Raw genomic sequence first — 57671 nt, forward strand, 5'->3', positions numbered from 1 at the left:
TCTCCGGCAGCGACGTCGTGGTGGTCGTCATCGCGCTGTCCGACGAGACCCGTGACCTGATCGACCCCACGCGCATGAAGCAGGGCGCCCTACTCGTGAACGCCGCCCGAGGCGGCGTCGTGAACCAGCAGGCGCTGGTCTCCTCGTTGCGTGACGGGCATCTCGGGGGTGCGGCGCTGGACGTGTTCGACGTCGAGCCGCTGCCTGCCGGCGACCCGCTGCGCGACCTGCCGAACGTCCTGCTGTCCCCGCACGTCGCCGGCGTCACCCCCGAGGCCACCGGCCGACTCCTCGCCGCCACGCTGGACAATCTCACCGCCGCCGTGGAGGGGCGCGAGGTGGACGCGGTGCTCAACGGTGTCACGCCCGTCGTGCGCAGGAAGTTTACGCAATCGCCTGCCACATAGGCATTTCACCTGGCACTATGAACAGTTTTCGTGTCTTTAACGACCCCGGTCTGTTCGAGGTCTCCTGTGAGAGATACCTTCTTACGGACGATCTCTACCGGCTCAAGGGGGTGCTTTCGTGAACGAGCGTAGCGAGCGAACAAATCATACGCAGCATGACTTTGTCGCCACGGCCCCGACGAAGGAGGGGCCGTGACGACGACGATGTCGACACACCAGCGGGCAGTAGAGCAGATCCGGCACTCGTACGCCGAGATTCCCGGCGGCGCCGCGCCCCGGCTGGCCAAGTCGACGTCCAACCTGTTCAGGTTCCGCGACGCCACGAAGACGGCCAAACTCTCGGCCAGGGATCTCGACGAGGTCATCAGCGTCGACCCCGAGACCATGACGGCCGAGGTCCAGGGCATGACCACGTACGAACACCTGGTCGACGCCACGCTGGCGCACGGGCTCATGCCGTACGTGGTGCCGCAGCTCAAGACCATCACGCTGGGCGGCGCCGTGACCGGGCTCGGCATCGAGTCCACCAGCTTCAAGGACGGACTGCCGCACGAGTCGGTCGAGGAGCTCGAGATCCTCACCGGCGACGGGCGCGTCGTCGTGGCCCGAGACGACAACGAGCACCGCGACCTCTTCCGCGCCTTCCCCAACTCCTACGGCACGCTCGGCTACGCGTTGCGCATCAAGATCAAACTGCGCAAGGTCCAGCCGTACGTGCACCTCACGCATGTGAAGTTCACCGACGCCGCCAAGTGCATGCTGGCCATGCAGGAGATCTGCGACAGCATGGTGCACGACGGCGACAGCGTCGACTTCGTGGACGGGGTCTTCTTCGGCCCGGGCGAGATGTATCTCACGGTCGGCCGCTTCGCCGACCGCGCACCCTACGTGTCCGACTACACCGGCATGCGCATCTACTACCAGTCGATCACGCACCGCAGCCGCGACTGGCTGTCCATCCGCGACTATCTGTGGCGTTGGGACACCGACTGGTTCTGGTGCTCACGGGCCTTCGGCGTGCAGCAGCCGGTGGTGCGCTCGCTCATGCCACGCCGCTGGATGCGCTCCGACGTCTACCGCCGCCTGGTCGCCCTCGACCGCAAATACGGCGTGACCGCCCGCATCGACCGGTGGCGTAACCAACCGGTCCAGGAATCGGTCATCCAGGACGTGGAGGTTCCGGTCGAGCGCGGGGCGGAGTTCCTTGAGGTCTTCCACGACAAGGTCGGCATGACGCCGGTGTGGATGTGCCCGCTGCGGGCGGGCTCCCGCTGGCCGATCTATCCGCTCGAGCCCGGCAAGCTGTACGTCAACTTCGGCTTCTGGGGAATGGTGCCGCTGCCACGGGGGCAGTTCGACGGGTACTACAACCGGCTGATCGAGCATGCGGTACATGAGCTCGACGGTCACAAGTCGCTCTATTCGACGTCCTTCTATGCCCGTGAGCAGTTCTGGCAGCTGTACAACGGCGACGCCTACTGGCCGGTCAAGCGGGAATACGACCCGAACGGGCGCCTGCTGGACCTGTACGACAAGTGTGTGCGGGGAAGGTGAGTGGATGGCTCTCGCAACCATCTTTGAGAAGATCGTCGGCACGGACGCGAACATCGCGTTCCTGGCGTATGACGGCAGCAAGGCAGGGCCTGACGGGGCCGACGTGACCCTTGAGGTCAAGTCCCCCATCGCGGTGGCCTACCTGGCGCAAGCCCCCGGGGAACTGGGCCTGGCCAGAGCGTACATCGCCGGTCACATCGACGTGCACGGCGACATGTACACATTGCTCGACCGTATGTGGAGCATCACTACCAATGACCTGACAGCTTCCGAGAAGCTGGCCGCGGTCCGCTCGCTGGGCGTCAAGCCGCTCCTCATGCGGGTGCCGCCGCCGCCGCAGGAGATGCGGCAGAGCACGCTGGCCAAGCTCGGCTCCCGGCACGCCAAACAACGCGACGCCGAAGCCATCCACCACCACTACGACGTCTCCAACCGCTTCTACGAGTGGGTCCTGGGCCCGTCGATGGCCTACACCTGCGCCGTCTTCCCCGAGGAGACCGCGACGCTGGAGGAGGCCCAGTACACCAAGTTCGACCTGGTGGCCCGCAAGCTGGGCCTCGAGCCCGGCATGCGCCTGCTGGACGTCGGCTGCGGCTGGGGCGGCATGGTCATGCACGCCGCCAAGCACTACGGCGTCAAGGTGCTGGGCGTGACCCTGAGCAAGCAGCAGGCGGAGTGGGCCCAGCAGGCCATCGCCGACGCCGGCCTGCAGGACCTGGCCGAAGTCCGCCACATGGATTATCGGGACGTGGTGGAGACCGGTTTCGACGCGGTCAGCTCCATCGGCCTCACCGAGCACATCGGCAAGGCCAACCTCCTGTCGTACTTCTCCTTCCTGTACGGCAAGCTGAAGCCCGGTGGCCGCCTCCTGAACCACTGCATCACCAGGCCGACCGGCAAGGAGAAGACGTTCAACAAGGGCGGCTTCATCAACAAGTACGTCTTCCCCGACGGCGAGTTGGAGTCGGTGGGCTACCTGATCAGGCAGATGGAGGACCTGGGCTTCGAGATCCGCCACGAGGAGAACCTCCGGGAGCATTACGCGAAGACCCTGCAGTACTGGTGCGACAACCTGGACGTCAACTGGGAGAACGCGGTCCAGGAAGTCGGCATGGGCACGGCTCGCGTGTGGGCCCTGTACATGGCCGGCTGCATCGTCGGCTTCGAGCGCAACAAGGTCCAGCTCCATCAGGTCCTGGGCGTGAAACTGGACCAGGAGGGCCGCTCCGGCGTCCCCTTCCGCCCGTCCGTCACCTGGCCCTGAGAAACCACCGAGGGTGAGAGGGCTCACCGGCCCTCTCACCCTCCCTCGGCCTTGTTTCGCCCGGAGGAAGGGCTTGCCGCCCGACGACCCACGCCGCTTCAGCCGGCGCGACTACCTGTTACTTCCCGTCTTTGGGCGTGGCGGCGTGCTTGCCGCGGCTCGCCTGATGCTCATTGCCTTTGGAGCCCTCTTTGGGCTCGTCCGGGGTGTCCTTGGGGGTGTGGGGCTTCTCGTGCCGGCCCACGCGATCTCCTTTATGGTCCCTGACTGCTTAGCGTGACCACAAGATTACCGTGAGCATGGGCGAATGGCGAACCCGGCTCTACCGCGCTAGTGCTTGGAGGGTGCCAGTGAGCCCTTCCCAGCTCACCTCGGCGTCCGGGGTGCGGCCGTGGGGCGAGCGGAACCAGGCCACGAACTCGGCCACGTCGTCCAAGGCCCACCGCAGCTGGTACAGCTCCAGGGCGGCCGGGTCCGGTGCACGGCCCGTGGCGTCGGCGTACCTGGCCAGATCGGCGGAGTCCTTGATGACATGCCAGAGATCGCGCTCAGGAACCGCCAGCCCGACCGTGTCCCAGTCCACGAGCAGCAGTCGCCCGTCCGCCTTCCGCAGCAGATTGCCGGGGTGCGGCTCGCCGTGCGTGACGACGGGCTCGCCGCCCTTCTCGGCCATCCGGTCGAGGTCGTCCAGGCGGCGCCGCAGCGTCCCGGCGTGGTCGGCGATCAGCCCCCGGGCCGGCTCGGCGTACGGGCCGCCCAGCCACGGCCGGTCGGTCTCCCTGAGGGCGTCCTCCAACCAGGCCCGCCCCGCCAGCTCCACCGGCCGGGCAGGGGTGGAGAGCGGCGGCGGCGTCCGGTGCAGCTCAGCCAGCAGATCGATGACCAGGCCGCGCTCCTCGGGAGACGGCTCGTCGCCGAAGTCGCCGCCCACGCCGTCCACGTGCGGGAACACGCTCATGGCGTAGCGATGGCGGTCGAGCCGCCGGAGCGTCGTGCCGTCACCGGTGCGCAGAGGTGCGACGACGAAGGGAAGCCCCGCCTGCTCGCGCAGGTCCGCCGCGGTCTCCATGGCCTGCAGGAGCCCGTCGTACGAGCGGCGCCGCACGTCCGCCACGGTGACGAACCACCGCCCGTCCGCCACCCAGTGATAGTCCCCGAACCCCACCGGTGCGTAGTCGAGCACGACGGCGTCGATGCCCCACGCGCGCAGCGCGGGCCGCAACAGCCCTTCGTCCAGTCCCTCCGGCCGATCACGCATGCCGATCACGCTATAGGCCCGGGCCGCCGGCCTTCATCCCCATTAACAGCCCCATGGCGGCGACGACATCGGTCACCACATGGTCGGCACCGTCCGCGACGGCCACGCCGCGGTCGATCCAGATCGTCCGCAGCCCCGCGGCCCGCCCGCCCACGACGTCCTTCTCCGGATCGTCCCCGACCATCCATCCGCCACCGGCCAGCGACCTCCCGCACCGCCTGGCCCCGATCTCGAACAGCCGCACGTCAGGTTTCCGCACGCCCTCCGCCCCGGAGATGGCCCACCCGTCAACCCGCTCGGCCAGGCCTGTACGCCGGATCTTGCCCGTCTGGTTGTCGGCCATCCCGTTCGTCACGATCCCGGCCGCCCACCCGGCCGCCCGCAGCCGGTCGAGCCCGTCGAGGACCTCACCGGGGCACGACACCAGGTACGGCAGCCGCGCCCGATAGGAACGCCACAGCTCCTCCGCCGGCTCGGCCAGCCCGAACCGCTCCCGCACCAGACCGAAGAACACGTCCATGGGCACCGACCCGTCCGCGTCCGTCTCCACCAGCCACGACGCGGCCGTCGCACCCAGCCCTCGGTCCGCGGCGAACTCGGCGGCCCACCGCTCGAACGCGTCCAGCCGGTTGATCAGCGTGTTGTCCAGGTCGAAGAGGACGAGCATGATCGCCAGTCTAGGCCCACGAGAAAGGCGCGGGCGGGTGCCCGCGCCTTCCTGGGGGATTACCGCAGCTCGCGCTTGAGGATCTTGCCCGTGGCCGTCATCGGCAGGCTGTCGCGGAACTCGACGATCCGCGGGTACTTGTAAGCCGCCATGTTCTCCTTCGCCCAGGCGATCAGCTCGCCCTCGGTGATCGTGGCGCCCGGCGTGCGGATGACGTACGCCTTGACCTCCTCGCCGAGGGACTCGTGCGCGACCCCCACCACGGCGGCCAGCGACACGGCCTCGTGGGTCATCAGGACCTCTTCGAGCTCGCGCGGGTAGACGTTGAACCCGCCGCGGATGATCATGTCCTTGGCCCGGTCGACGATGGAGTAGTAGCCGTCCGCGTCCCGCGTCGCGATGTCGCCGGTGCGGAACCAGCCGTCCTTCATGACCTCGGCCGTCGCCTCCTGACGGCCGTAGTAGCTCTTCATGATGTTGTGCCCGCGGATGGCGATCTCGCCGGGGCCCTCGCCCTCGACGGTCTTCCAGTCGCCGTCGATCAGCTTCATCTCCACGCCCCAGATCGGGGTGCCGACCGTGCCCGGCTTGGTCGGCCGGCCGGCCTGGTTGAAGCTGGCCACCGGCGAGGTCTCCGACAGCCCGTACCCCTCCAGGATGCCGATGCCGAAGGTCGTCTCGAAGTCCTTGAGCACCTCCACCGGCGACGACGCGCCGCCCGCGACCGCCACGCGCAGCGACCGGGGCACCTCCGCTCCCTCGGCGTGGATCTTGGTGAGCATACCCCAGTACATGGTGGGCACCCCGGCGAAGAAGGTCACGTTCTCCTTGACCATGATCGCGAGCGCATCGCCTGCGTCGAAGCGCGGCATCAGCACGACGGTGGCGCCGCGCAGGAAGCCGGTGTTCATGACGACGGTCTGGCCGAAGGAGTGGAACAGCGGCAGCACGGCCAGGTACGTGTCGCGACCATCCTCGCTGCGCGGGAACATCTTGTCGCTGACCATGGCGTTCATCAGCATGTTCTGGTGGCTGAGCTCGGCGCCCTTGGGCTGGCCGGTCGTGCCCGAGGTGTAGAGGATCACCGCGGTGTCGTCGGGCGCCGTCTGCACGGTCTCGAAAGTGCTAGCCATCCCGCCGAGCGCCGCCCAGATCGACTCGCCGTGCGCGGACTCGGTCGCGAGCGGGGTCGCGGGCAGGACGAAGAAGTGCTCGCATCCCGCGGCCGCCTCGAAGCCGCTCCTGCCGCGCTCACCCAGCGGCAGCTCGGGCGTGCCCTCGAAGCAGAACAGCGCCTTGGCGTCGCTGTCGTCGAGATGGTAGGCGATCTCGCGCGCCTGGAGCAGCACGTTCAGCGGCACCACCGTCGCCCCGGCTTTCAGGATGCCGAAGTAGACGAACGGGAAGTATGGCAGGTTCGGGCAGGCCAGCGCGACCTTGTCGCCCTTCTGGATCCCGCGCGCCACCAGCAGGTTCGCCACCTGGTTGGCAATAGTGTCGATCATGGAGTACGGCAGCCGCATGTCACCGAAGACGATGGCCGTGCCGTCTGGATTGTTCCTGGCGCTGTCCTCCAGGACGATCGACAGGTTGAGCATGACGCCTTCCTCCCTCTCAGCCGGCTTCGGCGCCATCTAACCAGCCCCTCCATACCGACCGGTAGGTAACAGAGGTTACAACTGCATATGGACGCGCCTCGCCACCTGGAGTAAGCAAGGGGGCATGGAGTACGACTACGTGATCGTCGGCGCCGGCTCGGCGGGGTGCGTGCTGGCCAACCGGTTGTCGGCGGATCCGAACGTGTCGGTCGCGCTGGTCGAGGCGGGCGGGCAGGACGACAAGCTCGAAATCCGCATGCCCGCGGGCTTCGCCAAGCTGTTCAAAACCGAATACGACTGGAACTACACGACGGCCAAGCAGAGCGAGATGTCCGGCCGGGAGCTCTACTGGCCCCGCGGCCGAGTCATCGGCGGCTCGTCCTCGCTCAACGCCCAGATGTGGGTGCGCGGCTGCCAGCGCGACTACGACCAGTGGGAGGTCCCCGGCTGGTCGTACGACGACGTCCTGCCGTACTTCACCAAGGCCGAGCATCGCGTCGGCAGCAACGGCGGCAACGTCTACGGCACGTCCGGCCCGCAGTACATCTCGGAGCTGCCCAGCCCCAACGTCACCACCGCGGCCTTCCTCAAGGCGTGCGAGGAGCTCGGCTTCGAGCGGCTCGGCGAGCTCAACGGGCGCTCCAACGAGGGCTACAGCCCGACCCCCGTCACCCAGAACCGCGGCCGGCGGTGGAGCTCCGCCGACGCCTACCTGCGTCCGGCGGCCGGGCGGCCGAACCTCACGGTGATCACCGGGGCGACCGTCGACCGGGTGTTGTTCGACGGCCGGCGCGCGATAGGCATCCAGCACGGTGGCGGTACCCAGGTCAAGGCAAGGGCTGAGGTCATCCTGTCGGCTGGGGCGATCGGCTCGCCGTACCTGCTCATGCGCTCCGGTGTGGGCGCGGCCGGCGAGCTGCGCGACGCAGGGATCGAGGTCGTGCACGACCTGCCCGAGGTCGGCAAGAACCTGCAGGACCACCTCGCGAGCGGCGTGTACGTCGAGTGCAAGCAGCCGGTCACGCTGACCAAGGCGGAGTCGCTCGGCAACCTGCTGCGTTACCTCGTGCTGCGCTCCGGCATGCTGACCACGAACGTGGGCGAGGCGGTCGCGTTCATCCGCACCTCCGAGGAGGAGCCCGCGCCCGACATCGAGCTGATCTTCGCTCCCGCTCCGTTCATCGACCACGGCCTCACCCCGCCGACCGGCCACGGTCTCACCGTCGGCGTGGTGCTGCTGCAGCCGGAGAGCCGCGGCCGGATCGGGCTGAACGGCAGGGACGTGGTGATCGACCCCGGCTACCTGGCCGCGGAGGCCGACGTCAAACGGCTGATCGCGGGGCTGAAGACGGCCAAGCAGGTGTTCGCCACCGCCGCGATGAAGCCGTTCGTGGGCGGGCCGATGGCCCCGTACTGGGGGCCGGAGAGCGACGAGGAGCTCGCCCAGTGGGTACGCGAGCGCGGCGAGACCCTCTACCACCCGGTCGGCACCTGCCGCATGGGTGCCGACGACGCATCCGTCGTGGACCCCTCCTTGCGGGTGCGCGGCATCGAGGGGCTGCGGGTCGTGGACGTGTCGATCATGCCGACGCTGAACCGCGGCCACACCCACGCCCCCGCCATCATGATCGGCGAGAAAGGCGCCGATCTCATTGTGGGGGCAGCTGACTCTTGACGTAAGTGCCCACTTGCACGAGGCTTTGAGGGTATGACCACGCTGCCGGTGGGGCTCGACCTGGCGCAGATCCCGTTCTGGGGGTTGCCGCAGGACGAGCGCATGGAGACCTTCCGCAAGCTGCGCGCGCTCGACCACCCGATGTTCGTGACCGAGCAGGTCGTGCCGTTCATCGGCGGCGGGCCCGGCTACTACGCCCTCGTCCGCCACGCTGACGTGACCGAGGCCAGCAGGAACGCGGCCGTGTTCAGCAGCGAGCCGTGCTCCAACAGCATCCCCGACATGCCGCGCTGGCTGAGCGTCTACTTCGGCTCGATGATCAACATGGACGACCCCAGGCACGCGAGGTTGCGGCGGATCGTCTCCAGGGCCTTCACGCCCCGCATCCTGTCGAAGATGGAGGAGGACCTGGCCAGGGCCGCCACGGAGATCGTGGACCAGGCGATCGAGGAAGGGCCGGGCGACTTCGTGGAGCAGGTGGCGGCCCGGCTCCCCGTCAGGGTCATCTGCGACATGATGGGGATCCCCGCGAAATATCACGACATGGTGTTGCGGCGGACCAACGTCATCCTCGGCAACGCCGACCCCGAGTACACCGGCCTGGACCCGGACTTCAGCCGCGTCAACGTCGCCCGCGGCCTGGTCAAGCTGCTGCACGCCGGCTTCTCGCTCAACCGGCTGGCCGCCAGGCTGGGCGACGAGCGGCGCAAACGGCCCACGGGCGACCTGGTGAGCCTGCTGGTCAACGGCGAAGAACGGCTCACCTCGCAGGAGCTGGGGTCGTTCTTCATCCTGCTGGTGGTGGCGGGCAGCGAGACCACCCGCAACGCGATCGCGTACGGGCTCAAGCTCTTCACCGACCACCCCGAGCAGCGGGAGCTGCTGCTGGCCGACTTCGACGGGCGCGTCGTCAAGGCCTGCGACGAGATCGTCAGGTACGCGACGCCGGTGATCCAGTTCCGGCGCACACTCACGCAGGACCATGAGATGAACGGCACCGCCTACAAGAAGGGCGACAAGGTGTTGCTCTTCTACAACTCGGCCAACCGCGACGAGTCCGTCTTCACCGATCCGGACGCGTTCGACATCACCCGCGACCCCAACCCGCACGTCGGCTTCGGCGGGCCGGGGCCGCACTACTGCCTGGGCGCCCACCTGGCCCGCAGGGAGATGACCGTGATGTTCCGAGAGTTGTTCACCCGCCTGCCCGGCATCCGGTCCGTGGGGGAGCCCGACTTCCTGCTGTCCAACTTCATCAACGGTGTCAAGCACCTGCGCTACACGTTCTGACGGTCAGTGATCGGCCGGATCCGTCGTCTCCGCCGACCGTGGACCGGCCACCCCGGCCGCCGTCCCCACCTGGTCCATCGGCGCGGTCAGCCCGACCTGGTTGACCACGACGTTCCCGCCCCGTGGCCCAGGCCGCCGAGGAACAGCCCGAACATGATCGGCGTCTACGGGGCGGCCCGGACCAGCATCACACGGGCGGAGTTCTTGTCTCTCAGACGGCTCCGCACGCGGCGCAGGTGTAGGTACGTTCGGAAAGAGGTAGTGCGTGCTTGGTTCTCGCTCCGCACTGTGCGCAGTCCAGGGTGGTGTGCGCGGGATTGACGAGCCGCAGATCACGGCCGTGCTTGCGGGCCATCTCGACCAGGGCACGCTTGGTCGCGCCGATGGCCGCGTCGGCGGCCTTACGTGCCAAGTTGGACTTGGCCAGGAACTTCGGGCGGAAGTCCTCGACCGCGATCACGTCGTGGTCGCGGACGATCTTCTTGGCCCACTTGCGGCCGGTGTCCTGGCGCTGGCGGGCGATCTTCTTGTGCTGCTTGGCGCGCAGCTTCTTCGCCGTGTGGTAGCCCTTCGAGCCCGGCTGTCCTCGGGCGGGTCTGCGGCGGCGGGCCATCATCCGGTCGTAGCGGCCCAGCTTCGCCTGAGCCTTCTTGCCGTACTCGGCGTGCGGCAGGTCATGGTCGTCGCTGGTGGTGGTGGCGACCTCTTTCACGCCCCAGTCGATGCCGATCGCCTGCCCGGTGGCGGGCAGCGGTTCGGCCTGGGCGGGGACGACGAACGAGCAATACCAGTGGCCGAGGCCGTCCCGGTAAACGCGCACGCTGGACGGGTCGGCGGGCAGGTCGCGGGACCACACCAAGGTCACGATGATATTCCCGGCCAGGTGCAGGCGCCTGTCCTTGAGGCGGAAGCCGCGCCGCGTGTAATTCAGGCTCGGCGCGGCCAGGTGCCTCTTCTTGAAGCGGGGCATCCCGGCGCGCTGCCGGACGGGCAGCCGCTCCGTGATGTCCTTGAGTGCCTTGGCGCGGGACTTGGCGAAGTCACGGATGATCTGCTGCTGCGGCACCGACGCCCCCGCCGCAAGCCATGCGTGCTCCCCGCGCCAGCCGGTCAGCATCTTGTCGAGCTGGGCCGCACCGCAGGTCTGCTGGTCTTCTGGGTGGGTCTTGTTGTGCAGGTACGCGGCCTTGGATGTGGCGACGCACTGGTTCCACACCCAGCGGCAGCGGTCCCACTCGCCCAGCAGGGCGGCGTGGGCGGCCGACGACACGCGAAGCCGGTAGGTGTACCGGGCGTGCCCGGCACCCTGGCCCGGATTCGCTCCCGCCGCCATGATCGTGCAAATCTATCGGGGAGGTACGACAATTTTGAGCGTTCGCTGTGGTCAGACGCCGGATCGCCTTGATGGCGATTCGGTTATCCCTGTCATGCTGCGCGGGAGTCCGATTCCTCCCCGGCCTGAAGCCGAAGGCCGGGGCATCGAGCAGGGCGCCGTCGGGGCGAACGCGCAGGCTGGTGAGGCCGCCGTGAAGATCGACACGCCGATCACCAGCAGCCGGCGCCTGCTGTACCTGTCGGCCGATTGGTGGTACTCCCGGGACGGGCCGAATGCTAGGTTTCGCAGTCATGGAGATCAGGACTATCCACGCCAATGGGGTGGAGTTCGCGTATCTGACCGTCGGTGAAGGGCCGCTCGCGCTGTGCCTGCACGGCTTCCCCGACAGCGCGCACACCTGGCGCCACCTCATGCCGGCGCTGGCCGAGCGCGGCTACCGCGCCGTCGCGCCGTTCACCCGCGGCTACGCGCCGACCGAAGTCCCGGCCGACGGCGCGTACGAGGACGCCGCGCTGGTCGCCGACGTCCGCGCCCTGCACGAGGAGCTCGGCGGCGACGCCGACGCGGTGATCGTCGGGCACGACTGGGGCGCCTTCCCCGTCTACCACCTCGCCGGCCGCTTCCGCCGCGCCGTCACGCTCGCGGTGCCGCCACCCGCGGCGCTCGCCGGGACGTTCCTCGATTTCGAGCAGCTCAAGCGCTCGTTCTACGTCTTCCTCTTCCAGACCGCCCTCGGGGAGGCGGCCGCCGCCGGCCCCGGCTTCATCGAGAACCTGTGGCGGGACTGGTCGCCCGGGTACGACGCGAGCGAGGACCTGGAGTTCGTGCGGCGCAGCATCGGCGCGCCCGCCAACCTGAGCGCGGCACTCGGCTATTACCGGGCCATGCTCGGCACCACGCCGCGCTCCGGCCGCTACCCCGCCGTCGAGCCGGGCGTGACCGGGCCGGTCATGTATCTGCACGGCGCCCAGGACGGTTGCCTGGGCGCCGACCTCGTCAAGGACGCGCTGGGCCACCTTCCGGCCGGCTCGCGGACCGAGCTGGTGGCGGGCGCGGGGCACTTCCTCCACCTGGAACGACCGGCGGAGGTCAACCGCCTGATCCTGGACTGGCTCGGCCCCGCCTCCTGAGGCTCAGCCACGCCCCTTCCGCAGCACCGCGATCACCGGGTGCCGGCCGGACAGGCTCACCCGGACCGCCTCCTCCAGGGCGAACCCGGGTGGGATGTCGTCGTGGACCAGCGCCACGGCCAGCCCGTCGGCGGCCAGGACCCGCCGTACCTCCCGCCACAGCAGGCCGAGGTCCCCGGCGAGCATTCCCCTCGGCGGCACCTGACGTCCCCAGGGCGGGTTCACCAGCACCCGCTCGGCGCCGCCGTCGGGCACCGGGATCCCCCCGCCATCCGCCACGCCCCACCCGAACGGCGACCCACCGTCTCCGGCCGAAGGGCCGCCGGCCAGGGCGGCGCGGGCGTTGGCGGCGGCGGCCGAGAGCGCGGCCGGGTCGTGATCGAAGCCCAGCAGCCGCAGGTGCGGCGCGAGCGCGTGAGCCTCGATCAGCGTGGTTCCCGCGCCGCAGCACGGGTCGAGCACCGTGCCCGCGCCGTCCAGCCGCGCCAGCTTCGCCATGGCGGCCGCCACCGGCGGATGCAGCGTGCCCCGGATCGACGCCGTCTTGTACGGCCTGCGGTGCAGCGGCCGGCCGGCCAGCCGCGAAGCGATCACCGCCTGCTCACCCTCGATCGTGACCCGCCACGCCATCGCCTCCTGCGGCGGCCGTCCTCCCTCACTCCTGGAGTGGTACGGCACCCGCAGCGACCGCGCCAGCTCCGCCCCGACCGCGTCCTCGATCTCGAACCTCGTGTAATTGCGCCGCCCGACGAACGACGCCGACACCTCCAGCCCGCCACGCGAGCCGCGCACCCCACCACCCAGGCGCGCCAGCCGGACCGCGTCCACGGCCCGCGCCGCCTCGGCCAGCCGGGCGAGCGCGGAGCGGCCGGGGCCGATCCCGTCCACCACGGCGCCGGCCAGCAGCACGTCGTCGGCCGTACGCAAGCTCAGTAGGTCGGCCTCGTCCGTCGCCTCGAACCACACCTCGCGATGCCGCAGCCCGCGCACCACGCCCAGCCGGGAACGCCGAATCTCCGTGGCCACCAGGGGCTCGATGCCGTGCACCGCCCTGGCCACGGCAAAAGTATGCACGTGTCCTTCTCCCACGTCGCGACCCGGGACGGCGGTCGCTCAGCCGTCCCGCATCGCCGGCGGTGGGTTGTCCACGACCCGCCGGCGGGTCGCTAACGCAGGTAGAAGAAGGTCATGGGAGCACGGTAGGGCCGGGCGACCACCGGCCGCCACACGTTTTCCCTCCTCTACGTACGGCGTACGTCATAACCATTGACGTAAGTGGCCGCTTTTCCGAATGATGGTCTTATGAGCGTCCTCGACTTCGACCTGTCGGACCGTGACTTCTGGGCCAGGCCCATGGACCAGCGCGAGGAGGCGTTCGACCGCCTGCGCGCCCTCCCGACCCCCGCGTTCTTCGAGGAGATGGACATCGGGTTCGCCCCCAAAGGGCCGGGCTACTACGCGCTGGTCAAGCATGCCGACATCCTCGAGGCCAGCCGCAACCCGGAGGTCTTCTGCTCGGGCGACGGCGGCGCCACAGGCATCCCCGACATGCCCGCGGAGTTCGCCGAGTACTTCGGCTCGATGATCAACATGGACGACCCGCGGCACGCCAGGCTCCGCAGGATCGTCTCCCGCGCGTTCACCCCCAAGATGATCAAGCAGTTCGAGTCGGACGTGGAGGCCGCGGCGGCCGCCATCGTGGACGACCTCCTGGACAAGGGGCCTGGCTGTGACTTCGTGACGGAGGTGGCCGCCCGCCTTCCCTTGAAGATCATCTGCGACATGATGGGCATCCCGGAGCGGGACTACCAGTTCGTCTTCGACCGCTCGAACACGATCCTCGGTGGCTTCGACGCCGAATACGGCGGCACAGACGTCAACGAGATCGCCACCCGCCTGCTCAACGCGGGCATGGAACTGCAGCAATTGGTGCAGGACCTGGCCGCCCACCGCGCCGATCACCCCACGGACGACCTGACGTCGTCCCTGGTCAACGCCAACATCGACGGCGAGCGGCTCACGATGCAGGAGCTGGGGTCGTTCTTCATCCTGCTGGTGGTTGCCGGCAACGAGACCACGAGGAACGCCATCTCGTACGGCCTGCGCCTGCTCACCAAGAACCCCGGCCAGCGCGCCCTCTGGCTGGAGGACCTCGACGGACTGGCCCACGGGGCCGTGGAGGAGATCGTCCGCCTGGGGGCACCGGTGAACTTCATGCGCCGCAAGGTCACCAGGGACTTCGAGATGAACGGCAACCTCTACCGCAAGGGCGAGAAGGCGGTGCTGTTCTACTGGGCGGCGAACCGGGACGAGTCCGTGTTCGAGGACCCGTACCGCTTCGACATCACCCGCGACCCCAACCCGCACGTCGGCTTCGGCGGTCCGGGTCCGCACTTCTGCCTCGGCGCGCACCTGGCCCGGCGGGAGATCACGGTGATGTTCCGCGAACTGCTGCGCCGGGTCCCGCACATCGAGGCAGGCAAGCCCGACCGGCTGCACTCCATGTTCATCAACGGCATCAAGCACATGGAGTGCACGTTCTAGCGGCTAGCCCTCCGTGGAGAGCTTGAGCTGGTTCATCACCGTGCGGATGTCGGGCAGGAGCTGCTTGCTCTCCGACGGGATCGACATGTAGACGATCGCTGGGACGCTGCCGCCGGTGTTGATCGCCATCGTGACGATCGTGGCCTTCTCGGTCTGCGACGTCAGCGAGTACGCGATCAGCCGTCCGGTCTGGTCGCCCACCTTGATCGGCTGCTGGGCGATCTTGCGGACCTTGTTGTCCGGCGGGAAGAAGCGCTTGCGTGCGGTCAGCACCACCTGCTTGATGACCGGCTCCAGGTTGTCCTGCTCGTAGTACGAGGCCAGCTTCGGCATGAGGGGGCCCGACATGATCTGGGCGTACCGCTCGGGCGCGACCTGGACGTACTGGCGGGTGTCGAAGCCGAACGTGCCCTTGACCGTGGCACGCTCGTCGAGCTGCCACTTGCCGCCGAGGCGCGGGACGGAGATCCCCGCGGCGGCGTCCGGCACCATGCCGAGGACGGGGGAGGCCTTGCCGGAGTAGGCCGGCAGCTTGCCGATCGTCGAAGGCTTGGTGGGGCTCGCCTTCTGTGAGGCCGACGGCTGGCCGGTGGCGATGTTGGAGGTCGTGGGGTCCTCGCCGGCCAGCGGTCCCGCGAGGAATGCCCACAACAACGCGATGACCAGCGCGACCGCCACGGATCCGCCGAGCGCGTAGATCCAGACGGGCTTGCCCTCGCCCTCGTCGTCCAGGACGTCCTGGTCGCCCATGGCCTGGTAGTTGTCTCCGAAGACGGTGTTCCAGAGCTCCTGCTGGCGCTCGGGCGGCGGGGTGCGCGAGCCGCTGATCTGGCCCGCGGTCACGAACCGCTGCTCGGGGTCGGAGGGGTCGCGGCTCAGGTTCGAGCCGGGACGGGGGCCCTGCGGCTGGTTGTCGTCCTGGGTGGGGGGCGTGACTGGAGGAGGGGAATCCATGGGGGTGGAGGGGACCGCGCGATCGTTGAGCAGGTTCTCGGAGTGTTGGGCGTACGTGACCGTACGGTCCTCGGCGGGGTGGGGCTGAGGCGGTGGGCCGTGGGGGGCGGACAACGCGTCGTGCGACAGGGGTCCGGCCGGGGCGGCCTGGTCGTACGCCGCCGCGCGCTGCTCCAGCGCCTCAGATCTCAGGCCGCGCTCGCCCTGCGGCCAAGGGGCCGGGGTGGACAGGTTGGACCAGGCGCCGGGGACCGGGGTCGGAGGTTGCTCCCACGCGGGCACCGGATCCGGCACAGGCGGCGCAGCCTGCGGCCCAGCGTCGGGCCACGACATGGGCACGTCCTGCGGTGCGGCCTCCGGCCAGGGAGCAGGTCCGCCCTGTGGCGCGGCGTTCGGCAGGGAGTGGGCACCTGCCTGTGGCGCGGCGTTCGGCAGGGAGTGGGTACCTGCCTGTGGCGCGGCGTTCGGCAGGGAATGGGCACCGGCCTGAGGGGAGGCGTCGGGCCATGACATCGGCACGTCCTGGTGCGGCGTCTCGGGCCAGCCCGCGTCCTTACGCGGCGGCTCGGGCCAGCCTGCGTCCTGGCGGGGCGGTTCCGGCCAGGAGGGGCCGGTCTCCTGGCGGGCGGCGCCGGGCCGGGCGGGGTCGTGACGGTGCTCGGAGCGCGGCGGTTCAGGCCAGCCTGCGTCCTGGCGGGGTGGTTCCGGCCAGGCGGGGTCCTGGCGCCCGCCCGGCATCGAAGCCTCCGGCCACGACATGGGGACCTCGGCCGCAGGTGAGCCAGACCTGGAGGAAGGGGCATCGGGCGCATCGGAGCCGGGCCACGGGGAGGGCGGCGACTCGGGCCAGGATGAGGGCAGGTGAGGTCCGGAATTATCCGTTGCCATTGCTGCCGGCCCTCCCGAAGTTGTGTCCGGATCAACCCTTATATCCGGATTTGACGTACCAGGCATGATCTCATGGGATTTTCCAGGAGATGCCGGTGGTTCCGCAGCGAAACGAGCGAAGCCATGAGGATCGGTGGGCGGATCCTGCATGGGCAGGCCGTCCTCCGGTCGATCAGGCTCAGCTCGGTACACCATGGTGGCAAGGGTATTCTTGAGGGACGAATGAGGTCACAACGGATACATCACCATCAGGTCTCGCTGGACCTGAAGGGTCCATTGTGCATGCGCACCTCGATCGAGAACCTGCATTCATCCGAAGAGGTGCGCTAGGCTTGACACGTGCGTTCCGCGACCCTGCTTCTTAGCGGGCCGCGACGGCCCTGAGATATCGCCGTCGCGGCTACCCCTCGTCCTGTGCACGGGGGGTTTTCTTGTGGGTCCGAATCAAGCCAGAAGGACAGTAGCCGTGAGTGAGTACGACCCGCAGGCGCTGCAGGCCAAGTGGCTGCAGCGCTGGGAGGAGCAGGAGCCCTACCGGGCGAGCGAAGACCCCGCCGACCCCCGCGAGCGGCGCTACATGCTCGACATGTTCCCCTACCCGTCGGGCGACCTCCACATGGGCCACGGCGAGGTGTTCGCCATCGGCGACGTCGTCGCGCGCTACTGGATGCAGCAGGGCTACAACGTCCTGCACCCGATCGGCTGGGACTCCTTCGGCCTGCCCGCGGAGAACGCCGCGATCAAGCGCAACGCCCACCCGGCCGAGTGGACCTACGCCAACATCGAGACGCAGGCGCACTCGTTCAAGCGCTACGGGATCTCCTTCGACTGGTCGCGCCGCCTGCACACCAGCGACCCCGACTATTACCGCTGGAACCAGTGGCTGTTCAACCGCTTCTTCGAGCGCGGCCTGGCCTACCGCAAGGGCGGCCTGGTCAACTGGTGCCCCAACGACCAGACGGTGCTGGCCAACGAGCAGGTCGTGGCCGGCAAGTGCGAGCGCTGCGGCGCCGACGTCATCCGCCGCGAGCTGACGCAGTGGTACTTCAAGATCACTGACTACGCGCAGCGGCTGCTGGACGACATGGACCAGCTGACCGACTGGCCGGAGCGGCTGCTGACCATGCAGCGCAACTGGATCGGCCGCTCCGAGGGCGCCGACGTGCTGTTCACGATCGAGGGCCGCGAGGAGCCGGTCCACGTCTACACGACGCGGCCCGACACGCTGTTCGGGGCCACGTTCTTCGTGGTCGCCGCGGACGCCGCGCTGGCCGACGAGATCGTCACCGACGAGTGGCGGGAAGCGTTCGAGGCCTACCGGGCCGAGGTCGCCCGGCTGAGCGACATCGAGCGGCTGGCCAGCGACAAGGAGAAGACCGGCGTCTTCCTGGGCCGCTACGCGATCAACCCGGTCAACGGCGAGCGCATCCCGGTCTGGGCGGCCGACTACGTGCTGTCGGACTATGGCCACGGCGCCATCATGGCGGTGCCCGCCCACGACCAGCGCGACCTGGACTTCGCGCTGAAGTTCGACCTGCCGGTGAAGGTCGTCGTGCACACCGGCCTGGCCGACCCGGGCGATACCGGCGAGGCCACGCCCGGCGAGGGCACGCTGGTCAACTCCGGCCCGCTGGACGGCCTGGACAAGGCCGAGGCCATCCGCAAGATCATCGAGGTCCTGGAGTCCGAGGGCAAGGGCACGGGCGCGGTCAACTTCCGGCTGCGTGACTGGCTACTGTCCCGGCAGCGTTACTGGGGCACGCCGATCCCGATCATTCACTGCCCCGACTGCGGTGAGGTCCCCGTCCCCGACGAGCAGCTGCCCGTCACGCTGCCCGACCTGCGGGGCGAGGCGCTGGCGCCCAAGGGCGTGTCCCCGCTGGCCAGTGCGGCCGACTGGGTCAACGTCGAGTGCCCCAAGTGCGGCGGACGCGCCCAGCGCGACACCGACACGATGGACACGTTCGTCGACTCGTCCTGGTATTTCCTGCGCTACTGCTCGCCGGGCTACACCGACGGCCCGTTCGACGTCGAGCAGGTGCGCAAGTGGGGCCCGATCGACCAATACGTCGGCGGCATCGAGCACGCGGTGCTGCACCTGCTGTACTCGCGCTTCTTCACCAAGGTCCTGCACGACATGGGCATGGTGGACTTCACCGAGCCGTTCAAGCGCATGCTGAACCAGGGGCAGGTGATCAACGGTGGCAAGGCCATGTCGAAGTCCCTGGGCAACGGCGTGGACCTGGGCCAGCAGATCGACGACTTCGGCGTCGACGCCGTGCGCCTGACCATGATCTTCGCCGGGCCGCCCGAGGACGACATCGACTGGGCGGACGTCTCGCCGCTGGCCTCGCAGAAGTTCCTGGCCCGGGCGCTGCGGGTGATGTCGGAGGTGACCAGCGAGCCGGGCGCGCCGGTCGAGGGCGGCGACGCGGCGCTGCGCAAGGTCACCCATCGCACGATCGACGAGGTCACCAGGCAGATCGATTCCCACAAGTTCAACGTGGCAGTGGCGCGGATGATGGAGCTGACCTCGGCCGCGCGCCGGGCCATCGACTCGGGCCCCGGTCCCGCCGACCCCGCCGTCCGCGAGGCCGCGGAGACGCTGGCGATCACGTTGTCGCTGGTGGCCCCGTACACCGCCGAGGAGGGCTGGGAGCGGCTGGGCCGCACCGGCTCCGTCGCCTTCGGCGGGTGGCCGAGCGCCGACCCCGCGCTGCTGGTGCGGGAGTCGGTCACCTGCGTGGTGCAGGTGGCAGGCAAGGTACGCGACCGGCTGGAGGTGTCGCCCGACATCTCCGAGGACGAGCTGCGGGAGCTGGCCCTGGCCTCGGAGAAGGTGTCCGCTTACCTGGCGGGCATGCCCCGCAAGGTGATCGTCCGGGCGCCCAAGCTGGTCAACATCGTCCCCTAGCGCCCGGCGTCAGAGGGCGCGCAGGGCCGGGAGCAGTTCCTTCTCCGCCCAGTCGAAGAAGGGCTGCTGCTGGTCGTGGCCGATCTGGACCAGCGCCACGTGCGTGTAGCCCGCGTCGGCGAACTTCTGGACCCCCTGCACGACCGCATCCACGTCGTTGCCGCACGGCACGCTCTGGGCCACGTCCTCGGGGCGTACCGTGCCGGCCGCGGCGGCGAAGTTCACCGGCCCGGGCAGCTCGGCCATGACCTTCCAGCCGCCGGCTGCCGCCCAGCGCCACAGGTGGTGGGCCCGCTGTCTGCCGGCCTCGGGGTCGGTGTCGTAGGCGAGCGAGAGCTGGCCGTAGACCGGCTTGCCCGCGCCGCCCGCGGCGTTGAACTGCCGGACGACGTCGGGCATCGGCTCGTTGACGACCAGCACGTCGCCGTACTCGGCGGCGATCTCCGCCGACTGGCCGCCCGAGGCGGCGATGCCGATCGGCACGCGCTCCTCCGGCAGGTCGTACAGCTTGGCCGAGTCCACATCAAAGAATTCGCCTTGGTACGTGACGTAGCCGCCGCCGAACAGCTCCTTGATGATCTGGATGGCCTCGGCGAACATCCGGTGCCGGGTGTCCACGGGCGGCCACCCCTCGCCGATGACGTGCTCGTTCAGGTTCTCGCCCGCGCCGAGGCCCAGCGTGAACCTGCCCTGGCTCAGCACGCCCATCGTGGCGGCCTTCTGCGCCACCACGGCCGGGTGGTACCGCATGATGGGACAGGTCACGTACGTCATGAGCGGCAGCCGCTCGGTGACCTGCGCCGCCGCGCCGAGCACCGACCAGCAGTAGGGCGAATGCCCCATCTCCTCGAGCCACGGGAAGTAGTGGTCCGAGATGACCGCATAGTCGAAGCCGATCCGCTCCGCTGTCGCGGCGTAGTCGACGAGCTCGCGGGCCGGCGTCTGTTCGGACATCAGGGTGTAGCCGATTTGTACCATGCGTCCGGGCTACCCGGGTTTGTCCGAATTAGTGACGGCGCACCAGAGATCATCGATCGCCGAGCTCCTCGAGCATCAGTCCCAGGCCGATGCCCAGAAGCCAAACGTCCTTGGAGAGGCTGATGCCCTCCGGGGACGGACGCAGGCTGCCCTCGCGGCGCATGCCGGGCGTCTTGAGGTACATGCCGAGCAGCCCGCCCGCGAACCCGGTCAACGCCGCCCCGGCCAGCAGTGACGGCACGAACGGCACCAGTAGCACGGTGCCGAGGATGATCTCGGCCCGCGACAGCAGCCTGGCGAAGTTCACCGGATCCATGCGGCCGAGGAACGGGTACGTGCCCGCAGCCATGCCGTGCAGGCCGGTGGCGGTCTGATCGTCCACGCTCGTCTTGTCGAGCCCGGAGCTCAGGACGATGGCGGCGGCGGCCAGGCGCGGCGGTAGCTGGTGGGTGCGAGCGAAGATCCTCATGGTTCCTCACAGGGTGCGAAAGCGGGCAATCAATCACTTCCCTCGCATTTCCGGCACACCCCGGACTTGACTGTTCCATGACCCGGCGGGTCCGCCAGGAGGAGAATTCATGGGCTGGGCTTGATGTCGGGCATTAGTGTTCAGCTGTGACGAACGGCGCATACCTGAGATATCCGCATCTGTACGGTGACCTGGTCACCTTCGTAGCCGATGACGACGTTTGGCTGGCTCCCCTGGCGGGCGGAAGAGCCTGGCGCTTCACCGCCGACCGGGTACCGGTGTCGGATCCGCGGTTCTCGCCCGACGGCAGCCACATCGCGTGGACCGGCGGCCGGGAGGGTGCTCCGGAGGTGTTCGCGGCCGAGATCGACGGTCCCGAGGGGGAGCGGCTGACCCACTGGGGCAGCGCCACGACCCGGGTGCGCGGCTGGACCGAGGACGGCGCCGTGCTGGCGATCAGCTCGACGGGGCAGAGCCACCGCGTCAGGACCTGGGCCCACGCGGTGCCGCTCGACGGGGGACCGGCGACGCGGCTGCCGTACGGATGGGCCAGCGACGTCGCCGTCAGCGACGGGCGGGTCGCCACCGTGTCGGCGATGTGGCGCGAACCGTCGTCGTGGAAGCGGTACCGGGGCGGGACCGCGGGCAAGATCTGGGTGGACGCCGACGGGAGCGGGGAGTTCGCCCGGTTGTTCGCCGACAGCACGGCGCAATACTGGTCCGTCAGCTGGGTGGGGGACAGGATCGTCTTCCTGGCCGACATCGACGGGGCCGGGAACGTCTACTCCGCCTTGCCGGACGGCTCCGACCTGCGCAAGCACAGCTCCCACGAGGAGTTCTACGCTCGCCACGCCACCAGTGACGGACAGCGGGTGATCTACAGCCACGCCGGGGACCTGTGGTTGCTGGAGAGCCTGGACGCGGAGCCGCACCGGCTGGATGTCCGGCTCGGCGGGCCGCGGCCGGGGCGGGCCAGGCGGCCGGCGCCCACGCGGGTCGGCTCGTACGCGCCCGACGCCACCGGACGGGCCAGCGTGGTCGAGATCCGCGGCACCGCGCACTGGGTACCGCACCGTGACGGCCCCGCGGGCGCGCTGCGTGTCCAGCCGGGCGTTCGCGTACGGCTGCCGCGCGTCCTCGACGGCGACGGGCGCGCCATCTGGGTGTCGGACGTCAGCGGCGAGGACGGGCTGGAGATCGGCACCCCCGGCGGCGAGATACGCACGCTGGCCGCCGGGCAGCTCGGCCGGGTGCTGGAGCTGGAGGCCGCGCCCGACGGCAAACACGCGGCCGTCGCCACCCACGACGGGCGGCTGCTGGTCGTCGACCTCGAGTCCGGCGACATCCGGGAGCTCGACCGCACCACGCAGGGGGACATCAGGGGATTGACGTTCTCGCCCGACTCGCGCTGGCTGGCCTGGGGGCATCCGCATCACCGCCCGCTGTCGCAGATCAAGATGGGGCGGGTGGACGGCACGTCGGTGATCGATGTGACGCCGGTGCGGTTCGACGACTACGACCCGGTGTTCACCAAGGACGGCAAGTATCTGGCGTTCTTGTCGGCGCGGACGTTCGACCCCGTGTACGACTCGCACGTCTTCGACATGTCCTTCCTCTACGGGTGCCGGCCGTACGTCGTGCCGCTGCAGGCCGCCACGCCGTCGCCGTTTGACCCCTCGCTGCAGGGGCGGGGCTTCAACGGCGAGGACGACAAGGCGAACAAGGACGACAAGCAGGACGACTCGCCGCCACGGACCGAGGTGGACCCGGACGGGCTGGCCTCGCGCGTGGTGCCCGTGCCGGTGCCCGCCGGACGCTACGGCAACCTCCGTACCGCCAAGGACGCCTTGCTCTGGCTGCGTTACCCGCTCACCGGGCAGCACGGGGACGAGCCGTCGAACGAGATGGTGCTGGAGCGATACGACCTGAAGAAGCGGGCCAAGAGCGAGCTGGGCAAGGAGGTGCGCTCGTTCCAAGTCAGCGGCGACGGCACCAGGCTCGTCACCAACGGCAAGAACGGCCTGCAGACCCGCGCCGCCAGCGAGGGCGACGAGGTCGTCACCATCGACCTGGACCGGATCACCGTCCAGATCGACCCGGTCGCCGAGTGGCGGCAGGGCTTCCACGAGGCCGGCCGGCTCATGCGCGACCACTTCTGGCGTGCGGACATGGGCGGCGTCGACTGGCAGGGCGTGCTCGACCGGTACGCGCCGTTCGTCGAGCGCATCGGCGCCCACTCGGAGCTGATCGACCTGCTCTGGGAGGCGCAGGGCGAGCTGGGCACCTCCCACGCCTACGCCGCCGCCCCCAACGGCGGCTCCGACCCGCGCCGCCGCCAGGGGCTGCTCGGCGCAGACCTGGACAGGGACGCCGACGGCGTGTGGCGCGTCGAGCGCATCCTGCCCGGCGAGTCCTCCGACCACGCCGCCCGCTCGCCCTTGCTCGCCCCCGGCGTCGCCGTCCGTCCGGGCGACGCGATCATCGCGGTGGGCGGACGCCCGGTGGATCCCGTACGCGGGCCGCTCGCGCTCCTGGCCGGCACCGCGAACCAGCCTGTCGAGCTCACCGTGCGGCCCGCCTCCGGCGGCGACCCGCGCCGCGTCGTGGTCAGCCCGATCGCGGACGAGACGCCGCTGCGTTACCACGACTGGGTGGAGGGCCGGCGAACGCTGGTGCGGGAGGCGTCGGACGGGCGGCTCGGGTACCTGCACGTGCCGGACATGGTCGGGACGGGGTGGGCGCAGTTCCATCGCGACCTGCGTACCGAGATGGCCTTCGACGGGCTCATCGTGGACATGCGGGAGAACGGCGGCGGGCACCTGTCGGAGCTGGTTCTGGAGAAGCTGTCCCGCAAGGTCACCGGGTGGGCGCGGGCCCGCGGGTACGAACCCAGGAGGTATCCGGCGGACTCGCCGCGGGGCCCGATCGTGACGATCACTGACGAGTTCGCGGGCTCCGACGGGGACATCGTGAGCGCGGGGATCAAGAACCGCGGCATCGGGCCGCTGGTGGGGACGCGGACGTGGGGTGGGGTGATCGGGATCGACTCCCGGTACAACCTGGTCGACGGGACCCGGGTCACCCAGCCCCGGTACTCGTTCTGGCTCGACGGGCCTGGATGGGGCGTGGAGAACTATGGGGTCGATCCGGACATCGAGGTGGTGATCACGCCGCAGGATCGGGCGGCGGGGCGGGATCCGCAGCTGGACAAGGCGATCGAGCTCGCGCTCGCCGCCCTGGCAGAAGACCCGCCCGCCACCGCACCCGACCTGCCACCCCTGCCGTGACGCCCCGCAGCGGCGCGCTCTGACGGTGTGCGGCCCCGCCGTGCCAGGCGGTGGCCACGCGCCACGAAGGGGTGTGCCAGGGCCGGGGTCAGCCGAGACGGGACAGGCGGTTGAGGATCTCGGCGAGGACGGGCTCGCTGGTGGCGAAGTTCAGGCGGACGTACTCCGCCCCACCGGGCCCGAAGCCTGCCCCGTCCGTCAGCAGCACCTTGGCCTCCCGTTCGATGACCTCCGCCATCCCCGTCCGCCCCACATGCAGCCACGCCAGATACGTCGCCTGGGGGAGCCGATAGCCGAAGGTGTCGGGCAGGCGGGCGGCGATCGTATGCCGGTGACGATCCAGCAGGACGCGAACCTCCTCCAACCAGGCGTCCCCGTGCCGCCACGCCGCCACGGTCGCCTCGACCCCGAACAGGTTGGCGGAGCCGTACACGAAGGGCGGCTGCGCCTCCAGGGCCTTGCGGACCCCAGGGTGCCCGAGGTGGGCGACCGAGACGCGGATGCCGCCCAGGTTGAACGCCTTCGTCGCGGACGTGAGGGTAACGGTGCGTTCAGGGAGGATCGTGGCGAACGGGATGTGCTGGTGCGGCTCGAAGGTCAGGTCGGCGTGGATCTCGTCCGCGATCACGAGCAGATCGTGCCGTTCGGCCTGCTCGGCCAGTTCGGTCAGCTCCTCGCGGGTGAACACCCGGCCGGTCGGATTGTGCGGGTTGACCAGGAGCAGCACCCGGCAGCCCGACAGATCCGGCACCTCGAAACGCCAGGAATCGCCCTCGTCGGGCTCGGCCTGGATGGCGTGCAGGGGACGCTCCATGACCTGCAGGGTCGTGAGGAAGGGGTGGTAGGCGGGAGTGTGCAGGGCAACCCCGTCGCCGGGCTTGGTCCAGATTTGGAGCAGGACCTGGAGTGCCTGGTTGAGATCGTTGAAGGAACGTACCTGCGACGGGTCGGGCGACCAGCCGTACCGGCCCGCCATACGCTCGGCGAACGCCTCGGCCAGCGGCCCGGCGTTGGGCTTGTCCAGCCAGGCCGGATAGCCGAGGTCCGCGTCGGCCCGCCGGCGCAGTGCCTCGATGACCTCGGGCGCGGTGGGGAGATCCATGTCCGCGATCCAGGCGGGAATGACCCCCGGACCGGCCTTCGCCCACTTAAATCCATCATTTCGTGCCTTGAGGTCTTCTGGGCGGTATGCGGTATTCACTCGGACATTCTAGGATTTTAGATTGTGATGAGGCGGCGGCGTCGATTGTGGCAGGCTGAGCGGTGATGACGCCCCACCCGAAGATCGACGCGATTGTCGAGACGTACCTGTCAGTGGCCGACGCGACGGCTCCCGGGCTGATCGAAGGGCTCTATCTGGAAGGGTCGGCGGCGCTGGACGACTACCGGCCGGCCACGAGCGACGTGGACTTCGTCGCGATCACGGCTGCCGGGCCGCCGATCGAGACGCTGGAGCGCATCCACACCAGCCTCGGCGCCCACCCGTTCGAAGGCGTCTACGTGACCTGGGACGATCTCCGTCGCAACCCCATGGACCTCGGGGCGCGCCCGCAGGCCCACGCCGGCAAGCTCAACCCTCAGGGTGGCCTCAACCCGGTCACCTGGCACACGCTGGCCCGCCATGGGGTGACCTGTCGCGGTCCCAAACCGGGGGAGCTCGACATCTGGACCGATCCGGCCGTGCTCGCCGCCTGGACCGACAACAACCTCGACGTCTACTGGCGGCGCCTGGTGACCCGGGCGTCCCGCCTGCTTTCGCCGTGGGGGCTGGCCTCGCTCGGCGCGTACACCACGGTGTGGGTCGTCACGGGCATCTCCCGGCTGCACTACACGCTCGCGACCGGCGAGCTCACCTCCAAGACGGTCGCGGCGCGGCACGCGCGGAAAGCGTTCCCCGAGCGCTGGCACCGCGTGATCGACGAGGCGCTGCGGATACGCGAGGACGACACCGCGCAGCCCTCGCTCGGGAGCCTGGTCTCGGGGCTGGGCGAGCACTTCGGCACACCCCGGCGGTCGCTGTACGGCTCCCCGTTCGAACGGCGGCAGGACGTGCTCGACTTCGCCGACCAGGCGATCGCGGCCGCGCACGCCCTGTACGCCCGTAGGGATTGACGGCGGGTCACGCCCGGGGTACGAATGCGATCACCGCGCCCTCGCTGGCGTGTGAAATGTTAGCGCTAACATCGCGAAGGGGCGCCGGATGCGTACTCGTGGAGGCACTCGAAAGGCGTTAACCGGCATGGTCGCGCTGCTCGCCGCCATCGCGGCGGTCGTGCTCGCACCCGGGCCTGCCCACGCCGCCGGACCGGTGCCGCATTACTTGATGACGGCGTTCACCAACAGCAGCGAGTCCAACATGTACGTCTACGACTCGGCGAACGCCAGCACCTTCACCCTCGTCCGCGCCAACGCCTACACCCCGCCGTCCGGCCTGATCCGCGACCCGAGCGTGCTGCGGCACACCGACGGCTACTACTACCTCGTCTACACCACCAACTGGACCGGCGACACCATCGGCTTCGCCCGCAGCGCCGACTCCGTCAACTGGACCTTCCTCCGCAACGTCACCGTCGGCCTGAACGGCGCCACCGGCAGCACCTGGGCGCCGGAGTGGTTCAGGGACTCCGACGGCAGCGTCCACGTGATCTACTCAGCGTCCACGACGGGCACGGCGGGACAATTCCGGCCCTACCGGATCACCGCCACGAACAGTGCGCTGTCGTCGTGGAGCGCCCCGACGCCGCTGGGCATTCCGGCGAACTACATCGACAGCTTCGTCGTCAAGGTGGGCTCCACCTACCACAATTTCCTCAAGAACGAGACGACCAAGTACATCGAGCACGCCACCGCCACCTCGCTCAACGGCCCCTGGCAGTTCACCGGCACAGGGGACTGGGCCGGCTGGGGCTCCGGTCTGGAGGGCCCGGCACTGACCCGGCTGCCGGACGGCCGGTGGCGGATCTACTTCGACAACTACACCGGCGGCCGCTACTACTACGCCGACAGCTCGAACCTGACCTCGTTCGGCGCCAAGGTCGAGCTGGCCGGCCTGTCCGGCACCGCCAGGCACTTCACCGTGCTGCGGGAGGACGTCGGCGACACGACGGCGGTGCCCACCGGCAACCGTTCGCTGCGCTCGGCCAACTTCCCCGACCGATACGTGCGCCACCGCGACTACCTGGCCTACGTGGACCCGCTCAGCTCCGCCAGTCCGCTCGCCGACCGCCGGGACGCCACGTTCGCCGTCGTCGCCGGGCTGGCGCAGGCCGGCTGCTACTCCTTCCAGGCCGTCAACCAGCCCGGCTACTACCTGCGGCATTACAACATGCGGCTGACCCTGCAACGGGACGACGGGTCGGCGATCTTCAAGGGCGACGCCACGTACTGCGGGCGGTCCGGGCTGGCGGGCGGGGGCACGATCTCGTTCGAGTCCTACAACCTGCCCGGCCGCTATCTGCGCCACTACAACTACGAGATGCGCCTTGACCTGCGAGCGTCCGGCTCGGTGTTCGCCGGCGACGCCTCCTACACCGTCACCTCGCCGCTGTCATGAACGGCCCCTTCCGCAGGGTCGCCGCCCTCGTCCTGGCTACGCTGCTCGCCGTGACCGTCAACGTGACGCCGGCGGGCGCCTCGCCCGCCGTCCAGTACACCAACCCGCTGGCCGCTCAGCGCGCCGACCCGCACATCTTCCGCCACACCGACGGCTACTACTACTTCACCGCGACCGTCCCGGAGTACGACCGCATCGTGCTGCGCCGGGCCACCACTATCCAGGGCCTCGCGAGCGCGCCGGAGACGGTCATCTGGCGCAAACACGCCACCGGCGAGATGGGCGCGCACATCTGGGCGCCGGAGATCCACTTCGTCAACGGTAGGTGGTATGTGTACTTCGCGGCCGGCCGAGCCGACGACGTGTGGCGGATCCGCATGTACGTCCTGGAGAGCTCCAGCGCCAACCCGCTGACGGGCGCGTGGACCGAGCGCGGCCGGATCACCACCCCCTGGGACACCTTCTCCCTGGACGCCACCACTTTCGTCGCGAACGGCGTGCGCTACCTCCTCTGGGCGCAGCAGGAGCCGGGCATCACGACCAATTCCAACCTGTACATCGCCCGCATGGGCGCCAACCCCTGGACGATCACCGGTCCCACGACCCGACTGACCGTGCCCACGCTGGCATGGGAGACCCGCGGCTACAAGGTGGCCGAGGGGCCCTCGGTACTGCAGCGCAACGGGCGGCTCTTCCTCACCTACTCCGCCAGCGCCACGGACGCCAACTACTGTCTCGGCCTGCTGACGGCCTCGGCGTCGGCGGACCCGCTCCAGACGTCCGCCTGGACGAAGAGCCCCAACCCGGTCTTCACCTCCAGCGCCGCGACCAGCCAGTACGGCCCCGGCCACAACTCCTTCACCACGTCGGAGGACGGGCAGAGCGACATCCTCGTCTACCATGATCGCAACTATCGCGATATCTCAGGCGATCCCCTGAACGACCCGAACCGGCGGACCCGTGTGCAGAAGGTGTACTGGCGGGCGGACGGCACCCCGGACTTCGGCATCCCGGTGCCGGATGGCGCGACGCCGGTGCGGCTCATGTCGTACGACACGCCGGGATCGGCGATCAGGCACTACGACTTCAGGGCCCGCCTGGAGGCGAACGTCACGCCGCTGGCGGACTCCCAGTTCAGGATCGTCACGGGGCTGTCCGGTACCGGGACGGTGTCGCTGGAGTCGACCAACTTTCCCGGGTACTACCTGCGGCATCGCAACCACGAGGCGTGGGTGGAGCGACGCGACGGCACGAGCCTGTTCAACGCCGACGCCAGTTTCCACCGGCGGGGCGGGCTCGCGGGCTCCGGCACGGTCTCGTTCGAGTCGGTGAACTTCCCGGGATATTTCCTGCGGCATCGTGGCGGGCAGGCGTGGCTGGAGCGGAACGACGGCACGAGCGCCTTCTGGGGCAACGCCAGCTTCATCCTGGAATGACGCCCGCCCTGGGGTTTACAGGGTGACGCCCGCCCCTGCGTCTACGGGGATGACGCCCGCCCCTGCGTCTACGGGGATGACGCCCGCTCTGGTCCGCCGGGGCGAGGCGGGGGCAGGCGTGTGCGACGGGACGCCTTGACTCCCTTGTGGCCTGACGCCGTCAGGCGGATCGGGCACGACCACGGGCCTTGGAACTCTGGTCGAGCGCCTGGACGGGCCGCTGCCATGGGGGCGGGGGATCGGTGAAGGGCCGTGTGCGACGGTGGATGTGCTGTGCTCCGAGTCGCGCGTGTCGCCGAGCGGGGGCATGGTCAAGAGGCGAGAGAGGACGTGGGCCAGAGACGCGAGAGGAGCAGGCTGTCGAGAGCGAGGAGACGAGCGACCGGTTGAGGGCCGAGCATGACGGTTGGCGAGGTCGGCGGTGCGGTGCCGTACCCCGTCAGTGCATGTTGTGGCGCGCGCCGGAACGCGGCGCGGCGAGGTGACGCGCGCCCAAGCCGCCGACCTGGTTAGAGCCGGCGCAGGACCGCTACGACCTTGCCCAAGACGGTGGCCTCGTCACCGGGGATGGGCTCGTAATTGGGGTTGTGCGGGACGAGCCAGACATGGCCGTCCTTGCGCTTGAAGGTCTTGACGGTGGCTTCACCCTCGATCATGGCGGCCACGATGTCGCCGCTCTCCGCCACCGGCTGCTGGCGGACGACCACCCAGTCGCCGTCGGCGATGGCGGCCTCGATCATCGAGTCACCGGCGACCTGCAGGAGGAACAGCGTGCCTTCGCCGACGAGCTGCTTGGGCAGCGCGAAGACGTCCTCGACGCTCTCCTCGGCCAGGATCGGACCACCGGCGGCGATGCGTCCGACGAGCGGGACATAGGCGGCCGTGGGACGGCTGATCGTGGACTCGTCATCCGCGTCCGGGTCCACCCACAACACCGGCTCGCCCGGCAGTCGCACCTCCAGAGCGCGCGGCCGGTGTGGGTCGCGTCTGAGGTAACCCTTGCGCTGCAACGCCGTCAGCTGATGGGACACGCTGGACGTGCTCGTCAGCTGCACCGCTTCGCCGATTTCCCGCATGGAGGGCGGATAGCCGCGCTGTTGCACCGAGTCGCGAATCACTTCGAGGATCTTGCGCTGCCTGGGCGTCAGGCCCAGGGAGTCGCGTCTGCGCACCGCGAGGTCGCTGACCCCGTTTGCGTCATCCCGCTCGGTCATGCTCTGCCTCCTCGCCCGGCCGCCCGCCTCACCGGCGGACCTGCCGTTCTGTGGTCTCGATGTCGCACACAGCGACGCTACCGCTGTTGAAGATCATCTTCAAACAATTGTTCGAGTCTTCCTCGAAATTGTCGCCAGTGTGGTGTACAACATCGTACGGGAGTTCGATCGACACCGTGTTCGATTTGCTGATCTTTATTCGGCCTATTCCTCAGGCCACACGGCAGGAGGTCATCCATGCGAGCGACCACAAACACGGACCCGACCAGCGAAGACGCCAAACGGCTCACACTCATTGCCGATGTTACGCAGAGTAAGAACCGACGGGGAGACAATACGCGGACCGAGATCGGTTCCCGTGGAAATTCCGGTAAGAGGTTGGGGCTCCGTCCGGGTGGTGCGGCAAGGCGCGGAGGATCCTCGCCGGAGGCGGCCGCCTGGGGTCAGGGGAGGCCCCGCCTGCGCCTCGTCCCACCGTCGCGTCCCGAGACGAATGCGGATGAAACGCCCGCATCGGGCGGTCACGGCGGCCGAGGGCGCGGAGCCGGTACGGGTCGGGGAGGGCCTGGAACCGGCACAAGCCTCGTCCCTGTCGCAGAGCGTGCCGGGCTCGGGGCGAACGCGGGGCTTGGCAGTGGCACACGCCGCGGAAGGCAGGGGACTGGTGCGAGGCTGGGCGGCGCTGCAGGGAGCGGCGGGGCTGGGACTGGTGCTGGGTTCAGTCGTGGTGTGGAGCGCGGTGGGCCTGGGGTGGGCAAGAGGCGTGGCGGGCCTGCGGGGAGCAGGCCGCGGGCCAAGCTGTCGGCGGGGAACGATCCGGGAATGCCTGCGGCGCGTCGGCAGCGGGGAGGCGGCGGCGCGGTGGGGGTTGATCGGCGGTGGAAGCGCAGGGCCGGTGTGCGGCGTGATCGTCGTGGGGTGTCGCGGTTTGAGCGTCGTGCCGCGCCTCCGGTGCGGCTGACTCGCCGAGGGCGGGTCATGCTGGTGGTGACGGCGGCGTTACTGTCGCTGGGCGGGTTCTGGCTCGGGACACGTGCCGTCAGCCATGCGGCGGTGCGGGTCGTCGTTCCCAGCACTGCCGGGCTGCCGTGGGTGGAGGTTCGTCAGGGGGACACGCTCTGGGCGATCGCCGACGTGCTCTCCGGGGGCGAAGATCCCGGGGCCGTGGTCGAGGAGATCAAGCGCCTGAACGGGCTGCCCGACTCGATCATTCATCCCGGCACTCGTCTGTACGTCCCGAGGGACGTCGCCGGAGTGGTGCGCTGATCGGCGTCGAGGGCGACGGCACTAGGGATGGCTCGGCGGCCTTCCGGTAGAGTTGTGAGGTTTGTTCACCAACGTGATCCGACGCAACCCATGTGACACCACCTGGCTCCGCCTAGCCGCGTAGCGACGCCGACACGCCCGGGGCTTTGGGACGACCGCGGGCTGATCAGCGACTTCGGCCGGATGGGCCCGCTCAACTTGCGTTCATGGTCGCGCGCTTCTACGGTTGGACCACAACATCTAGTAGTTACACCGATGTAGTTCACCACACCTTGTGTTTCCGTGACCGCTCCATGGCCAGCCGTGGAGTGTGCGCAAGCGTCCCGTCACGACGGTTTTGCCCGTGTGGTGGCCGCAGGTCAAGGAGGCGAAGCGTGCACTGTCCGTTCTGTCGCCACCCTGACACCAGGGTCATCGACAGCCGCTCGACGGACGACGGCGCGGCCATCAGGCGCCGGCGCACCTGCCCGGAGTGCGGCCGCCGGTTCACCACGCAGGAGACCGTCCTGCTCATGGTGAGCAAGCGCAGCGGGGTGACGGAGCCGTTCTCGCGGGACAAGGTCGTCGCGGGCGTACGGCGGGCCTGCCAGGGAAGACCGGTCAGCGAGGACTCGCTGGCGCAGCTCGGGCAGCGGGTGGAGGAGGTCATCAGGGCCAGGGGCGCGGCCGAGATTCCCTCCAACGAGGTGGGCCTGGCGATCCTGGGTCCACTGCGGGAGCTCGACGAGGTGGCCTATTTGCGATTCGCATCGGTGTATCGCGGTTTCGAGAGCCTGGCGGACTTCGAGGCCGAGATCTCACAGTTGAAGGCGGAGAAGGGGGAGTCATGACGGAGACGGCCAGCGGTTCAGTCGCGCGCGGGGGGAAGCGTCCGCGTAAGGGACTGAAGATGAAGCGGATCTTCACCAAGCCCGGCGTGCACCCGTATGACGAGATCCAATGGGAGCGCCGCGATGTCGTCATGACGAACTGGCGCGACGGCTCGATCAACTTCGAGCAGCGGGGCGTCGAGTTCCCCGAGTCCTGGTCGGTCAACGCGGCCAACATCGTGACGACGAAGTACTTCCGCGGCGCGGTGGGCACCCCGCAGCGCGAGTGGAGCCTGAAGCAGTTGATCGACCGGGTCGTCGGCGTCTACACCCGCACCGGGATCGAGCACGGCTACTTCGCCAGTGACGAGGACGCCGAGATCTTCGACCACGAGCTGAAGCACGCCCTGGCGCACCAGGTGTTCGCGTTCAACTCGCCGGTCTGGTTCAACGTGGGCACCCAATCACCTCAGCAAGTAAGCGCTTGCTTCATCCTCGCCGTGGACGACCAGATGGAGTCGATCCTGGAGTGGTACAAGGAAGAGGGCGTGATCTTCAAGGGCGGCTCGGGATCGGGTGTCAACCTGTCCAGGATCCGCTCCTCGAAGGAGTTGCTCAGCAGCGGCGGCACGGCCAGCGGGCCGGTGTCGTTCATGCGCGGCGCGGACGCGTCCGCGGGGACCATCAAGTCCGGTGGTGCCACCCGCCGGGCGGCCAAGATGGTCGTGCTCGACGTCGATCACCCCGACATCGAGGAGTTCATCGAGACCAAGGCGCGCGAGGAGGACAAGATCCGCGCGCTGCGGGACGCCGGGTTCGACATGGACTTGGGCGGAAAGGACATCGTCTCCGTCCAATACCAGAACGCCAACAACTCGGTGCGCGTCTCCGACGAGTTCATGCGGGCCGTCGAGAAGGGTGAGAAGTTCGGCCTGCGCGCCCGCCTCAGCGGCGAGGTGATCGAGACGGTCGAGGCCAAGGACCTGTTCCGCAAGATGGCCAAGGCGGCCTGGGAGTGCGCCGACCCGGGTGTGCAGTACGACGACACGATCAACGACTGGCACACCACCCCCGAGACGGGGCGGATCACCGCCAGCAACCCGTGCAGCGAGTACGTCCACCTGGACAACTCCTCGTGCAACCTGGCCAGCATCAACCTGCTGAAGTTCCTGAAGGACGACAACTCCTTCAACGTCGCCGACTTCGTCAAGCTGACCGAGCTGATCATCACCGCGATGGACATCTCGATCACGTTCGCCGACTTCCCGACCGAGAAGATCGGCGAGACCACGCGGGCGTACCGGCAGCTCGGCATCGGCTACGCCAACCTGGGCGCGCTGCTGATGGCGACCGGCCACGCCTACGACTCCGACGGCGGCCGTGCCGTGGCGGGGGCGATCACGTCGCTGATGACCGGCGTGTCCTACCGCCGCAGCGCCGAGCTGGCCGGGGTCGTCGGGGCGTACGACGGATATGCCAGGAACGCCGAACCGCACAAGCGCGTCATGCGCAAGCACTCGGCGGCGAACGACTCCCTGCGCACGATCGGCTCGATGGACGCCAAGATCCACGCCGAGGCCTCGCGCCAGTGGGCGGAGTGCCTCAAGCTCGGCGAGAAGAACGGCTACCGCAACGCCCAGGCCAGCCTCCTGGCCCCGACCGGCACGATCGGCCTCATGATGGACTGCGACACGACCGGCATCGAGCCGGACCTGGCGCTGGTCAAGTTCAAGAAGCTCGTCGGCGGCGGCTCCATGCAGATCGTCAACCAGACGATCCCGCGGGCGCTCAGGCAGCTCGGCTACCAGCAGGAGCAGATCGAGGCCATCGTCGAGTACATCGCCGAGCACAGCCACGTCGTCGACGCCCCCGGCCTGCGCAAGGAGCACTACGAGGTGTTCGACTGCGCGATGGGCGAGCGGGCGATCGCGCCGATGGGGCACGTCCGCATGATGGCGGCCACCCAGCCGTTCCTGTCCGGCGCCATCTCCAAGACCGTCAACCTGCCCGAGTCGGCCACGATCGACGACATCGAGCAGGTCTACATGGAGGGCTGGACGCTCGGGCTCAAGGCGCTGGCCGTCTACCGCGACAACTGCAAGGTCGGACAGCCGCTGTCGGCCGGCAACGGCGCCAAGAAGGAAGAGGCGGCCAAGGAGCCCGAGGTCAAGGTCATCGAGGTCAACCGGCCGACCCGGCGGCGCATGCCCAACCAGCGGCCGAGCATGACCACGCGCTTCACGGTGGGCGGCGCCAAGGGCTACATGACCGCTTCGTCCTACCCTGACGACGGGCTCGGCGAGGTCTTCCTCAAGATGTCCAAGCAGGGTTCGACCCTGGCGGGCGTCATGGACGCGTTCTCCGTCGCGATCTCCATCGGGCTCCAGTACGGGGTGCCGCTGGAGACGTACATGAGCAAGTTCGTGAACATGCGGTTCGAACCGGCCGGTATGACGGACGACCCGGACATCCGGATGGCGACGTCGGTGATGGACTACATCTTCCGGCGCCTGGCCCTGGACCACCTGCCGTACGAGGAGCGGGCGGCCCTGGGCATCTTCTCGGCGACGGAGCGGGCTGCGCAGCAGCGCGGGGAGGACCCGGCGGCGTTGCAGGAGACGGTGGACCGCGAGGCGCTGGCCCAGTCGGCGCCGATCGAGGAGAAGCCGAAGGAGACCCACCCGGTACCGGCGGCCCAGGAGGAGCTGACGCTGGAGAGCCACCAGCGCTTCACGGCCGACGCGCCGCTCTGCATGACCTGCGGCACCAAGATGCGTCCTGCCGGCAGCTGCTACGTCTGCGAAGGCTGCGGCTCCACCAGCGGCTGCAGCTGAGCCGCGCGGAAACGTAGAAACTCGGGGGAGACGGCTGAGGCCGTCTCCCCCGAGGTCTCTCGCTCGGCCATGTCCCAGGCGCGGCTCGCCTGTCACGATCCCCTGCGGATCGGCCGTCCGGACCTCAGGCGTCCAGCAAGTCGTGTAGCACGTCCGGCTTGTTGGTGATGATTCCGTCCACTCGGTAGGTCAGCATCCGGCGCATGACGTCCGGGTTGTCCACCGTCCAGGCGAGGACCTGCATGCCGAGGTCGTGCACGCGGCGTACATATGACGGCGTGAGCGTGGTGTACTGCGGGTTGATCTGGTCGGCGAACCTCGCAAGCTCGGGCAGCTCGGCGGTGGTGGGCGTGCCGAGGAGTCCGATCGGCACGTCCGGCAGCAGCCGGTGGAATCTTCGCATTGACTCGAAGTTGAAGGACTGCACCACCAGCCGCCCCGGCGAGAGCCAGCTCGAGTGGCGGCGCAGCTCGTCGGCGATGCGCCGCTCGATTCCCGGGTAGAGCTCTGGCTTCTTGACCTCCAGCAGGAGTCCCATGCCGGAGCCGCTCATCGCGCGCAGCGCCTCACCCAGCGTGGGCACCGGCTCGCCGGCGTACTCGTCGCTGAGCCAGGAGCCGGCGTCCAGCTTGCCGATCTGCGTGAGCGTGAGGTCGCCGACGTTCCATGGCGACAGGCCGGGGAAGACGCGCTCCACATCGGTGGTGCGGGACAGGGTGGTGTCGTGCATGAGGACCAGCTCGTGGTCCTTGGTCTCCTGGACGTCGAGCTCGAACATGTCGGCCCGCTGCTTGCCGGCCAGCTCGAAAGCGGCGATCGTGTTCTCGGGAGCGTAGGCGGACGCGCCCCGATGCGCGACGTTGAGCACGGCAGGGGCGGCGGTGGCTGCGGTGGCGGGGGCCGTGAGAGCGGACAGGGCGGCGACGACCAGGACAATGCATCGGAACATGGGTCTCCTCAGGTGGAGAGGGGCCTGCGAACCGACGATGACAAGGTTGCGTGACAGGGAGTTGAGAGGAGAGTAGACCCGCGGTGCCGGGGTGATGAGCAAACGACACGCCAGACGGGTCAATGGGGATCACGTAGTGGTGACGATCTACCCTGAATGTCGTGAGAACTGCCGGTACGCTGGCCATCCTCCTGTCCGCGTGGTTCATGGCCCAGTTCGACTTCTTCGTCGTCAACGTGGCCGCTCCCTCCATCGAGCACGACCTGCACACCGGCCCGGCCGCTCTGGAGCTGATCGTCGGCGGCTATGCCTTCACGTACGCGGCCGGAATGATCACCGGAGGCCGGTTGGGCGACCGCTACGGCTACCGGCGCCTGTTCATCTGGGGCGTGGCCGCGTTCACCGTCGCCTCGCTCTTGTGCGGGATCGCCGTGAACCCGGCCCAGTTGGTCGCGGCCCGCCTCCTGCAGGGCCTGGCGGGTGCGGCGATGGTGCCGCAGGTGCTGGCCACGATCTCGGCCGTGTACCCACCCGAGGAACGGGGCAGGGCCGTCGGCTGGTACGGCGCGGTCGGCGGTTTGGGGTCCATCGCCGGCCAGGTGCTGGGCGGGCTGCTGGTCACGGCCGACGTGCTCGGCCTCGGCTGGCGGATCGTCTTCCTCATCAACCTGCCTGTCGGCCTGGTCGTCGTGCCGGTGGCGGCGTGGCTGCTGCCGGAGGTCGACACGGCCCGCAGGCCGAAGCTGGACCTGCCGGGCGCGGCCGGCCTCGCCGCCGGCCTGGGGCTGGTACTGGTGCCGCTCGGCCTCGGCAACAGCCTGGGCTGGCCCGCCTGGACCTGGGTCAGTATGGCGGCGAGCGTCCCCGTGGTCGCGCTGACCTGGCGCCGGCAGCGGGTGCTCGGAGCGCGCGGCGGGCAGCCGGTGCTGGACCTGGCGCTGCTCAAGGTCCACTCCTACCTGGCGGGCGTCGGGTCGATCGTGGCGTTCATGGCGTACTTCGCCGCGTTCATGTTCACGCTGACGTTGCTGCTGCAGGCCGGGATGGGGCTGACCGCCTTCCAGGCGGGACTGGCGTTCGCGCCGATGGGGGTGCTCTTCTCGGTCACCTCGGTGCTTGGGACGCGGCTGGTCTGGAGGTACGGGCTGATCGTCGTCATGATCGGCGGCACGGTCACGGCGCTGGGGCTCGGCCTGCTGGTGGCCGCGGCCGGCCTCGGGCTGCCGTACGTCATGGCAGCGCTCATGCTCGTCGGCGCCGGCAATGGCCTGGTCCTGCCACAGCTCATCGGGGCGGCGCTGGTGGAGGTCGAGCCGCACCAGGCCGGCATCGGCTCCGGCATTCTGAGCACGGTGCAGCAGTTCGCGGGCGCGGGCGGAGTGGCGGTGATCGGGGCGGTGTTCTTCGCGGTCGCGCGGGACGGCGGCCACGTGGCGGCCATGCGCTGGTCGGCCGCCATCGACCTGGGGCTCGTGCTGATCGTGATCGCGTCGGTGGCCTACAACAGGAGCCGGGCTAAACGGCGAGCGCCGTCCCGTACAAGCGTGACGCCCTGAGCCTGATCACGAGCCGCCGGTCGGCCACCATCTGCTGCAGGAACGCCGCCTCGACGGCCGGGCCGGCCAGCCCCGTCTGCATGGCGAGCAACTCCATGCCCACCTCGTCCCCGGGCTCCGTGGTCACCGGCGACAGTTCCGCCTCGCCCTCGGCCACGGCGTAGGACCAGAAGTCGTCGCTGGTCACGTATAGGGCACACCGCGGGTCCTCGTGCAGGTGCAGCACCTTGAGCCGGTCGGCGATGGTCGAGATCCGCACCACCCGCTGCCGCGGGTCCCACGTGTAGAGGACGGTGGACAGGTGCGGGTGGCCGCTGCTCTTGTGCGTCGCCAGCGCGCCGAAACGCTGCTGCGCCAGCAGCCCCGACATCTCCTCGTCCGTCAGCGACCTCGCTCCATTGCCCGGCGCATGTTCCTGCAGCACCTGATAATCCTCCGTCGGGTTGGAGACGATTCACCCTATCCGAAGCTGCCGGTTGAACGTCTGCGCATCTGAGATCACCCAGTATTCGGCGAACCTGTCACCTTCGGCCCGCAGGATGTCGTGACCGCTGAAGGTCACCCTCGTCCCCGACAGCGCGCCCGCGCCGGGCAGACCGCCCCGGTACACCCCGGCGAACGTCCACCGGGCCGCCACCCGGTCCCCGTCCACGATCGGTCCCACGTCCAGCGTGACCGTGACGTCGTCGAACGGTGCGTGCCCCTGCTTCAGCGCCTCCACCAGCCCCTCGGGCCCGTGCACGTCCATGCCGGGCCAGTGGCCGGCGAAGCCGGGGGTGACGAGGTCGTGGGCGAGCGTGAAGTCCCCGTTCCACATCTCGAGCAGCCATCGCTCGTACAGATCCGCGATCATTCGGGCCCCCTACCCGCTGCCCGATAAGTTACGACTCGTGAATTTTGCTATTACCGGCGGATATGTCGTGCCCATCGGCAGTGCCCCCATCGACGGCGGCGTCGTGCTCATCGCGGACGGGAGGATCGCCGACGTCGGCGCGGACGTGCGGATCCCCGACGGGTTCCAGGTCGTGGACGCCGCGGGCGGCTGGGTGCTGCCCGGCTTCGTCGAGGCCCACGGCCACCTGGGCGTGCACGAGGAGGCCGAGGGATGGGCCGGCAGCGACACCAACGAGATGACCGACCCCAACGGCGCCCGCCTGCGCGCGCTCGACGCGATCAACCCGGCCGACCTGGCCTTCGCCGACGCGCTCTCCGGCGGCGTGACCACCGTGGTGATCAAGCCGGGCTCCGGCAACCCGATCGGCGGCCAGACGGTCGCGGTGAAGTGCTGGGGCAGGACCGTCGACGAGATGCTGATCAAGGAGCCGGTGAGCGTCAAGAGCGCACTCGGTGAGAACCCCAAGCGGGTCTACGGCGACCAGAAGAAGCTGCCCTCCACCCGCCAGGGCGTCGCGGCGGTGATCCGCGACGCGTTCATGAAGGCCCAGGACTATAGGGCAAGGAAGGCCGCCGCGGCGGACGAGGGCAAGCCGTTCGACCGCGACGGCACATTGGAGGTCCTCGTCCGCGTGCTGGACGGCGAGCTGCCGTGGTGCCAGCACACGCACCGGGCCGACGACATCGCCACCGCGCTGCGGTTGGCGGCCGAGTTCGGCTACCGCCTGGTGATCAACCACGGCACCGAAGGACATCTGCTGGCCGACACGCTGGCCGACCGGAACGTCCCTGTGATCATCGGGCCGCTCTTCACCAGCCGGTCGAAGGTCGAGCTGCGGCAGCGCTCGCTGCGCAACCCCGGCATCCTGGCACGGGCCGGGGTCGAACTGGCCATCACCACCGACCATCCCGTCGTGCCGATCCACTTCCTCGTCCACCAGGCCACGCTGGCGGTCAAGGACGGGCTCGACCGCGACGCGGCGCTGCGGTCGATCACCGTGAACCCGGCCCGCATCATGGGCATCGACGACCGGGTGGGCGCGCTGCGGCCGGGGCTCGACGGCGACGTGGTCATCTGGTCCGGGGATCCGCTGGACGTCATGAGCCGGGCGCTGAGGGTGTTCATTTCCGGCCGGGAAGTGTATTCGTACACGGCAGACGAGCCCATCGTGGCGGATCCTTACTACCGGGAATCAAGCGATCGTTAAGTGCCCGTCGATGCGCGGGGCGCATAGTGGGCGGACTGTACGGGAAGAGAGGCATCACCATGACAGCTCCCCTGCCGAGCTCCGTCTCCCAGCGCCCCAGCAAGGCCCTGCTGATCGGCTTGGTCATCTCGGGAATCCTCGCGCTCCTCGTGCTGGCCGTCATGCTGCTCTCGGGCGGGCCGGTCGGCTTCGGGCTGTCGGCGTTGCTCGCGGTGGCGCCGCTGCCGGTGCTGCTGGCCGCGGTGCTCTCGCTCGACCGGCTCGAGCCCGAGCCGAAGCTGCATCTGGCGTTCGCGTTCGCGTGGGGTGCGGGGCTCGCCGTCGTGGCGGCCGTGGGGTTCACGCTCGTCGGCCAGGAGCTGTTCGTCAGGGCCGGGTACGGCGCCGCGGTCGCCGAGGACGTGGGCACCGTCCTGCTGGCCCCCGTGATCGAGGAGGCGCTGAAGGGATCGGCGCTGCTGCTGCTCCTGCGCAGGAGGCACGAGATCGACGGCCTGACCGACGGCATCGTGTACGCCTCCATGGCCGGCCTGGGCTTCGCCGCCGTGGAGAACGTCGGCTACTACCTGCTCGCGTTCGGCGAGGACGGTGTCAGCGGCGCGATCCAGCTGTTCGTGCTGCGCGGATTGATCGACCCGCTCGGTCACCCGGTCTACACCTCGATGATCGGCATCGGCGTCGCCTACGCGCTGACCCGCCGCACGCCCGGCAGGTTCGCCGCGATCCCGCTCGGATACCTCGGCGCGGTCTTCCTGCACGCGCTCTGGAACGGCTCGGCCAGCACAGGCTCGCTGACCTGGCTGGGCATTGCGTACCTGGTGATCATGGCGGCGCTCGTCCTGCTCATCGTCGTGACCGTCGTCGAACGCCGCCAGCTCGTCGGCAAGATGGCCGTCTACCTGCCGGGTTATCAGCAGACCGGGCTGGTCACGGACGCCGACGTCCGGATGCTCAGCACGTTGCCGGCCCGCAAGGCGGCCCGCAGGTGGGCCAGGCGAGTCGGCCTCGGGCGGGCCATGAGCGACTACCAGCAGGCGGCGACCGAGCTGACCATGCTGCACCTGCGGGCCGAACGGCAGGGCGTGGAGCCGGTGAGGTTCGCGGTGGAGCGGGATGCGTATCTGGGGGCGATGGCCCACGCCCGCCGCTGGTGATCAGCGGGGCAGCAGGAAGTTCGACAGGTGGGCGAGCACCGCGTCCGGCTGCTCCTCGGCCAGGAAGTGCCCGCAGTCGGGGATCTCGGCCCCGCGCACGTCAAGGGCGTAATCCCGCCAGATGTCCAGCACCGGCACTCTGCTCGGCAGCCCGGCGGCGCCCCACAGCGCGAGGACCGGCATCTCCAGCCGCCGGCCCGCGTCCCAGTCGGCGTCGTCGTGCTGGGCATCGTGCGGGAACGAGGCCCGGTAGTCCTCGAACCCGGCCCGCAGCGCGCCCGGCTGCTCGAACGCGCGCACGTACTCCTCGACGTCCAGCCGTGACCGCTGCACGGTCCACTTCTCGAAGAAATAGCCCAGGTAGCCGCGGACGTCCTGGCCCGCCAGCCGCTCCGGGAGATCGGGCTGCAGGTGGAACGTCCAGTGCCAGGTTCCTGACGCCAGGCCGGTCGTCATGTCGAACCTGCGCCACATCTCCCTGGTCGGGATGATGTCCATGACCACGAGCCGCTCCACCTCGCCTGGGTGGTCGAGCGCGTAGCGGTGGGCGACCCTGGCGCCCCGGTCGTGGCCGGCGAGCACGAGTGTGGAATGGCCGAGCGAGCGCGCCAGGGCGCGGATGTCAGCCGCCATCGTGCGCTTGTCGTAGCCGGCGACCGGCTTGTCCGTGCGGCCGTACCCGCGCAGGTCGGGGGCTACGACCGTGAAGTGGCCGGCCAAGGCGGGGATGAGCCGCCGCCAGCAGTGGGAGGTCTGCGGCCAGCCGTGCAGCAGGACCAGCAGCGGTCCTTCGCCGGCGATCAGGTAGTGCATGCGCAGGCCGTCGAGGTCGGCCATGCGCGATTCGATGGCCGGTTCGGTCATTGAACTCATGGTGCCGCACGCTAGCACGGTTCGGTGAATGAACTAACATGCGCCCCATGGCGCTCGGCAAGAACTACGACGGTCAAGACTGCTCCCTCGCCAAGGCCCTGGAGGTGATCGGCGAGCGGTGGACGCTGCTCGTGGTCCGCGACGCCATGTACGGCGTGCGGCGCTTCGGCGACTTCCAGGCCCACCTCGACATCCCGCGAGCCGTTCTCTCCCAGCGGCTCGCCACGCTCGTCGCGGCCGGCGTCCTCGACCGGCGCCGCTACCAGGACGCGCCGCCGCGCGACGAGTACGTCCTGACCCCCATGGGCCGCGAGCTCTGGCCGCCCGTGCTGGCCCTGACGCAGTGGGGCGAGCGCCATCTCGCCGCGCACGGCCCCCGTCGCCTGTACCACCACGTGACCTGCCGGACTCGGCTCGATCGCCAATCCGGCTGCCCGGCCTGCCGTCGGAGCGTCCCGCTGGAGGAGGTCGAGGTCCACCCCGGGCCGGGCCTGCGCCACGACACGCGCGAGGACCTGGTCAGTCTCGCCCTTCGGACACCACACCGGATGTTGGCTCCCATTCCTGACAAAATCATCAGGGAAACCCTCGAAGGGAGATCACATGAGTTGGGCGGAGATCGGGTCCGAGGCTGAGTTGCGCGAGCTGCTGGGGGAGGTCATGCCGAGGGCGGCCACCAAGGAGCGGGTACGCCTGCACGAGCGTGACCGGCAGTGGCTGGCGGCCTCGCCGTTCTGTCTGATCGCCACCTCCGACGACCACGGCAACTGTGACGTGTCACCCAAGGGCGACCCCGCCGGATTCGTCCACGTCATCGACGACGCCACCATCGCCATCCCGGACCGCCCAGGGAACCGTAGAGCGGACGGATTCCTCAATATCCTGAAAAATCCGCATGTAGGGTTGATCTTTCTCATCCCCGGCCGTAACGAGACCCTCCGCCTCAACGGCCGAGCCCGACTCGTCCGCGAAGCCCCGTTCTTCGATGAGATGATCGTCAAGGGGCACCGCCCGCATCTCGCCCTCGTCGTAGAGATCGAACAGATCTTCTTCCACTGCGCCAAGGCGTTCCTGCGCTCCGCGCTGTGGAAGCCGGACACCTGGGGCGACAACGACCTGCCTTCGCACGCGAGGCTGGTCAAGGACGTGCAGACGGTGCAGGAGAGCCTCGAAGAGCTCGAAAGCTACTACGGCGCGACGTACGCCAAGAAACTGTACGCCTCCTGACATGCGACGACCCAGGCCGCGCGGCGGCCTGGGTCCCGTCCGGTGGGCTAAGCGGCAGGCGTGGGACCGCCGGGGAAACGGATCACGTTTCTGCCGGTGTAGGCCCGCAAGTCGATCACCTTGGGATCGGCGGGCGGCTTGCGGTGGTCTGCCGAGCGAATGTCGCGGACCTTATGCCTGGCAACGTGTGGCGGCACCGCCACAAGCCTCTTCATCGTGAGCCCCCCGTGATGTTCTTGTTATCTATGTTATCTACAGATACCCCCGTAAGTTTGCTGTAAGGAGCATGTCAGTAGGGGAGCCTGCGACCCGCCGGTGAACGCAGGTCCAACTCCATGGCCGGCCGGGGACGCCGCTTGGCCGTCGCCTTGCTGACTTTGACGCGTTTCATGGTCTCCCCCTTCGGAAGCGCGTCGTTCTCCTTTTCACGACTGTGCGCCGCGCCGCTTGGCGACGGCTTGACGGGCGCTTGCCGCCCGCCATGCGCGCCAACCTAGCCCCAGTGCCGGTCCGGCTCAATGCATTTCTACGAGATCAGGCACCAGGTGTGAGCCGGGCGGTGACGCCGATCCGGTTCCAGGCGTTGATCATCGCTATCGCCGCGATCAGCAGCGCGAGCTGCTTCTCGCTGTAATGCTCGCTCGCCTCCTGCCATACGGCGTCCGATACGGCCTGCAGGTCCGCAAGCCTGGTCGCCTCTTCGGTCAGCGCCAGCGCAGCTCGCTCGGCCGGGGTGAAGACGGTGGCCTCGCGCCAGGCCGCCACCATCCAGAGGCGCTCGTCGCTCTCGCCGTCCTTCTTCATGTGGCGGCTGTGCATGTCGACGCAGTAGCCGCAGCCGTTGATCTGGCTGGCGCGCAGCTTGACCAGCAGGATGGTGCCGGCCGGCAGCTCGCTGTCGTGCAGGATCTTCTCCACTCCCAGGAAGTGGTGGTACACCTCGGGGATGTTCTTGGCGACGTTGATCCGCTGGGTCATGTGAGCCTCCTCAGTTTTTCCCTCTTTCACCGGCAGGACGGGGCGGACCGCCCGGATGTGACAGCTTCGGCGGAAAAACTTGCATGCGGACGGTCAGCCCAGGCAGTTGCCCCAGGACTGGCGGCCGCCCCACGCCTCGATCCGGCCGTCGGGGTCGCGGGTCCAGCCGGCGTACCGTACGCACTTCCAGCTCCCGTCGAGATGGCCGGTCTCGGCGTAGTAGCGGTACTTCTGCTCGTCCTGCGACTTGCCGCCGCCCTTCACCTCGAGGTAGGCGCCGGTGACCGAGCGGATGCCCTGGTAGACGCTCTTGATCGCGGCCACGCAGTTCTTGCCGGAGCGCTTGTTGTACATCAGGTACACGTGCCCGAACACGGCGCCGCGCGTCTTCATCGCCCGGTGTCCGTCCTTGACACGGTGGAAGCCGGGGCCGCAGATGCGCTCGGGCGTGTAGCGGGCCGTGGCGGCGTACGCGGAGGAGGGGATGGCGGCGATCCCGGCGGCGACCAGGGCGGCCGCAATGACCGTTCGCGTGAGCACGGATTTTCCCTTCGGCAGGGCGATATAAGGACATCGATGATCTTTACTGTGACTTAACCGTAATTGCAAGGGGGTCGGATGCCGCTCATCGCGGTCTGCGCAGCCTGGGCCGTGTTCTGGGGCTCCTGGTCGGCCCTGCTGCCCGCCATCAAGGTGGAGCTGGGCATCTCGGCGGGCGACCTGGGGCTGGCGCTGAGCGCCGTACCGGTGGGGGCATTGCCCGCGATGGCGCTCACCGGGCGGCTGGCGCGGGGACGGGAGCGGTCTGCCCTGATGGTCACGACGACGTTGTTCGCGCTCAGCGTGGCCTGCGTCGGCCTGGTGGGCTCGCTGTGGCAGCTGGCGGCGGCGTTGCTGCTGATCGGCGCCACCAGCGGCGCGCTGGACATCGCGCTGAACCTGACCACCGGGCGGGTCGAACGCGAGACCGGCCGCCGGCTCTTCCAGCCGGTGCACGCGGCCTTTCCTCTCGGGGTCATCGCCGCCGCCCCGGCCACGGGGCTGGCCCGCTCGCTCGGGTACGGCGTCGGCGCGGTGCTCGCGACCATCGCGGTGATCGTGGTCGCCACGTCGTTGTCGCTGCTGGCGCTGCCCATGGGGCGTGAGAGGGCCGAACCCCCCTCGCACGCCGACAGGCGCGGGCTCTGGGGGCTCGCCGCCGTGCTCGGCGCGCTGGCGGCCTGCGTGCTCATCATCGAGAACTCGGTCGAGCAATGGTCGGTATTGCTGCTGGAGGAACATCGCGGCGCCACACCGCTCGTGTCGAGCGCCGCGCCCGCGGTCTACATGGCGGCGCTCACCGCCGGACGGCTCATCGTGCAGGCGCTGCCGCGGGTGCCGCTCAGGCCGATGTACCTGGTGGCGGGGGTGGGCGGCGGCGCGGGCATCGCGCTGGCCGGGCTGGGCGAGAACGTGGTGATCTCCATGGTGGGGTTCGCGGTGACCGGGCTGGCGCTCGGGCCGCTGGTGCCTGCCTTGCTCAGCCGATCGGCCGCCGATGATCCGAGCGGGACGCTGGTATGGGGAGTGTCCACGGTCTCGTACACGGGTTTCGTGGTCAGCCCGCTGCTCGTGGCCGGATTGAGCGGGTGGTTCGGCCTGCCCGTGGCACTGGCCGCACTCGGGTTGCTGGGATTGCCGCTGGTGGCCCGCTTCGCGGTGGAACGCCCGTGACGGGCGGGGCGGCCGGAATATGGTCGTCCTTTGGGGAAAGGGGAGCACAGAACGGGGTATCCCCCCGGGCGGATTCGAATGTAAAGGGGATCACCATGGCTGTCTGCGAGAGCTGCGGCAACGACTACGACATGGCGTTCGAGGTGCACGCGCAGGGATCGGTACATACCTTCGACTGCTTCCAGTGCGCGATCGAGGCGATGGCGCCCGTGTGCGAGCACTGCGGCACCAAGGTCATCGGGCACGGGGTCCAGGCGGGTGACCACTGGTACTGCTGCGCCCACTGCGCCCGCGAGGAGGGCACCAAGGGCATCGTCGACCGCGTCATGGCGGGCACCACGTCCTAGACGCCAGGTCTGAGGAGGCCGCGCACGCGGGCGTCTCTGATCAGCGGTGCCGGCGCTTGAGGCGCTGATCGTTGGCACGCCCTGGTGCCGGTGGGCTGCCTTGGCAGCGTGCCGGCCCGTTGGCGCGTGTCCCTCCGGACGCGGGCGTGGTGCGCCGCCGAACAGCCAGGTGTCGAACATCTCCGGCGTCACCCGGCCGTGCGCGCCGAGGAACGCACGCGCCGCACGTACGCCGGCCTCCTCGAACGGCGGCGGCTCGGACGGCCAGCCGGGGACCCAGCCAAAGATCTTTTGGGTAACCCCCTCGGGCGGGCCACCGCACTGCGTGCCTTCGGCCCGCTGGACTCGCCGTAAACCCGGCATGGGCCGAGCACTCGCTGGACACGGCGCCGCCGCCCTCGTCTGCCCCCCATCTCGGGCCGAGCGTGTCACGGTGCCCGACCCCCTGTGCGCGGCGGGTCAGCGCATGAAGCCGATGTTCTCGTAGCGGAGGTCGTGGAAGCCGCGTGCCCCCACGTTGGCCAGCGTCGCCTTGGCCGCGACCAGCTGCGGCCGCTGGTAGAGCGGCAGCACGTTCACCTCCTGCCAGATCAGCTCATCAGCCGCGTTGGTGGCCGCGCGCGCCCGCACTGGATCCAGGCTCTGCACGGCCCGGCCCATCGCCTGGTCGATGGCCGCCGACCCGGTACGCCCGAAGTTCGCGTTCCACGTCTTCCCGTCGGGTGAGTTCGCGTAGATCCCGTAACTGCTGGACACCGGGAACGGCGTCCCGATGTACGCGAACGGCGTGATGTCGAAGTTCCCCGGGATCACGTAATTGGTGAAGAAGTCGTCACTCGGCACTGCCTTGATCGTCAGCTTCACCCCGATCTGCGCGAGCATGCTCTGCGCCAGCTCCCCCTCCGCCTTGCTGATCTGCACCCCCGTCGGCACCACGAACCGCAGATCCAGAGTCTTGCCGTTCTTCTGCCTGACCGTCCCGTTCAGCTTCCACCCGGCCGCGTCCAGCAGTTGCCGCGCCCGCTGGGGGTTGTACACCCCCAGCGCCCCCGCGTTGTCCTGGTAGCCCTCCTGGGTGTTCATGAAGAAATGGTTGTTCAGCAGCGCGATCGGCCAGTTCAGCCCCTGCAGGTCGGACTGCGCGATGGCCTGGCGGTTGATGCCCAGCTGGATGGCCTGCCGCACGTTCCGGTCCCGGAGCAGCTCGCTCGACCCGTTGAAGGTGAAATGCCGGAAGTCGGGCCCCGCCGCGTGGCGCACCTGCGCCCCCGCCGTGGCCTTGGCCCGCGCGTAGTCCGGTGCGGACGGGCCCAGGTCGATGAGGTCGAGCTCGCCGTTGCTGAACGCCCCGACGAGCGAGTCCTGCTCGGACGCCCGATAAATGATCTTGTCGAGCTTGGCCCGCTCGCCCCACCAGTTGTCGTCGCGGACCAGCGTGATCGTCTTGGCCGTCTGATCGAACCCCCCGAACTTGAACGGGCCGGCCGTCACGGGGATCTTGTTCAGCCAGGCGGTGTTGAACGCCTCGGGCGTGCGGTTGGTGGCGGCGGGCAGCAGTGGCCCGAACAGCGCCTGCCAATCGCCGAATGTCCGGGCGAACGTGACGACCACCTCGAAGTCGTCCTTCCCTCGCGCCACCTTCTGGATGTCCTGATAGCCGGTGGCCGAGACGATGCGGTATGCCGGGTCTCGCCCGTTCAGTGCCTGCCATTGCGCCTGGTAATCGGCCCACGTGATCGGCCGCCCGTCGGACCAGCGCGCCTTCGGGTTCAGCGTGTACGTCACCACCTGCGCGGGCCGCCGATCGGTGACCTTCGCGTCCAGCACGTAGTCCCGATTGACGGAGATCTCCGCCTTCTCGTCCGACACGAACGGTGACGGCAGCAGCGCGTTGCTGACCGAGGCCGCCACGGCCAGGTTGCCGTCCACGTGGTTCCTGTTCCACTGCGCGGGGAACTCATTGATGCCCCACCGCAGCGTCCCGCCGTCCTTGACCTTGTCGCGCGGCTGCGGGTTGATGTCGAAGGCCTTGACCGTATGGTCGTCGCCGCCGCTCTCCCCGACCCGCGGGCCGTTTCCCGCCCCGCCGCCGCACCCTCCGAGTGTCACGACAACGGCGGCGGCCGCGACAAGACGTGCTGCTTTCATCGAGCGATTCCTCCTGGTCTAAACGACTTCACGCCTCTCGGCGTAGTGGCAGGCCGCGCCCTGGTCCTCGCCCAGCGGCCGCACCTCCGGCTCGACGTCGACGCAGCGCTTGCGTTCTTCGTCGGTCAGCTCGGCACGGAACTTGGGGCACCTGGTGCGGAAACGGCAGCCCGTCGGAGGGTGGGCCGGGCTGGGCAGGTCGCCGTGGAGCAGGATGCGCCGCCGTGACCGCTCGCGGACCGGATCGGGCAGCGGGATCGCCGACAGCAGAGCCTGCGTGTACGGATGCGCCGGGGCCTCGTAGACGGCGTCCACCTGGCCGATCTCGGCGATCTTGCCGAGGTGCATCACCGCGACCCGGTCGGCGATGTACCGCACGACCGCCAGGTCGTGCGCCACGAACAGATAGGACAGCCCGAGCCTGGCCTTCAGCGCGTCGAGCAGGTTGATCACCCCGGCCTGGATCGACACGTCGAGCGCCGAGACGGGCTCGTCCAGCACCAGCAGCCTGGGCTCCAGCGCGAGCGCCCTGGCGATGCCGATGCGCTGCCGCTGCCCGCCCGAGAAGTCCTGCGGGTAGCGGGCGGCATGCGAGAGGTCGAGCCCGACCAGGGACAGCAGCTCGGCGACCCGACGCCCGGGGACGCGCTGCCCGTGGGTGCGCAACGGCTCGGCCAGGATGTCGTGCACGGTCATGCGCGGGTCGAGCGAGGCCATCGGGTCCTGGAAGACGACCTGCATATCACGCCTGATCGCGGTGCGCTCCCCTCGGCCGAGCCGAGCCGTGTCGTGCCCGAGCACGACGATGCGGCCCTGCTGCGGCTTGACCAGCTCGAGTATCTGCGTGAGCGTGGTCGTCTTGCCGCTGCCCGACTCGCCGACCAGCCCGAGCGTCTCGCCCTGCCGCACGTCGAACCCGACCCCGGCGACGGCGTGGACGGTGCCCACCCGGCGCTTGAACAACGCCCCCCGTACCAGCGGGTAGTCCTTGACCAGGTCGCGGACCTCCAGCACCGTGCGCTCGCCGCGGGCCGCTCGGGGCTCCCGCGGCCCCGCCGGCGCCGAGAGCCCCGGCGGATGTACTTCGTCCCAGCGGATGCACGCGGCCCGGTGCCCGGCCCCGACCTCGAACAGCGGCGGCTCTCCGTCATCGCATGCGTCCACCTTCATCGGGCAGCGCGGCGCGAACGGGCACCCCGGCGGCAGCGCCGCAGGTGACGGCGGGTGGCCCTCGATCGGCACGAGCGGCCGCCGCCCGCCCCGGTCCACCCGCGGCACCGAGCCCAGCAGGCCCACGGTGTACGGCATGCGCGGCCCGTAGTAGATGTCGTCCACGTCGCCCACCTCGACCGGGCGCCCGGCGTACATCACCAGCACCCGGTCGGCGAACCCGGCGACCACGCCGAGATCATGCGTGATCATGATGATCGCCGCGCCGGTCTTCCGCTGCGCCTTCTTGAGCACCTCCAGCACCTGCGCCTGGATGGTGACGTCCAGCGCCGTGGTCGGCTCGTCGCAGATGATCACGTCGGGGTCGTTGGCGATGGCCATCGCGATCACCACGCGCTGGCGCATGCCGCCGGAGAACTCGTGCGGGAAGGCCATCGCCCGCTCGACCGGATGCGGGATGCCGACGAGCTCCAGCAGCTCGATGGCCTTGACCAGGGCGGTCTCCTTGCTGACCCGCTGGTGCACGCGCACGGCCTCGGCGATCTGGTCGCCGACCCGGTAGACCGGCGTGAGCGCCGACAGCGGGTCCTGGAACACCATCGACATGGTCTTGCCGCGAAACGCGGTCAGCTCCCGTTCCGGGGCGCCGATCAGCTCCTTGCCGTGCAGCCGCACCGACCCGGTGACGCGCGCGCCGGGCGGCAGCAGCCCCATGACGGCGGCCGAGGTGACGGACTTGCCCGAGCCGGACTCGCCCACGATGCCGAGGACCTCTCCAGGGCGTACGGAATAGCTGACCCCGCGCACCGCGGGCACGTCGCCGAACGCCACGTTGAGGTCGGTCACCTCGAGTACCGCGTTCATCGTTTCGCCGCCGGGTCGAACGCGTCACGCAAGGCGTCGCCGATCAGGTTGACCGCGAGCACCGTGACCACCAGCAGCCCGGCCACAAACCAGAACGTCCACGGTGCGTACGTGGCCGTCTTGGAGCCGTCGGCGATGAGCGTGCCGAACGACACGTCCGGCGGCTGGATGCCGAACCCGAAGTACGACAGCGAGGTCTCGGTGAGTATCGCCGCGCTGACGTTGAGCGTGGCGTCCACGATCAGCAGCGACGACAGGTTGGGGATCACGTGCCGGAACACGATCCGGGCCGGCGGCACCCCCATGTAGCGGGCCGCATGGATGAACTCTCGCTCCTTCAGCGAGATCGTCATCCCCCTGACGATCTTCGAGGTGACCATCCACAGGAACAGCGCCAGCATGAGCACGAACAGCGGCCACTGCCCCGACTCGAACAGTGGCGACATGATCGCCAGGATGAGGAATCCCGGCAGCACGAGCAGCAGGTCGGTCACCCAGCTCAGCACCCGGTCGGTCCAGCCCAGGAAGTAGCCGGCGAACGCCCCGACAACGGCCGCGAGCGCCGTGGAGACCAGAGCCGCCAGCAGGCCGACGACCAGAGACTTCTGCATCCCGCGCAAGGTCAGCGCGTAGACGTCGGAGCCTGTCTGGAGCGTTCCGAACCAGTGGGAGGACGACGGCGGCTGCAGGAAGGCCGTGAAATCCTTGTCCGTGTAGCTCCACCGGCTGAACAGCGGGCCGGCGAACGCCAGCAGGAACATCACCGCAAGCACCACGAACCCGGCCAGCCCCTGACGGGAGCGGAAGAACCGCCCGGCGACCACCCGCACCCGCGACGGGTTCTTGGTCAGGACGCCGTCGGACAGTTCCTCGGCCACCTCCTCCTCATGCAGCGTCATCAGGCCCGCACCCTGGGATCGAGGGCCGCGCGCAGCAGGTCGGCGGCTAGCGACGCGCACAACACGGAGATCGCGGCCAGCAGGGAGATGGCCGCGACGGTGTTGACGTCGTTGGTGAAGATCGAATTGATCAGCTGCTCGCCCAGCCCGTGCCAGCCGAAGATCTTCTCCGTGAACGTCGCGCCCGTCAGCAGCGCCCCGAACATGAACGCGAAATAGGTCACCACCGGGATCAGCGAGGTCCGCAGCGCGTGCGTGACCAGCGCCCTGCGCCTGCTCAGCCCCTTGGCCATGGCCGTGCGCAGGAAGTCGGCGCCCAGCACGTCGAGCATCATGTTGCGCTGGTAGCGGCTGAAGACCGCGATGAGCCCGACCGACAGTGAGATCGTCGGCAGGATCAGGTGTTGCAGCCGGTCCACCACCTGACCCCAGAACCCTGTGGCCAGGCCGTCGCTGTATTCGCCGCTGACGAGGAACACCTGACGGCCGAAGACATGCTCGTTGGCCCAGGTGGCCACCAAGATCATCATGTTGGCCAGCACGACCACCGGCACCGCGAGGACGACGAACGACAGGCCCGTCGAGAGCCGGTCGAACCACCCGTATTGCCGGACCGCAGCCAGCGCCCCGACGAGCACCCCGAGCACACTCCCGAACAGCAGTCCCAGCACGATCAGCCGGAACGTGACGCCCATGCGGCGCTTGAGATCCTCGTTGACCGGCGAGCCCACGACCGTTTTGCCGAAGTCGCCGCGGAGCACGTCGGTGCCCCAGGTGGCGTAACGCTGCAGCAGCGGTGTCTTGTCGTTGAGGTTGAGCGCGGTCAGCTGGGCGTCGACGACGGCGGGCGGCGGCTTGGGCGTGCGGTCGGCGTAGTTGGAGCGCGGGTCCAGGGCCGTGGCCGCCAAAAGGTAGGCGAGGCTGGCTGCCACCGCGACGAGCACGGCGGACGAGAGCAGCCTGCGGACCAGAAATCCGGCCATCGCCTCCCCCTCTGACGCGCACGGCATGTAGTCATATAGCTACACCATGCGAGCGGTGGTGTGCACGCAGCCGAGGTAAGTCAGCGCCCGGAAAGCTCGTCCACGGCAGTCGCGACGTCCTCGCTCGTGATCGTGGTCAGGTCGGCCGAGCTGGCGGATCCGCCGCGCGCGGCGTGCGCGGCCAGTCGCACGTCGCGGCGCATGGCCGCGCGCTCGAACAGGGACCTGGCGAAGCGGCCGTTGCCCAGCCCGTCGATCAGCCGCTCCTCGCACACCCAGGCGAACACCTCGTCGAGGTTACGCAGGGCGTCTTCGTCGAACGTGTCGCCCGACTTCTCGGCGAGCAGCACCGCGATCTCGGTCAGCTCCTGCGGCGAGTAGCTGGGGAAGGCCACCCGCTGGTTGAACCGGCTGGCCAGACCGGGGTTGGTGGCCAGGAACGCGTCCATCTCGCGCTCGTATCCTGCCAGGACGACGACGAGCCGGTCGCGGTCGTCCTCGGCCCGCTTGAGCAGGGTCTGCACGGCCTCGGCGCCGAACGCGTCGCCGCCTTGGTAGCCGGGGTTGACCAGGCTGTAGGCCTCGTCGATGAACAACACGCCGCCGAGCGCCCGGTCGACCAGCTCGTTGGTCTTGATCGCGGTCGCGCCGAGGTGCTGGCCGACCAGGTCGGCCCGGTGCGCCTCGACCACGTCGGGCCGGGCCAGCAGGCCGAGCGCGGCGAAGATCCGGCCCAGCACCCTGGCGACGGTGGTCTTGCCGGTGCCGGGCGGGCCGGCGAACACGAAATGCCGCATCTGCTGCGGCGTGGGCAGGCCCCGCTCCTGCCGCATCCGCGCCACCTGCAGCTGGGCGGCGATCGCGTGCACCTGCCGCTTGACCGGCGCCAGGCCCGCCATCCTGTCGAGATCGGCCAGCGCCTCCTCGAGCGTGGGCGTGGCGACGTAGCCGCGGAAGCGCGCGGTCAGCTCCTCGAACGCCTTGGTCACGTCGGCCGTCGTGGTCGTCACCAGATCCTGTGTGCTCGGCGTGCCGCCGGCGCCCACCACGCGCACGTCGCGGGCCTGCGCGGCGGCCTCGACCAGGCTGCGCGCGAACCTGGCGTTGCCGAGCTCGTCGACCAGGCCGCGCCGGTGCACGTCCTCGTACCTGCCGAGCAGAACGCGCCGGGTCTCGTCGTCCATCGTGTCGCCCCTGCGCCGCTGGAGCAGGTCGGTGACCTCGACCAGCTCGGCGGGGGAGTAGCCGGGGAACCGCACCCGGGTGGCGAATCTGCTGGCCAGGCCCGGGTTGCTGGACAGGAACGCGCTCATCTCCTGCTCGTAGCCGGCCAGGATGATGATCACCCGGTCGCGGTCGTCCTCGGCTCGCTTGAGGAGGGTCTGCACGGCCTCGGCGCCGAACCGGTCGGGCTGGCCGTCGGAGGAGTTGACCAGCCCGTACGCCTCGTCGATGAACAACACGCCGCCGAGCGCCCGGTCGACCAGCTCGTTGGTCTTGATCGCGGTCGCGCCCAGGAACTCGCCCACCAGGTCGGCCCGCTGCGCCTCGACCACGTAGGGGGTCTCCAGCAGGCCGAACGCGTAGAAGATCTTGGCGAGCGCGCGGGCCACGCTGGTCTTGCCGGTGCCCGGCGGCCCGGCGAACACGAAGTGCCTGGTGGGCCGCTCAGTGGTGTAGCCGGCCTCGGCCCGCAGCCTGGACGCCTCGATGGAGGCGGCGATGGAGCGCACCTGCTCCTTGACCGGGGCCAGGCCGATCATGCTCTCCAGCTCCCCGAGCGCCTCCTCCACGGAGATCTGCGGCGGCGCGCCGCCCCTGTCGTGCGCCGACTCCGGCCTGCCCTCGCGCACCCTGACCCGGACCTGCTCCTCGACCGCGGCGTTCGCCGCCTTGGCCCGGCGGGCGAGGACGAATCGGTAGACGAGCACGGCCAGCGCCGCGCCATAGCCCACCCATACCGAGACGCTGGATGACACGGGCGCCACCGCGGCGGCGAGCATGCCTGCAGGAATGAGCGCCGCCAGCGTGGTCGCCCACGGTGCCACCCAGCGGATGAGATGCGCGGCGGCAGCCACGAGAAGGGCCAGCCCGACCATCAGGTGCACGGCCATGGAGCCGGGCGGATAGAGCGCTTGGAACAGATACAAGGCCACCACGCCCCAGCCCACTACCACCAGCGTGGTGGCGGCGGCGCGAGGGAAACGCATGGTCAGCGCGATGAAGGCGAGGAGCACCAGCGTTGTGACGAAGGTCGTGGGCAGATACCAGCCGAGCGCCGCGCCCACCCCCATGGTGGCGACGAGCAGGACCACGTAGAGCACCCGGCGCACGGCAGGGGGAATCTGGAAATAGCGCTCTCGCACCTGCTCGAACAGATCCCGCGCTGCGGCCCGCCCCGCGGCCTGGGCCCTGCCGGACTCACGCATCACGCCTCCCCGGTCCGCCCCCGGTTATACCGCACCGGACCGACTATTGGGCGCTCCTGACACGCTAGGTGGCGGTCACGAAAACGGCGATCTGACGCCCGAGCTCCGCGCCCGCGTCCTCCTGAAGGAAGTGTCCCGCACCCCTGATCACGGGATGTGCAAGGCCGGACGTGCCTGAGATCGATTTGAGCAGAATAGGTGCCATACCCCCGGTGATCGGATCCCCGTCGGAGAAGGCCACCAGGAACGGCCGGTCGAGTGTCGTGAGGACCTCCCAGGCAGCGCGGTTGGCGGGGGCGGCGGGATCGTCGGGGGAGATCGGGACGAGCCCCGGCATGGCGCGCGGCCCCGCCTTGTACGACTCGTCGGGGAACGGCGCGTCGTAGGCCGCCCGCACCTCCGCAGGCAACTCGCTCTTGCAGCCCGCCTGGACCAACCTGGCGATGTCGAGCACCGGGGCCTTCAGCACCGCGTCCTTGAACCGATGCCACACCTCGGGCATGGGAATGTCACCCGTGGGCAAGCCCGTGTTGGCCGCCACGATCCTGGCCACCCTCCCGGGGTGCTCGGCCGCGATCCGCAACCCGATCAGCCCACCCCAGTCCTGGCCGACCACGGTGACCGCGCTCAGTCCTAGCGCGTCGAACAGCAGAGCACGGGTCCACTCGACGTGCCTGGCGTAGGAGTGGCCGGCGATCTCGGCCGGCTTGTCGGAGCGGCCGAACCCGACGAGATCGACCGCGACCGCGCGCAGCCCGGCCGCGGCCAGCTCGGCCATGACGTGCCGGTAGAGGAACGACCAGGTCGGCTCGCCATGCAGCAGTACGACAGGCTCGCCGTCGCTCGGCCCCGCCTCCACGTACGCCATGCGCAGGCCGTCGGCCACGTCGGCGTACCGGGGCTCGTAGGCGAACCCAGGCAGATCCGCGAAACGGTCCTCAGGCGTACGCAGGGTTCTCATAGAACGAAATTCTAGTCAGCGCCGCTGATGCCGCCCAGGGAATTCGCCGACGAGTACCTCTTTGGGGGTGACGCGCAGGATGTCCGAGTCGGGCAGGGCGATGCCCCGCACCTCCACCCAGAACCGCCGCTGCAGCGGGTCGGCCGCGAAAACCGCCACCCGCGGGTCGGCCTCGATCGCCTCCCATGCCTCGGTCTCCGCGATCAGCCGCAGTTCGCCGGTGGACGTGACGGACGCGGCCGCGCCCACGACCCTGGGACCCAGCTGGTCGCCGTACGACAGGACGATGCTGCGGGCGTACGAGAAGGTCTGGCGCACCTCAGGGGTCAGCACGATGGACGGCGCGGCGCCCATGGGCGGGTCGGACATGGCCAGGGAGGCCCGCCACGGCCCCGGACCGCCGCGCCACCACGCCCGCAGCGCCCGCGCCGCGAACACGGCCATCGCCGCGCCCAGCGCGCCCAGGCCGATCCGCCACGCCCACGCCGAGCCCAGCAGCCCGCCCGCCGCGCAGGCCACGGCCGCCAGCACGACGAACGCCGTCGCGGCGACCAGCCAGGCGTCGTCGCGGGAGCGGGCACGCAGGTAGCCGCGCACCATCGGGTACGGCACCGCCAGCGCCGCCACGGCAGCCCGCGGCTCCACCGCGAGCGCACCGCCCACCACCGGCACCAGAATCGATCCGGTTCTGCAGAGCAGGATCCAGAGCGTGACGCCGATGTTCCTCCTGGCGGTGCGGTCGGCGCCGGCCATGAGCGACTGCTCCAGCGCCGCCAGGGGGCGGCCCCGCCACGCCTCGGCCAGCGCGCGCACGGCGGCCAGCGCCGGCCAGCCCAGCACCACGATGCCCGCGAGCCCCGCCCACACCGGATCGAACGCGGACGGCACCGCGGGCATCGCCCCCAGCAGCAACCATGCGGCGAACGCGAGCACCGACACCGCGGCCGACACGACGCCCGCACCCAGCCACGGGTCCCTGCCGAACATCGCGGGCACGTACGACCACTGCCTTACCCGCCGCGCCTGCCTGACCGTGAGCGGCACCAGCAGGACGAGCACCGCGAACCCGCCGAGCTGCGCCTGCGCGCCCAGGTCGAAGAACAGCGCGGACACCGCGACGGCCACCGTGGCGACGGCGACCAGCAGGCGCGACTGCCGCGACCACACCTCCAGCGCCCGCCTGGCCCGGCCGGTGTCGCGCGGATCCACGGGCCAGGCCGGGTCGTGGTGCGGGCGGGGCCGGTCCCAGCGCAGCAGCGACAGCGCCAGATTGACCCGGGCCTGCCGATGACCGGGATCGGCGGCGAGCGCCGCCAGGTAGGAGCACTCGGCGCCGGCATGATCGCCGCGCAGCAGCGCCAGGTCGCCCAGCATGACCTCGGGGTCGGGCTCCTCCGGTGCGAACTTCCTGGCCAGTTCCGCGTGCTCGACCGCCTCCCGCCAGCGGCCCGGCGTCCTGCGCAGGACTGCGGACAGGCGCAGGCGGGCCGGCCAGGAGCCGCGAGCCAGCTCGACCGCCCGCTCCGCAGGGGGCACCGCGTCGGTGTCGCGGCCCAGCCGCTCGTGAGCGAGGCTGATCAGCCGGTACGCCCACTCCGCGCCCGGATCCAGCTCCGCCGCCCGGCGCGCGGCGTCCAGCGCCGACTCGGGACGGCCGGCATTGAGCCTGGTCAGGGCCTCGTCACACCATTCGCGTGAGGACCTGTCTGGAATGTCGTCATTTCCGCTACTTCCATTGGTCCCCACGCGATCCATGATCGGCTGACGGGCGAATGTTGGATAGATACCGACATATGGCTGTATCTCTCTAGAGAGGTACGGGCCACCGTGGATCGGGCGATACCGCTATGACAAGCGCGTCGCATGGCCTAAGCTGCCACGCAAGCCGGAGCGCGCGAGCCGGAGCGCCAGAGCTCGAGAAGGAGCGAGTGTCGAGGCGCGGCACGCAAGCGGCCGACCGAATAGCACGTGCGGGCCCTGTCACGGATCGGCC

General features: G+C 69.4%; 46 protein-coding genes (1 of these 46 only partly in view). 22 read left to right on the forward strand and 24 right to left on the reverse strand.

What is annotated here, in order from left to right:
* The 3 genes from ACTWPT_RS23605 to ACTWPT_RS23615 all read left to right on the forward strand — a co-directional run.
* Positions 1-407, forward strand: the final stretch of a protein-coding gene (locus ACTWPT_RS23605) for an NAD(P)-dependent oxidoreductase (protein ID WP_443179604.1). It extends 577 nt beyond the left edge of the window; 407 of the gene's 984 nt are visible here — the last part of the coding sequence; the start codon falls outside the window, past its left edge; the stop codon is at positions 405-407.
* Positions 408-611: 204 nt separating this feature from the next.
* Complete coding sequence (locus ACTWPT_RS23610) at positions 612-1961, forward strand: FAD-binding oxidoreductase (protein WP_443179724.1); 1350 nt, start codon at positions 612-614, stop codon at positions 1959-1961.
* Positions 1962-1965: 4 nt separating this feature from the next.
* Positions 1966-3225 (forward strand): class I SAM-dependent methyltransferase, encoded by a 1260-nt coding sequence (locus ACTWPT_RS23615; protein ID WP_443179605.1) that lies wholly within the window; start codon positions 1966-1968, stop codon positions 3223-3225.
* A gap of 118 nt (positions 3226-3343) precedes the next feature.
* Here the strand turns inward: ACTWPT_RS23615 and ACTWPT_RS23620 are convergent, their stop codons facing one another.
* The 4 genes from ACTWPT_RS23620 to ACTWPT_RS23635 all read right to left on the reverse strand — a co-directional run bounded on the left by ACTWPT_RS23620 (position 3344) and on the right by ACTWPT_RS23635 (position 6748).
* Complete coding sequence (locus ACTWPT_RS23620) at positions 3344-3469, reverse strand: hypothetical protein (protein WP_443179606.1); 126 nt, start codon at positions 3467-3469, stop codon at positions 3344-3346.
* 78 nt (positions 3470-3547) lie between these two features.
* Entirely contained in the window at positions 3548-4483 is a 936-nt protein-coding gene (locus ACTWPT_RS23625; protein WP_443179607.1) for a phosphotransferase, read from the reverse strand.
* A gap of 10 nt (positions 4484-4493) precedes the next feature.
* The gene (locus ACTWPT_RS23630; RefSeq protein WP_443179608.1) at positions 4494-5150 is read right to left on the reverse strand and encodes an HAD family hydrolase; all 657 of its coding nucleotides are present in this window, start codon (positions 5148-5150) and stop codon (positions 4494-4496) included.
* Positions 5151-5209: 59 nt separating this feature from the next.
* The gene (locus tag ACTWPT_RS23635; protein ID WP_443179725.1) at positions 5210-6748 is read right to left on the reverse strand and encodes a long-chain-fatty-acid--CoA ligase; all 1539 of its coding nucleotides are present in this window, start codon (positions 6746-6748) and stop codon (positions 5210-5212) included.
* A 124-nt stretch (positions 6749-6872) separates the two neighbouring features.
* On the opposite strand from ACTWPT_RS23635, the gene ACTWPT_RS23640 reads away from it, so the two are divergent.
* Both ACTWPT_RS23640 and ACTWPT_RS23645 read left to right on the forward strand, forming a co-directional pair.
* The gene (locus ACTWPT_RS23640) at positions 6873-8423 is read left to right on the forward strand and encodes a GMC family oxidoreductase (RefSeq protein ID WP_443179609.1); all 1551 of its coding nucleotides are present in this window, start codon (positions 6873-6875) and stop codon (positions 8421-8423) included.
* 33 nt (positions 8424-8456) lie between these two features.
* Entirely contained in the window at positions 8457-9713 is a 1257-nt protein-coding gene (locus ACTWPT_RS23645) for a cytochrome P450 (RefSeq protein WP_443179610.1), read from the forward strand.
* 211 nt (positions 9714-9924) lie between these two features.
* On the opposite strand, the gene ACTWPT_RS23650 is transcribed toward ACTWPT_RS23645, so the two are convergent.
* Positions 9925-11046: an RNA-guided endonuclease InsQ/TnpB family protein gene (locus ACTWPT_RS23650; RefSeq protein WP_443179611.1), complete on the reverse strand. Its 1122-nt coding sequence runs from the start codon at positions 11044-11046 to the stop codon at positions 9925-9927.
* Positions 11047-11339: 293 nt separating this feature from the next.
* Between ACTWPT_RS23650 and ACTWPT_RS23655 the strand changes: the two genes are divergently transcribed.
* On the forward strand, positions 11340-12179 hold the full coding sequence (locus ACTWPT_RS23655) for an alpha/beta fold hydrolase (protein WP_443179612.1): 840 nt from the start codon (positions 11340-11342) through the stop codon (positions 12177-12179).
* A 3-nt stretch (positions 12180-12182) separates the two neighbouring features.
* Here the strand turns inward: ACTWPT_RS23655 and ACTWPT_RS23660 are convergent, their stop codons facing one another.
* Positions 12183-13253 (reverse strand): methyltransferase domain-containing protein, encoded by a 1071-nt coding sequence (locus ACTWPT_RS23660; protein ID WP_443179613.1) that lies wholly within the window; start codon positions 13251-13253, stop codon positions 12183-12185.
* Between the two features lie 228 nt (positions 13254-13481).
* Between ACTWPT_RS23660 and ACTWPT_RS23665 the strand changes: the two genes are divergently transcribed.
* Positions 13482-14723: a cytochrome P450 gene (locus ACTWPT_RS23665; protein WP_443179614.1), complete on the forward strand. Its 1242-nt coding sequence runs from the start codon at positions 13482-13484 to the stop codon at positions 14721-14723.
* A 3-nt stretch (positions 14724-14726) separates the two neighbouring features.
* Here the strand turns inward: ACTWPT_RS23665 and ACTWPT_RS23670 are convergent, their stop codons facing one another.
* A complete protein-coding gene (locus ACTWPT_RS23670; RefSeq protein ID WP_443179615.1) occupies positions 14727-16415 on the reverse strand; it encodes a hypothetical protein in 1689 nt (562 codons plus the stop codon).
* A 616-nt stretch (positions 16416-17031) separates the two neighbouring features.
* On the opposite strand from ACTWPT_RS23670, the gene leuS reads away from it, so the two are divergent.
* Complete coding sequence (leuS, locus tag ACTWPT_RS23675; RefSeq protein WP_443179616.1) at positions 17032-19479, forward strand: leucine--tRNA ligase; 2448 nt, start codon at positions 17032-17034, stop codon at positions 19477-19479.
* Between the two features lie 9 nt (positions 19480-19488).
* Here the strand turns inward: leuS and ACTWPT_RS23680 are convergent, their stop codons facing one another.
* Together ACTWPT_RS23680 and ACTWPT_RS23685 are read right to left on the reverse strand one after the other, a co-directional pair.
* On the reverse strand, positions 19489-20457 hold the full coding sequence (locus tag ACTWPT_RS23680; protein WP_443179617.1) for a TIGR03557 family F420-dependent LLM class oxidoreductase: 969 nt from the start codon (positions 20455-20457) through the stop codon (positions 19489-19491).
* A gap of 49 nt (positions 20458-20506) precedes the next feature.
* Positions 20507-20926, reverse strand: coding sequence for a hypothetical protein (locus tag ACTWPT_RS23685; RefSeq protein ID WP_443179618.1), 420 nt, complete (start codon positions 20924-20926; stop codon positions 20507-20509).
* 146 nt (positions 20927-21072) lie between these two features.
* Here ACTWPT_RS23685 and ACTWPT_RS23690 point away from each other — a divergent pair, with 146 nt between their 5' ends.
* Positions 21073-24213 (forward strand): S41 family peptidase, encoded by a 3141-nt coding sequence (locus tag ACTWPT_RS23690; protein ID WP_443179619.1) that lies wholly within the window; start codon positions 21073-21075, stop codon positions 24211-24213.
* 88 nt (positions 24214-24301) lie between these two features.
* On the opposite strand, the gene ACTWPT_RS23695 is transcribed toward ACTWPT_RS23690, so the two are convergent.
* Entirely contained in the window at positions 24302-25315 is a 1014-nt protein-coding gene (locus ACTWPT_RS23695) for a MalY/PatB family protein (protein ID WP_443179620.1), read from the reverse strand.
* Between the two features lie 164 nt (positions 25316-25479).
* On the opposite strand from ACTWPT_RS23695, the gene ACTWPT_RS23700 reads away from it, so the two are divergent.
* The 3 genes from ACTWPT_RS23700 to ACTWPT_RS23710 all read left to right on the forward strand — a co-directional run bounded on the left by ACTWPT_RS23700 (position 25480) and on the right by ACTWPT_RS23710 (position 29202).
* The gene (locus tag ACTWPT_RS23700) at positions 25480-26325 is read left to right on the forward strand and encodes an aminoglycoside adenylyltransferase domain-containing protein (RefSeq protein WP_443179621.1); all 846 of its coding nucleotides are present in this window, start codon (positions 25480-25482) and stop codon (positions 26323-26325) included.
* A gap of 88 nt (positions 26326-26413) precedes the next feature.
* Entirely contained in the window at positions 26414-27766 is a 1353-nt protein-coding gene (locus tag ACTWPT_RS23705) for a glycoside hydrolase family 43 protein (protein ID WP_443179622.1), read from the forward strand.
* Positions 27763-29202, forward strand: a complete 1440-nt coding sequence (locus ACTWPT_RS23710) for a family 43 glycosylhydrolase (protein ID WP_443179623.1) — start codon at positions 27763-27765, stop codon at positions 29200-29202. Before ACTWPT_RS23705 ends, ACTWPT_RS23710 begins: the two co-directional genes overlap by 4 nt.
* A 509-nt stretch (positions 29203-29711) precedes the next feature.
* Here the strand turns inward: ACTWPT_RS23710 and lexA are convergent.
* A complete protein-coding gene (gene lexA / locus ACTWPT_RS23715) occupies positions 29712-30416 on the reverse strand; it encodes a transcriptional repressor LexA (RefSeq protein WP_443179624.1) in 705 nt (234 codons plus the stop codon).
* 918 nt (positions 30417-31334) lie between these two features.
* Here lexA and ACTWPT_RS23720 point away from each other — a divergent pair.
* The 3 genes from ACTWPT_RS23720 to ACTWPT_RS23730 all read left to right on the forward strand — a co-directional run bounded on the left by ACTWPT_RS23720 (position 31335) and on the right by ACTWPT_RS23730 (position 35325).
* Complete coding sequence (locus tag ACTWPT_RS23720) at positions 31335-31682, forward strand: LysM peptidoglycan-binding domain-containing protein (RefSeq protein WP_443179625.1); 348 nt, start codon at positions 31335-31337, stop codon at positions 31680-31682.
* Positions 31683-32056: 374 nt separating this feature from the next.
* Positions 32057-32512 carry a transcriptional regulator NrdR gene (gene nrdR / locus ACTWPT_RS23725; protein WP_443179626.1) on the forward strand — a complete coding sequence of 152 codons (456 nt, stop codon included), beginning with the start codon at positions 32057-32059 and terminating at the stop codon, positions 32510-32512.
* Complete coding sequence (locus ACTWPT_RS23730) at positions 32509-35325, forward strand: vitamin B12-dependent ribonucleotide reductase (RefSeq protein WP_443179627.1); 2817 nt, start codon at positions 32509-32511, stop codon at positions 35323-35325. The genes nrdR and ACTWPT_RS23730 overlap by 4 nt, the downstream gene beginning before the upstream one ends.
* A 124-nt stretch (positions 35326-35449) precedes the next feature.
* Here ACTWPT_RS23730 and ACTWPT_RS23735 read toward each other — a convergent pair whose 3' ends face one another.
* Positions 35450-36274 (reverse strand): glycerophosphodiester phosphodiesterase, encoded by an 825-nt coding sequence (locus ACTWPT_RS23735; RefSeq protein WP_443179628.1) that lies wholly within the window; start codon positions 36272-36274, stop codon positions 35450-35452.
* A gap of 161 nt (positions 36275-36435) precedes the next feature.
* Here ACTWPT_RS23735 and ACTWPT_RS23740 point away from each other — a divergent pair, with 161 nt between their 5' ends.
* Complete coding sequence (locus ACTWPT_RS23740; protein WP_443179629.1) at positions 36436-37830, forward strand: MFS transporter; 1395 nt, start codon at positions 36436-36438, stop codon at positions 37828-37830.
* Here ACTWPT_RS23740 and ACTWPT_RS23745 read toward each other — a convergent pair.
* Entirely contained in the window at positions 37790-38254 is a 465-nt protein-coding gene (locus tag ACTWPT_RS23745) for a TIGR03618 family F420-dependent PPOX class oxidoreductase (protein WP_443179630.1), read from the reverse strand. The genes ACTWPT_RS23740 and ACTWPT_RS23745 overlap by 41 nt on opposite strands.
* A 30-nt stretch (positions 38255-38284) precedes the next feature.
* A complete protein-coding gene (locus ACTWPT_RS23750) occupies positions 38285-38683 on the reverse strand; it encodes an ester cyclase (RefSeq protein WP_443179631.1) in 399 nt (132 codons plus the stop codon).
* A 37-nt stretch (positions 38684-38720) separates the two neighbouring features.
* Between ACTWPT_RS23750 and ACTWPT_RS23755 the strand changes: the two genes are divergently transcribed.
* Both ACTWPT_RS23755 and ACTWPT_RS23760 read left to right on the forward strand, forming a co-directional pair.
* Positions 38721-39932, forward strand: coding sequence for an amidohydrolase (locus ACTWPT_RS23755; protein ID WP_443179632.1), 1212 nt, complete (start codon positions 38721-38723; stop codon positions 39930-39932).
* A 59-nt stretch (positions 39933-39991) separates the two neighbouring features.
* Complete coding sequence (locus ACTWPT_RS23760; RefSeq protein ID WP_443179633.1) at positions 39992-41086, forward strand: PrsW family intramembrane metalloprotease; 1095 nt, start codon at positions 39992-39994, stop codon at positions 41084-41086.
* Here the strand turns inward: ACTWPT_RS23760 and ACTWPT_RS23765 are convergent, their stop codons facing one another.
* On the reverse strand, positions 41087-41950 hold the full coding sequence (locus ACTWPT_RS23765; RefSeq protein ID WP_443179634.1) for an alpha/beta fold hydrolase: 864 nt from the start codon (positions 41948-41950) through the stop codon (positions 41087-41089). It lies immediately after the preceding gene.
* Positions 41951-42006: 56 nt separating this feature from the next.
* Here ACTWPT_RS23765 and ACTWPT_RS23770 point away from each other — a divergent pair, with 56 nt between their 5' ends.
* A complete protein-coding gene (locus tag ACTWPT_RS23770) occupies positions 42007-42594 on the forward strand; it encodes a winged helix-turn-helix transcriptional regulator (protein WP_443179635.1) in 588 nt (195 codons plus the stop codon).
* On the forward strand, positions 42563-43186 hold the full coding sequence (locus ACTWPT_RS23775; protein WP_443179636.1) for a pyridoxamine 5'-phosphate oxidase family protein: 624 nt from the start codon (positions 42563-42565) through the stop codon (positions 43184-43186). Before ACTWPT_RS23770 ends, ACTWPT_RS23775 begins: the two co-directional genes overlap by 32 nt.
* Before the next feature lie 534 nt (positions 43187-43720).
* Here ACTWPT_RS23775 and ACTWPT_RS23780 read toward each other — a convergent pair.
* Both ACTWPT_RS23780 and ACTWPT_RS23785 read right to left on the reverse strand, forming a co-directional pair.
* Entirely contained in the window at positions 43721-44164 is a 444-nt protein-coding gene (locus tag ACTWPT_RS23780) for a carboxymuconolactone decarboxylase family protein (RefSeq protein ID WP_443179637.1), read from the reverse strand.
* Between the two features lie 93 nt (positions 44165-44257).
* The gene (locus tag ACTWPT_RS23785; RefSeq protein WP_443179638.1) at positions 44258-44704 is read right to left on the reverse strand and encodes a hypothetical protein; all 447 of its coding nucleotides are present in this window, start codon (positions 44702-44704) and stop codon (positions 44258-44260) included.
* Positions 44705-44782: 78 nt separating this feature from the next.
* Between ACTWPT_RS23785 and ACTWPT_RS23790 the strand changes: the two genes are divergently transcribed.
* Together ACTWPT_RS23790 and ACTWPT_RS23795 are read left to right on the forward strand one after the other, a co-directional pair.
* The gene (locus ACTWPT_RS23790) at positions 44783-45877 is read left to right on the forward strand and encodes an MFS transporter (RefSeq protein WP_443179639.1); all 1095 of its coding nucleotides are present in this window, start codon (positions 44783-44785) and stop codon (positions 45875-45877) included.
* A gap of 95 nt (positions 45878-45972) precedes the next feature.
* Positions 45973-46224 (forward strand): hypothetical protein, encoded by a 252-nt coding sequence (locus ACTWPT_RS23795; protein WP_305922549.1) that lies wholly within the window; start codon positions 45973-45975, stop codon positions 46222-46224.
* 459 nt (positions 46225-46683) lie between these two features.
* On the opposite strand, the gene ACTWPT_RS23800 is transcribed toward ACTWPT_RS23795, so the two are convergent.
* From ACTWPT_RS23800 to ACTWPT_RS23830, 7 genes are all read right to left on the reverse strand, one after another.
* Positions 46684-48372 (reverse strand): ABC transporter family substrate-binding protein, encoded by a 1689-nt coding sequence (locus tag ACTWPT_RS23800; RefSeq protein WP_443179640.1) that lies wholly within the window; start codon positions 48370-48372, stop codon positions 46684-46686.
* Positions 48373-48390: 18 nt separating this feature from the next.
* Positions 48391-50406 (reverse strand): dipeptide ABC transporter ATP-binding protein, encoded by a 2016-nt coding sequence (locus ACTWPT_RS23805; protein ID WP_443179641.1) that lies wholly within the window; start codon positions 50404-50406, stop codon positions 48391-48393.
* Positions 50403-51305 (reverse strand): ABC transporter permease, encoded by a 903-nt coding sequence (locus ACTWPT_RS23810; protein WP_443179642.1) that lies wholly within the window; start codon positions 51303-51305, stop codon positions 50403-50405. The genes ACTWPT_RS23805 and ACTWPT_RS23810 overlap by 4 nt, the downstream gene beginning before the upstream one ends.
* Positions 51305-52288, reverse strand: coding sequence for an ABC transporter permease (locus ACTWPT_RS23815; RefSeq protein ID WP_443179643.1), 984 nt, complete (start codon positions 52286-52288; stop codon positions 51305-51307). Before ACTWPT_RS23815 ends, ACTWPT_RS23810 begins: the two co-directional genes overlap by 1 nt.
* 80 nt (positions 52289-52368) lie before the next feature.
* Positions 52369-54717, reverse strand: a complete 2349-nt coding sequence (locus ACTWPT_RS23820; protein WP_443179644.1) for an AAA family ATPase — start codon at positions 54715-54717, stop codon at positions 52369-52371.
* Between the two features lie 64 nt (positions 54718-54781).
* Entirely contained in the window at positions 54782-55678 is an 897-nt protein-coding gene (locus ACTWPT_RS23825; RefSeq protein ID WP_443179645.1) for a haloalkane dehalogenase, read from the reverse strand.
* A gap of 15 nt (positions 55679-55693) precedes the next feature.
* A complete protein-coding gene (locus tag ACTWPT_RS23830) occupies positions 55694-57424 on the reverse strand; it encodes a tetratricopeptide repeat protein (protein ID WP_443179646.1) in 1731 nt (576 codons plus the stop codon).
* Between the last annotated feature and the right edge of the window lie 247 nt (positions 57425-57671).

Source organism: Nonomuraea sp. 3N208 (assembly GCF_052245935.1).
Lineage (GTDB): Bacteria > Actinomycetota > Actinomycetes > Streptosporangiales > Streptosporangiaceae > Nonomuraea.

Excerpts from the sequence above, each read along its gene's own strand:
- ACTWPT_RS23640 (WP_443179609.1), top strand. The coding sequence starts at position 6,873 with ATGGAGTACGACTACGTGATCGTCGGCGCCGGCTCGGCGGGGTGCGTG.
- ACTWPT_RS23795 (WP_305922549.1), top strand. The coding sequence starts at position 45,973 with ATGGCTGTCTGCGAGAGCTGCGGCAACGACTACGACATGGCGTTCGAG.
- ACTWPT_RS23665 (WP_443179614.1), top strand. The coding sequence starts at position 13,482 with ATGAGCGTCCTCGACTTCGACCTGTCGGACCGTGACTTCTGGGCCAGG.
- ACTWPT_RS23680 (WP_443179617.1), bottom strand. The coding sequence starts at position 20,457 with ATGGTACAAATCGGCTACACCCTGATGTCCGAACAGACGCCGGCCCGC.
- ACTWPT_RS23650 (WP_443179611.1), bottom strand. The coding sequence starts at position 11,046 with ATGGCGGCGGGAGCGAATCCGGGCCAGGGTGCCGGGCACGCCCGGTAC.
- ACTWPT_RS23645 (WP_443179610.1), top strand. The coding sequence starts at position 8,457 with ATGACCACGCTGCCGGTGGGGCTCGACCTGGCGCAGATCCCGTTCTGG.
- ACTWPT_RS23820 (WP_443179644.1), bottom strand. The coding sequence starts at position 54,717 with ATGCGTGAGTCCGGCAGGGCCCAGGCCGCGGGGCGGGCCGCAGCGCGG.
- ACTWPT_RS23700 (WP_443179621.1), top strand. The coding sequence starts at position 25,480 with ATGACGCCCCACCCGAAGATCGACGCGATTGTCGAGACGTACCTGTCA.
- ACTWPT_RS23800 (WP_443179640.1), bottom strand. The coding sequence starts at position 48,372 with ATGAAAGCAGCACGTCTTGTCGCGGCCGCCGCCGTTGTCGTGACACTC.
- ACTWPT_RS23825 (WP_443179645.1), bottom strand. The coding sequence starts at position 55,678 with ATGAGAACCCTGCGTACGCCTGAGGACCGTTTCGCGGATCTGCCTGGG.
- ACTWPT_RS23770 (WP_443179635.1), top strand. The coding sequence starts at position 42,007 with ATGGCGCTCGGCAAGAACTACGACGGTCAAGACTGCTCCCTCGCCAAG.
- ACTWPT_RS23655 (WP_443179612.1), top strand. The coding sequence starts at position 11,340 with ATGGAGATCAGGACTATCCACGCCAATGGGGTGGAGTTCGCGTATCTG.
- ACTWPT_RS23790 (WP_443179639.1), top strand. The coding sequence starts at position 44,783 with ATGCCGCTCATCGCGGTCTGCGCAGCCTGGGCCGTGTTCTGGGGCTCC.
- ACTWPT_RS23635 (WP_443179725.1), bottom strand. The coding sequence starts at position 6,748 with ATGCTCAACCTGTCGATCGTCCTGGAGGACAGCGCCAGGAACAATCCA.
- ACTWPT_RS23735 (WP_443179628.1), bottom strand. The coding sequence starts at position 36,274 with ATGTTCCGATGCATTGTCCTGGTCGTCGCCGCCCTGTCCGCTCTCACG.
- ACTWPT_RS23750 (WP_443179631.1), bottom strand. The coding sequence starts at position 38,683 with ATGATCGCGGATCTGTACGAGCGATGGCTGCTCGAGATGTGGAACGGG.
- ACTWPT_RS23670 (WP_443179615.1), bottom strand. The coding sequence starts at position 16,415 with ATGCCGGGCGGGCGCCAGGACCCCGCCTGGCCGGAACCACCCCGCCAG.
- ACTWPT_RS23625 (WP_443179607.1), bottom strand. The coding sequence starts at position 4,483 with ATGCGTGATCGGCCGGAGGGACTGGACGAAGGGCTGTTGCGGCCCGCG.
- ACTWPT_RS23695 (WP_443179620.1), bottom strand. The coding sequence starts at position 25,315 with ATGGATCTCCCCACCGCGCCCGAGGTCATCGAGGCACTGCGCCGGCGG.
- ACTWPT_RS23615 (WP_443179605.1), top strand. The coding sequence starts at position 1,966 with ATGGCTCTCGCAACCATCTTTGAGAAGATCGTCGGCACGGACGCGAAC.
- ACTWPT_RS23730 (WP_443179627.1), top strand. The coding sequence starts at position 32,509 with ATGACGGAGACGGCCAGCGGTTCAGTCGCGCGCGGGGGGAAGCGTCCG.
- ACTWPT_RS23810 (WP_443179642.1), bottom strand. The coding sequence starts at position 51,305 with ATGACGCTGCATGAGGAGGAGGTGGCCGAGGAACTGTCCGACGGCGTC.
- ACTWPT_RS23630 (WP_443179608.1), bottom strand. The coding sequence starts at position 5,150 with ATGCTCGTCCTCTTCGACCTGGACAACACGCTGATCAACCGGCTGGAC.
- ACTWPT_RS23760 (WP_443179633.1), top strand. The coding sequence starts at position 39,992 with ATGACAGCTCCCCTGCCGAGCTCCGTCTCCCAGCGCCCCAGCAAGGCC.
- ACTWPT_RS23805 (WP_443179641.1), bottom strand. The coding sequence starts at position 50,406 with ATGAACGCGGTACTCGAGGTGACCGACCTCAACGTGGCGTTCGGCGAC.
- ACTWPT_RS23780 (WP_443179637.1), bottom strand. The coding sequence starts at position 44,164 with ATGACCCAGCGGATCAACGTCGCCAAGAACATCCCCGAGGTGTACCAC.
- ACTWPT_RS23710 (WP_443179623.1), top strand. The coding sequence starts at position 27,763 with ATGAACGGCCCCTTCCGCAGGGTCGCCGCCCTCGTCCTGGCTACGCTG.
- ACTWPT_RS23815 (WP_443179643.1), bottom strand. The coding sequence starts at position 52,288 with ATGGCCGGATTTCTGGTCCGCAGGCTGCTCTCGTCCGCCGTGCTCGTC.
- ACTWPT_RS23610 (WP_443179724.1), top strand. The coding sequence starts at position 612 with ATGTCGACACACCAGCGGGCAGTAGAGCAGATCCGGCACTCGTACGCC.
- ACTWPT_RS23765 (WP_443179634.1), bottom strand. The coding sequence starts at position 41,950 with ATGACCGAACCGGCCATCGAATCGCGCATGGCCGACCTCGACGGCCTG.
- ACTWPT_RS23775 (WP_443179636.1), top strand. The coding sequence starts at position 42,563 with ATGAGTTGGGCGGAGATCGGGTCCGAGGCTGAGTTGCGCGAGCTGCTG.
- ACTWPT_RS23705 (WP_443179622.1), top strand. The coding sequence starts at position 26,414 with ATGCGTACTCGTGGAGGCACTCGAAAGGCGTTAACCGGCATGGTCGCG.
- lexA (WP_443179624.1), bottom strand. The coding sequence starts at position 30,416 with ATGACCGAGCGGGATGACGCAAACGGGGTCAGCGACCTCGCGGTGCGC.
- ACTWPT_RS23685 (WP_443179618.1), bottom strand. The coding sequence starts at position 20,926 with ATGAGGATCTTCGCTCGCACCCACCAGCTACCGCCGCGCCTGGCCGCC.